Consider the following 57,671-nt stretch of genomic DNA (forward strand, 5'->3'; position numbering starts at 1 on the left):
ATAGCCCGTCAGGCACCAGGCGAGACAGCCGACTCCTCTCGCTCATCGAGAACGCGTCAGCCGCGGAGGGGGGTCCGGAGGGAGGGGCCGGGTGAGGGAACCCACGTCCTCACCGGCCGGACCCCGAAAAAACTTCAGCAAACGGCGACACCGCGTCGGCGGACGCACAATGACAGAAAGTCGCGCTTGCGCTTCGCGGGCGAGTCCGTCCGAAGTGCCGACGAGGTGATCGGCCGACCCCGCCGTATGCTCCGGGAAAATGCCTTTACCAGGAGTTTTGTCGATTGATCTTCTCCTACGACCCTTTGGCCACAGATGCACCTCGCACGCAAAGAGCGAAGCAGGGCGCAGCACCCTTCGCGAGACGGCCAACTCCAGCCATAGTGGCCCGTAAGCTACCCCGGCGCGCTATGCGTGCTTTAGATTGAGCGCAGAAAGTCGCTCTAAAGCCATAGTTCTCGCCAGCGGATTCAGCGCTTAAGGACGGCAAAACGGAATGGAACCTTTCTGTAGCAGCGAGCAGCGCCTCGCCGAAGCCCTTCAGGAAGCAGCCCGGAAAGGCACCATCCGCGGGACACGGTTTCATGTCGGCCGACGAGAACACGTATACAACCTGGGCCAGCCAGACGCGCATCTGTATCTCATCGAGAGCGGCCAGGTGAAAACCCTCACGCACACCCGGGACGGCAAGCAGTGCCTGCTCTCCATCCACGGCCCGGGCGACGTGTTCGGGGAAGGCGGCGTACTGGCCGCCAACCACACCGAGACGGCCCAGGCGATGCAGGCCACCACGCTGGTCCAGATCAGCGTGGCACAGGTGATGAGGGCCTGCGATCCGCCGTTGCAGGAGGCGCTGATCAGCCACTTGGCGAACCGGCTGCTCGAACAGCAGCAGATGATCGCCAACCTGGTGACGATGGACAGCGAGCACCGGCTGGCGGCGCTCCTGGTGAATCTCGGGAAAAAGGTCGGCAAGAACAGGGAGCACACCGCCCTGATACGCGACCGGATCACCCAGGAGGAGCTGGCGGAAATGGTCGGGACGACGCGTTCCCGGGTCGGCTACTTCTTGAAAAGGTTCTCTGTGGCGGGCGTGGTGCATCGCACCAAGGAAGCACATCTGTGCATTCACATAGCCGAGCTGACCGACTACCTGGAGAATTCCTCTTTGCCCGCCGGTCTGTAGGGCCTGGACATCGGGGCAGGATATCCGGGAACGGTTCTCGGGGGCGGCGTCATACCGGCGCCGTCCCCCTCGGGTGACTCCTCCCGTACCGCCTTTTCCATCCGCCGCACCATTTCCTCCAGCAAATGCTGCGACGTGCCGAAGTTGAGCCTGATGAAGCCCTCGCTCCCGTACTCCCTCCCGTCGCTGACGGCGACCTTGCCGCGGTGCAGGAAGAAATCCGCGAGATCATCGCTGCCCAGCCGGTCGGCCAGCCGCCGGCCGTCGAGCCAGGCGAGATAACTCGCCTCGGGCGGCACCAGTTCCAGGTCGGGGCCGAAGGACTCGAACAACTCGACGAGCATCCGCCTGCTGCCGTGCAAGTAGTGGCGTACGGTGCGGAGCCAGGGATCGCCGAGGGTGAAGGCGGCCTCGCTCGCGCTCACGCCGAGGATGCCCACGCCGTCCCGGCTCCTCGGCCGCATCTCCATGAGCCGGTCGTGGTCCCGCGGTCTTCCGGCCACGGCCATCGCGCATTTCAGACCGGAGACGTTCCACCCCTTGCTCGCCGAGGCGGCCGTCACCGTCGCCACCCGCGCCGCCTCGGGCAGCGAACCGAGCGGGACATGCCGGCGCCCGGGGTGGGTGAGCGGGGCATGCACCTCGTCGGCGATCACCGCGACCCCGAACTCGGCTGCCAGCGACAGCACTTCACGTAGTTCCCCAGCCGTGAGGACGCGGCCGGTGGGATTGTGCGGATTGCACAGGAAGTAGGCGGCCGCTCCCGCCCGGAAGGAGCGGGCCAGCCCCTCCAGGTCGAGCCGCCAGCGCCCCCCGCGCAGGCGCATCGGCTGGGGGACGACCTCCCGGCCGGCCGCGGAGATCGCCTCGAAGTAGGGCGGATAGGCGGGGACGTCCACCACGACGCCGTCGCCCGGCGCGGTGAACCGCTCCAGCGCGACCTCCATCACCCGCATGGTGTCCGGGAACAGCACCACCCGCCGCGGCTCCACCCGCCAGTCCCAGTTCACCCGCACCCAGGCCGCGAACGCCCTCTGCACGGGCGCCTTCGCGGTGTAGGCGTAGGCGTAGCCGAGGTCGCCGCCCGCGGTGAGGTGCGCGCGGACGGCGTCGAGCACCGGCTCGGCCACGGGGAAGTCCATCTCGGCGATGAACGCCGGGAGCACGTCGGGCGGGTAGCGCCGCCACTTCTCGCTGCTGCGCGCGGACAGCGAGGTCGCGCGCAACCCGTCGAAGAGGTGGATCAGCTCCTGCTGTGCCTGCGACAACGAGTCCTCCTCCGTCGGTGGGGCGGGACCGCGGTGGTGCCGCGCCGCCCGTGCGCGAGCGGCGGGACGAAGACGTTCACCAGGTGACGGGCAGTTCCTTGACCCCGTGGATGCCGAACACGTGGTGCCAGAAGGGCACGTCTGCCGCCGGGACGGCGAGACGCAGTCCGGGCAGCCGGGTGAACAGGCGCTCCAGGGTCACCTGGAGTTCGACCCGGGCCAGGGACTGCCCGGGGCACTGGTGGGGGCCGTGGCCGAAGGCGAGCTGGCCGCGAGCGGTGCGAGTGACGTCGAAGCGGTCGGGATCGGGGAAGACCTCCGGGTCGCGGTTCGCGGTCGCGAGCTGGCACACCACGCCCTCCCCCGCGCGCACGGTCCGCTCCCCCAGGGTGACGTCGGCGGTGGCGATCCGGTTCATGCCGATCTGCATGGCCGTCTGGTGCCGCAGCAGTTCCTCCACCGCCCCGGGCAGGAGCGCCGGATCGGCCCGCAGCAGGGCCAGTTGCGCCGGGTTCTCCAGCAGCAGCATGGTGCCAGTGCCGATCATGGTCGCGGTCGTGTGGTGTCCGGCGGCGAGCAGCAGCCAGGCGATGACCGCGACCTCGGCGCGGTCCAGCAGCCCGGGGGCGACCTGTTCGGCCAGGAGCCGGCTGATCAGGTCGTCGCCGGGCTGCTTCTCCTTCGTCTCCACCACCCCTTCGAGGTGGCGGATGATGTCGTCCTTGGCCCGTGCCATCTCCTCGGGACCGCTGCGGCCGTTGATGAGGACCCGGGTCCGGGACTCGAACAGCGGGCTGTCCTCGGGCGGTACGCCGAGGAGTTCGCACACCACCGTGGACGGCACGGGGTAGGCCAGGGCCTCCATGAGGTCGATGGGGCCGCCGCGCTCCTCCATGGCATTGAGGCGGGCGTCCACGATCCGCTCGATCCGGGACCGCAGTTCCTCGGCCCGGCGGCCGGTGAAGTCCCGGGCGAGCATCCTGCGGTAGCGCAGGTGCTCGGCGCCGTCGAGCCGGGGGAAGGTGCCCTTGAGGACCTGGGGGACGGGACGGGGGAACATCCGGGGGAAGTCCGGGTGGGAGCTGTCGGCGCTGAAGCGCGGGTCGTCGAGCACGGCCCGTACGTCCCGGTGCCGTGTGACGACGCGCGCCCGCTGTCCGCTGGGCAGGGTGACGGCGGCGAACGGGTCCTCGGCCTGGAGCCGGCGGTAGCCGGGGGGCGGGTCGAAGGGACAGCCCGGTGCCTTCTCCTGCGGGAACGCTGGCGGTCCGGCGCCGGGGTCCGGCAGCGCTCCGGCGGTGTCGGTCGTGTCCGTCATGGGAAACCCTTCCTCGCTGCCGCGGTGGGGCCGCTCCCGGCACGGGCTCCGGCCCCGGGGTGTGTCCGCACAGTCCCGCGCGGACAGACCCTAGGACCCGGGTGCGCCCCGGTTCTGTTCACTTCTGAGCATCGGCGGTCGTCCCGGCCCGTCCGGTTCAGGTGTCCGGATGGGCCAGGACGACCGCCGTGTTGAAGCCGCCGAACCCGAATCCGTTCGACAGCACGAACCCGCCGGAGGGCCGCCGCGGCTCCTCGCGCACGAGCCGCAGGCCGGGATCGACGGGGTCGTCCAGACCCGGGTCCGGGTGCACGAACCCGTCCCGCAGTTGCAGTACGGCGGCCACGGCTTCGACGACGCCGGCCGCGCTGAGGCAGTGCCCGGACAGGGACTTGGTCGCGTTGACCCACGGGCCCTCCCCGTCCGTGCCGAAGACCTCGCGCAGGGCCTCGGCCTCGGTGCGGTCGCCGAGCGGTGAGCCGGTGCCGTGCGCGCTGACCCAGCCGAGGTCGGCCGGGCCCACCCCCGCCTGCGCGAGGGCCCCGGTCATGGCCCGCACCTCGCCGTCCACCGAAGGATCGGCCAGGTGGTTGCCGTCCAGCACCACCGTGCCCCCGGCGAACCCGGCCAGCGCCCGCGCGCCGCGCCGGTGTGCGGAGGCGGCGGTCTCCAGGACGAGGCAGCCGGCCGCCTGCCCGGGGTGGAAGCCCCGGTGGCCGAGGTCGAAGGGTGCCGGGGGGCGCGGGGGCGCGCCGTGGGCCGGGGCCATCGCGCCGAGGCTGAGGAAGCCGCGGGTCTGCAAGCCGGAGAGCCGCGTCATGGCGCCCACGACGAGGCACAGGTCGGCGGCCCCGGCGGCGAGCATCCGGGCGCCGTGGACGAGGGCGACATTGCCGCTCGCCGAGGCGCCGCCGACCGTGCACCCCTCCCCGCGCACGCCCAGGACGCGGCTGAGCGTGGCGACGTGATCGGTGTCCTGGTGGTGCAGGGCGTACCGGGCGGGCAGATGGGCCGGGCTGCGTGCGGCACGGGCCCGGCTGTCCTCGGTGACCCGCTCCGTCAGGTTGCTGCCGGCCACGACGACGCCGACGCGCTCGGGCGCGGGTGCCGTACGGTCGAGCCCGGCCCCCAGCCACGCCTGGAGAGCGGCGACGACGGCCGCCCGTACCGGTACCGGAGCGCGCAGCGTGGTCCGCCGGGCCAGGGCCCGCAGCTCCGGCGGCAGGCCGGGCAGCGCGTCGAGGGCCCGGTCGGGTACGTCGTCCGCCGCCAGGTCGGCCGTGAAGGCGGGCCAGGAAGCGCCGGGGCGGTCCGCGTCGGGGGGCGGGGCCGGAGCGAGAAGGGCGGAGCGTCCCTCGCGCAGGGCGGCGGCGAAGTCCTCGGGACCGGCCGCGACGGCGCCGAGCACCCCGAGCCCGGTCACCACCACCGTCCGGCCGCCCGCGACGGACGCGCTCACAACCGCTTCCGCATCAGGGTGGCCAGGGTCCCGATGTCCATTCCCTGGTGGAACTCGTGGACGGGCACCGCGATGTCCAGCTCCTCCATGGTCAGCGTGACGATCTCGGCCCGGTCGATGCTGTTGCAGCCCAGGTCGGACAGCGTCCGCTCGGGCGTGAACGAGGCCGGTTCGACCTCCGGCACGATCTCCAGGGTGGTGCGGCGCAGCACCGCCAGCACCCGCTCCTCGGCGCTGTCGGTGCCGGGGAGGCTCTCGGTCGGTCCGTTCACTTCGGGTACCTCCGGTTCGTCAGATCCACGCGTACTGGCGGTGGTGAGCGCGCACGCCGGTCAGGGCGAGCAGTGCGGGGCGGTCCGCGGCGCGGCGCAGGAGGGCGTCGTAGCGGCCGGGGTCGATGTCGCGGTGGGGGGTGGGGCGCAGGCAAGCGCTGTTCTCTTCGAGCAGGGCGGTGTACTCGGTGAAGTCGAGGCCCGCGCGGGCCCGCAGCCGGGGACCGATGCGCGCCTCGGCGACGGCGGCGGCCGACTCCGGGCCCACGACGCCGCTGAAGAACTCGGAGGAGCAGCCGGAGCCGTAGGAGAAGAGGCCGATACGGGCGGGCCCGTCGAGCCGGGTGTGATCGAGCGCGCTCGCCAGGGCGAGGTAGAGCGAGCCGGAGAACAGGTTGCCGGTCTGGGCGGGGTGGATCAGCGAGGGCGCGACCCGGCGCTCGAAGTCCTCGGCCACCTTGTCGGCGGGGGTGCGATACAGCTCGCGCAGCAGGCGGCGGTGTGCGGCCCTCACCATGCCGGAGAAGGGCGTGTGCAGGGCGAGCAGGTCGAAGGTGGTCGCGAAGTCGGCGTCCTCCACACGGGACCGGTAGTCGGCGAAGCTGCGGGAGAAGCACTCCAGGTAGGCCATGAGGGAGCGGTCGGCGTCGGCGATGTCGAGGTCGGGGCCGGGGCGGGCGGAGTCCAGGGTCTCGAAGCTGTGCACGCCGAACGCGCCGAGATCGGCGGTGAGCACCCGGGGCCGGTCGCCGACGAGCAGGGCGACCGCGCCGGTGCCGGTGACCGGCTCGGCGTACTGGGCGCGCTCGTCGGCGAGGGACATGTCGGTGGAGACGATCAGCACCTTCGCGCCGGGCGAGAGCCCGGCGGCCAGGTAGCCGAGGGCGAGTTGCAGCGCGGCGGTGGCCGCGTAGCACGCCTGTTTCATCTCCAGCATCCGGCAGGTCGGCGGCAGGCCGAGGTGTTCGTGCACGTAGGAGGCGATGGACTTGCTGTAGTCGATGCCGGACTCGCTGGTGGTGACGAGGAGTTCGATCCGCTCGCGGTCGGCGGGCGGAATACGGTCCAGCAGGGGGCGGGCGGCGTTGACGGCGTGGGTGACCGGGTCCTCGAAGGGAAGTGCCACCGAGCGCCGGTCGGAGGCGACGTTGTCGAAGCGGCGCGGGTCGAGGCCGCGGCCGTCGAACACCGCGCGGGCGCTGACGGCGGCGCTGCCCGCGTACACGTCCAGCGCCTCGATTCCGTACCCGGTCATCGCTCCTCCCCGACGTCGGCGAGGAAGGCGGCCAGAGCGGCGCTCACCCCGTCGGGGTCGGTGACGGTCGGGAAGTGCCCGGCCAGGGGCAGTTCGTGGTAGCGGGCGTCGGGGATGGCGCCGTGCATCAGGTGCGAGGTCTTGCGGGGGACGACCGCGTCCACACCGCCGGCGAGGACGAGGGTGGGGACCGCGATGTCGCCGAGCCGGCCCAGCAGGTCCGGCTGCTGGGCGAAGACGTCCAGGTAGCGCAGTCCGATGTGCGGCGCCATGCTCTCGCAGCGCAGCAGGCGTGCCGTGAGTTCGGCGCGTCGGCGCGCGACGTCCTCGGCCCCGGCCGCGACGATCCGGTCGAGGTCCTCGGCGACCAGGTCCTCCAGGCGGTTCACCGCGCCAACCCGGTTGGCGTACCGGTACGAGCTGCACAGCAGCGCGAGGGACGCGGCGCGCCCGGGGTGGGCGAGGACGAAACTCTGGGCGAGGAGCCCGCCGAAGGAAGTGCCCACCACGTGCACCGGTTCGTTCACGCCGAGGCGGTCCAGGACGCCGAGGTACAGGTCGGCGATGCCGGTCAGCGAGATGTCGTCCGCGCTGGTGGTGGCGCCGACGCCCGGGTGATGGACGACGAGCACCCGGTGGCCGCCGGAGAGTGCGGCGACCTGGTCGGCGAAGACGCCGCCGCCGACGTTGAAGGGCGGCAGCATGAGCACCGCCGGGCCCTCGCCCCGGTCGAAGATCTCCACCGCGCCGCCCGCCATGGGCAGGATGTGCCGCCGTGTCCCGGGGGCCCGCTCCCTGAGCACTTCGTAGTTCGCGGAGGCCGGGGCGGGGTCCGCCGCCGCTTCCTCCTCGAACGCCTCGCGGATGTCGGCGGGCAGGGCGTGCGTCGGGTGGTAGGACCGCAGGGCGGCGGGCCCCGGGGCGCCCGGGACCTCCGTCAGGTCCGGCACCGAGGGATCGGTGACGAAGGCCGCGAGCCGCTCTGCGGCTTCTTCCAGCGTCTCGCGGTCCATGCCGAGCGGTACGGCGAAGCGGATCAGCTTTCGTCGCGGGGGTGCGGAGCCGTCCGCGAGGCGGGCGGCGGGGGCCAGGTGGGGGCCGCCGCGTACGCCGGTGGCCGCGTAGATCCCGGCCAGGTACGAGGCGAGGGGGTGCCGGAGGGTACGGCCCGCGGCGGCCTTGTCCACGTCGAACAGCACGCAGTGCGCGGAGGGTCCGGGCACGAGCGGCACGCCGCCCCGCTCCAGGCGCCGCCGGAACGCGGCCACGTTCGCCACCCGCTCGGCCACCAGCTTCGTCGCGGTCTCCTGGTCCAGCAGGGCGGCGGAGAGCAGCCGTCGGGTGGTGAGGCCCGGTTCCCCGCCCCGTGCGAGCGTCCGTTCGGTGAGCCGCTCGGCGAGCCGTTCGTCGCCGGTGGCGAGGAGACCGCCCCCGTCGGTCCCGAAGTCCTTCGAGAGGCTGAACGTCACGGTCTCTGCGAGGCTCAGCATCTCCCCGACCACCTCCCACGGGTCCCCGGCCGCGCGGTCCCGGCGGGCGCCGCAGATCAGCAGGGCGTTGTCCAGCAGACGGGTGGCGTCCAGCACCAGGGGGACGCCGTGGGCCCGGGTGAGCTTCGCGACGCCGCGCAGGTTCTCCAGGGAGAGCGGGGCACCGCCGTGGGCGTTGGTGGCGCTCTCCACGAGGACGAAGGAGACGTCTTCGGCGTGCCGCTCCAACGCGTCCTCCAGTGCCGCCAGTTCGAGGTCGGCAGCGAAGGGGCCCTCACCCCTGACCGGCAACGCGAGCGAGGGGTCGAAGCCCTGCTCCGTGAGCGCCCCGAGCCAGGTCGGGAAGGCCGAGGCGTGCAGGACTCGGCGGCGCGGGCCCGGCCAGGCGCGGCACAGCCGCTCCTCGGCGGCGCGGCCGGAGGCGGCGAAGAACCGGTGGGCGAACGGCAGCCAGGGCAGGTTCGGCGGCTCCTCCCCCATGATCCCGGCCGCGTCGGCCTGTTCGGCGAGGGCTTCGGCGCGCGCCCGCTGCCAGGGGTCGGCGCGGTCCGCCCAGGAGTCGGTGAGCAGGTCCAGTTCGACGGCGAGGTGCGGGAGCCGGGCGGGATTGTGGCCGTGCGCCGCCAGTAGCGCCAGGCGCGGCGCGGCGTCCGAGGCGGGCTTCGCCGCGGACTCCAGGGGCGCGGGCGCCTTGGGCGTGGACCCCTTGGAGGCGGCCTCATGGGACGCGGGCTCCTTGGACGCGGGCTCCTTCGACGCGGGCTCCGTCGACGCGGGCTCCGTCGACGCGGGCTCCGTCGACGCGGGCTCCGTCGACGCGGGCTCCGTCGACGCGGGCTCCGTCGCGCGCCCCTTCGGTGCGCGCTCGGCTACGGCGACGGGTGCCCCCGGGTCCGCGATCATGAGGATGACGTCGCTGACCTCGCTGGCCTCCTCGCCCTCGGGCTGCACGAGGTAAAGAGTCCGGTTCCGGGGGCGGAACTTGTTCTTGAACTGGTAGTTGCCGCCACCGAAGATCCCGGCGTCGCGGAGTTCGGCCAGCGCGCGCACGGCGGTCGGCGAGGCGTTGGGCGAGGTGCCCGTCTCCCCTCCGAAGCTGGCGCCGAAGCTGAAGACCTCGCAGCCCTCCTCGCGCAGCCGCTCCAGAATCCGTACGAGCGCGAACTCCAGCCCCCCGAGCGGCATGTGGCCGGGGTAGAACTCGACGTCGAGCAGGTAGCCGTTCTCGGACGGGATGCGGGTGATCACGACGGCGTTGACCAGGACATCGTCCAGGTACGTCAGGAACAGCCTGTGGCGCTCGTCGAGCCTGCCGCCCGCCAGGTCCTCGCGCACCCGCCGCACGTAGGGGTTGACCATCTGCTTGGTCGCCGCCCACTCGTCCACGAGCGCGGCCAGTTCGGCGTCGACCGCGGGGTCCTCGCCACCCCGGTACTCGGACGTACGGCAGGCGCCGGCCTTCTCGAAGCGCTTGACCATGTAGCGCAGCCTGCTCATCCGGCCGCCGGACAGCTTGAAGGCGCCGAGGTCCTCGATGCGCTGGAGCGCGCCGAAGGGGGTCGCGGTGACGGGCTCCTGGCCGACCTCCGTCAGCCGGACGAGGGACAGCAGGTTGGGCCGCAGGCCGGCCTGCCGGGCGTGGCCGAAGTACTCGGCGGCCAGTTCGGCGAAGTAGTCCTCAGGACCGGTGTAGTTCCACACGAGCATGGCCCGGTCCCCCTGGGACAGGGCGAAGAATCCTCGGCGTTCGGCGCCGACGAAGAGATACGGCGCGATGTCGCGGCCACCGAGGCCGCTCTCCTTGCCGTACCGGTGTTCCAGCTCCGCGACGACCTCGGCGAGCCCGGGATCGGCGGCGGCCTCGGCCCGGGTGAGCACCCTGGTCCGGCGCGCGGGACCGGGCACCGGGGCGGAGAAGCGGGCGGATCCGGCCGGCTCCGGTGGCCGGAGCCGCGCGACGCTCCGCTCGCCGTGCGTCGCGCAGAGGGCGTCGGTGAGCTGGTCCAGGGTGGGCCGCTCGAAGAAGAGTGCCTTGGGCAGGGCTCCGAGGCCGGTCTCCAGGGCGCTCACGCCCCGGAGCATGTCGAAGGACGTGAAGCCGTTGTCCTCGAAGGTGACCTCCGGGTCGAAGGACCTGCCGAGCACCTGCTCCAGCACACGGCGCAGCGCGTCCCGGGCTCCGTCCCGGCCGGAGGGCGCCTCCCGCGCAGGCGCGGACGTCCCGGTGCTCGCGGGCGGCGTCGGCGGGATCTCGCGCGGCGCCGGCCGGGACGCGCGCGCTCCGATGGCGGTCAGTACGTGGTCGGCGAGCGTGGCGACGCTGTCGTACTCGTAGAGCTCGGCGCCCTGGAGGTCGAGGCCGTGGGCGTCGTTGAGGGCGCGGGCCACGTCCATGCGGTAGATGGAGTCGAGGCCGAGGTCGGCGAAGGGGGTGTCGTCCGCGAAGTCGGCGGCGGACCGGCCGAGGAGGTCGGCGACCATGTGCCGCAGTGTGGCGCGGAGTTCGCTCGCGGCCGGTGCGGCGGAGGCGGGGGCGCCGCTCGCCCTCGTCGCCGGGGCACCGGCCGCGGCGGGGGGCACGGGCCGCTCGGGGGCCGGGGCTTCCGGTGGGGCGGCGGGCGCACCGGCGGGGGCCGCCGGCGCGGTCGTGGCGAGGGCGCGCAGCCGGACCCGCGGGCGGGCGGGGGCCGGGGGGTTCGTCCGCGGCTGCGGCTGCGCGGTCGTGGCTGCCTGGTCGGGGTGCGGCACGGGGGACTCCGTCCTTGCTGGCCGGGAGGTGGTGAACCAGTGGCGGCGGGGGTGGAAGGCGGTCCTCGGCAGCGGGCGCGCGCGGCCCGGCGGCCGGGTCGTGCCGTCGGGCGCCGTCCACGCCTCCAGGACGACGTGGGCGTTGGTGCCGCCGAAGCCGAACGAGCTGATCCCGGCCCGCCAGACGGGCCGGCCGTGCTCGTCCTTGGCGCCCTCCCACGGGGTGGTCGTGGTGCCGATGCGGAACGGGGTGCCGTCCAGCCGGAGGTAGGGGTTGGTCTCGCGCAGGTGCAGGTGGGCGGGGAGGGTGCGGTGCCACAGGGCCAGCAGCACCTTGAGCAGTCCGGCGATCCCGGCCGCCGCTTCGAGGTGGCCGATGTTGGTCTTCACCGAGCCGAGCGTGATGTGCGGCTCGCTCGGCACGATTTCGCCCCGGTCGCCGTAGAGGCGGGCGAAGGCGTCCTTCAGGCCCTCGACCTCGATCGGGTCGCCGAGCCGGGTGCCGGTGCCGTGGGTCTCGACGTAGGTGACGCCGGACGGGGCGACGCCGGCGATCCGGTGGGCGCGGGCCACGACCTCGGCCTGCGCGCGCGGGTTCGGGGCGGTGAGGGAGGGCGAGCGCCCGCAGTGGTTGACGGCGCTGCCCCGGACGACGGCGAGTATCCGGTCGCCGTCCGCCTCGGCCCGCTCCAGCGGCTTGAGCAGGACCGCGCCGACTCCTTCCCCCCGGACGTACCCGTCCGCGTCCTTGTCGAAGGTGGCGCAGCGTCCGGCGGCGCTGAGCATGCCGGACTGGTCGAAGACCCGGAACAGGCCCGGGCTCAGCACCAGGCTGACGCCGCCGACGATCGCCTCCTCGCACTCACCGTCCGCCAAGGCGCCGACCGCGCGGTGCAGGGCCACGAGGGAGCTGGAGCAGGCCGTGTCGACGGTCTCGCTCGGGCCGCGCAGGTCCAGCAGGTGGGAGACGCGGTTGGCGACCAGGGAGCGGGCGACGCCGGTGGCCATGTGGGCCTCGGTGTCCGCGCCGGAGCGGGCGATCAGCTCGCCGTAGTCCGAGGTGGCCATGCCGACGAAGACGCCGGTCGCGGTGCCCGCTCGGTCCTCCGGCCGGTAGCCGGCGTCCTCGAAGGTGCGCCACACCGTCTCCAGGAACAGCCGGTGCTGGGGGTCCATCAGCCGGGCCTCGGCCGGGGAGACCCGGAAGAACGCGGCGTCGAAGCCTGCCACGTCCGGGAGGAATCCGCCGCGCAGGCCCGCCGTGGCGGGGTCCGCCAGCAGGTCGGCGCGGTCCGGGGGGACGGGCCCGATCAGGTCGTCACCGGCGCTCAGATGCCGCCAGAAGGCGTCCAGGTCCGGTGAGCCGGGAAGCCGCCCCGCCATGCCGATCACGGCCACGTCCCGGCGACGCGCGGCCCGGGGCGGCGGCGCGGAGGCGGGGGCGGGCGCAGTGGGGGGCTCGGGGGCGTCTCCCGCCTCCGGGGAGGCCGTGGGTGTCGCGGGCTCGGGCGCCGTGGGGGGCGCGGGCCGCGTGGTGGGCGCGGGCGCCGTCCCCGGCGCGGGCTCCGCCATCGGCTCGGGCACCGTCCCCGGCGCGGACACCTCCGTCGGCTCGGGGTGTGCGGCGCGGGCCTCCGCGGGGTGTTCGCGGCCCAGGTACTCGGCCACGTCGTCCAGGGTGGGGTGTTCGAACAGGATCGTCGGCAGGAGTTCGAGTCCGTAGTGGTCGTTGACGCGGACGATCAGCTCGCTCAGCGAGATCGAGTCGAAGCCGAGGTCCATCAGTTCGGCGGAGGTGTCCACCTCCGCCGGGTCGACCATGAGGAACTCCGCAGTGCAGGACCGCAGTTGCCGTCGTATCGCCGCCGTCGGGACCACCGCGGCCGGGTGGCGGCCGCCGCTCGTGGGGTCCGTACGGGCCTCCTCCTGGTGCCCGGCGGACGCCTCGGCCGGAGCGGGCGCGGGGGCGGAGGGCGCCGGGGGCGTGGCCCGTCGCACGGGCAGCCACCGGTTGTCCGTGCCGGTGAGGGCGGCGCGGAAGACCGCGAGGCCGGTGTCCGTGGGCAGCGGCGCCATCGACCAGAGCTGCGCGAAGAGCCGGCGGGTGGCGTCGTCGACTCCCATGCCGCCGTCTTCCCACAGCGGCCAGCCGATCGCCACGGTGCGGCCCCGGCGCTCGCCGCGCGCGGCCAGCAGATCCCGGCTCGCGGCGAAGTCGAGCTGGAAGGCGTTGGCGTAGGCGTAGTCGGTCTGCCCGAGGTTGCCGGTCTCCCCCACCAGGGAGGCGCACAGGACGAAGAAGTCGAGGTCGTCCTCGCGGGTGGCGTGGTCCAGCAGCACCGTCCCTGCCACCTTGGGGCCCAGTACCTCGGCCGTAGCCGCGGCGGTCTTCAGCGCGGCGCGCGCGTCCCGGTGCACCCCGGCCGCGTGGACGACGCCGTTCAGGGTGCCGTAGCGGGTGCGGATGTCGGCGATCAGGCCGGTGACGTCCTCCTGCGAGGCGAGGTCGGCCGGCCGGTACCAGACCGTGCTGCCGCCGCGCCACAGCGGCGCCGTGCGCCGTTCGATCTCCTCATCGAGCGGTGAGCGCCCGGCGAGCACCAGGTTGACGGGCTCGGCGTCGGCGAGGAAGCCGCCGAGTGCGCGGCCGAGGGCGCCCGCGCCGCCGGTGACGAGGTAGGTGCCTCCGGCGCGGACCGGGAGCGGCGCGTGCGGGGCGTCGAGCGGCAGTGCTCGCTCGGTGAGCCGGCGGAGGCGACGCAGGCCGTCACGGTCGTGGAAGGCTTCGGTGACACCGTCCGCGGAGTGCTCCAGTTCGTCGGCGACGATCCGCGCGATCCGGGTCGCGGTGGCCCGGTCCCCGGCCGCTTCCTCGTAGGTCTCGAAGCCGACCGTCACCGCCGTGCAGCCGCTGTGCTCCAGCGTGAGCGACTTGAGCAGGGCGCCGGTCGCGGAGAACTGGGGTTGCCGCCCCGCGGGGCCGTGCGCCACGGCGGTACGCAGCCGCACGCGCCGGTCGCGCGCGAGGAGGGCCGCCGCCGTCCACAGGAGCGGGAGGGGCCCGGCGGCGAGGTCGGCGGCGACGGTGTCCGGCCGGGGCGGCCCGGCGGCCGGGGGGCAGGCCAGGACGAGCGCGTCGGGCAGCGGCCCGCGCTCGGCGAGCCCGGCCACGAAGCCGCGCGCTTCCTCGGCAGCGCCCGGCACCGTGTCGCCGCCGCCGGGTTCGCCCGCGCCCGGCGCGAGGCATACGGCGCCGCGGCGGGCGAACTCCTCGGCCAGGGCGCGGCGCACCGGGGAGTCCGGCCCGAGCAGCAGGACCCGGCGCGGCGGGCCCCCGGCCACGGAGGTGTCGAGCGGGCGCGGTTCCAGGACGGGCACGAGTCGGCGCACGCCGCCGGACTCGCCTTCCCGCGCGGGCGGGTCCGGGACTCCGGCCGCCTCCGGCGTCGGGAGCGGCGCGGCGGGGTCCCCCGTCGTCGGGTCCGGCACCCCCGTCTCCAGCCAGTGCCGTGTCCGGTCGAAGGGGTACGTCGGGTACGACGCCCACCCCACCGGGCGCCCCTCCCACAGGGGGGCCCAGCCGATGTCGCCGCCCTCGGCCCAGCGTCGGCCGAGCCGGGCGAGAGCCGGTTCCGGGTCCGTGCCCCGGGCGTCGCGCAGCAGCGCGGAATCGAGCCCGTCCCGCAGGCCGTCGCCGCCCGGGGCGGCCCGGCCGGCCAGGAGGCCGGGGCTCGCCGCGCGGCCGGTGTCGGCGTAGGCGCGGAGCAGGGTCGCGAGCCGCTCGGTGCCGGAGCAGACCACCGCGAGCCGTTCCGGGAAGTGGCGGCGGCCGGTCTGGCTGGTCCGGGCGAGCGAGGCGAGAGGGGTCGCGGCGCCCTCCGGGGTGGTGAGGTGGTCGGCCACGCGGCGGGCGTAGGCCCGGAGGCGTTCGGCGGACCGCGCCGACAGCAGGAAGAGCTGGGGGCCGGTGGTCGGCGGGGTGGTCGTGTCCGGTGGGATGTACTCCTCCAGGATCAGGTGGGTGTTGGCGCCGCCGGCGCCGAAGGAGCTGACCCCGGCCCGGCGTGGGCGTCCCCCGGGCTCGGGGGGCCAGTCGGTGAGCGAGCGGACGGGTTCCAGGGCCGCTCTGTCGAAGTCGATCTTCGGGTTGAGGCGGTCGAGGCCGACGCACGGTGCGAGCCGGCCGTGGCGGAACTGGAGGAGCAGCTTGGTCAGTCCGGCGATGCCCGCCGCGCCTTCGAGATGCCCGATGTTGGACTTGACCGAGCCGACCGCGCAGCGCCCGGGGCGGCCGGCCCCGCCGAGTGCCCGGCCGAGCGCGGCGATCTCGATCGGGTCGCCGAGCGCGGTCCCTGTGCCGTGGCACTCGACGTACGACACCGTCTCGGGCGGCACACCGGAGCCGTCCAGGACGCGGCGGACGAGGGCGGCCTGCGCCTGCGGGTTGGGCACGGTGTAACCGCCGGTCTTGCCACCGGCGTTCATCGCTCCGCCCTTGATCACGGCCCAGATCCGGTCGCCGTCCGCGACGGCCCGGTCGAGCGGTTTGAGCAGGACGGCGCCGACGCCCTCACCGGGCACGAAGCCGTCCGCGTCGGCGTCGAACACCTTGCATCTGTCGTCGGCGGACAGCATGTTGAGCGCGCTGAGCGACACGTGGTGGGCGGGATGGAGGATCAGGTTCACGCCACCGGCGACGGCGGTACGGCACTCGCCGCGCCGCAGGCTCTCGCAGGCCAGGTGGACGGCGGAGAGCGAGGAGGAGCAGGCGCTGTCCACGGAGATGCTGGGGCCGTGGAAGTCGAAGAAGTAGGAGACCCGGTTGGCGACCGACCAGTGCGCCGAGTGGGCGCCGGAGAGCTTGCCCTGCGGCCACCCGGTGGCCGCGAGTTGCCCGTAGGTGCCGTACATGACCCCGACGAAGACGCCCGTGTCCGGCTCCTGGGTGTCCGGACCGAGTCGGCCGTTCTCCTCCAGGAGGTTCCAGACGGTCTCCAGGAACAGGCGTTCCTGCGGGTCGATGTGCGCGGCGTCGCGGCCGAGGATGCCGAAGAAGGCGGGGTCGAAGAGGTCGATGCCGTCCAGGAAGGCCCCCCAGCGGCTGTACGTGCGCTGGGGAGTGCCGCGCCGGGCGTCGAACGTCGGCCGCCAGTCCCAGCGTTCGGCCGGTACCTCGGTGAAGGAGGCGGTGCCGGAGGCGAGGTTGCGCCAGAACGTGTCCAGGTCGGGCGCGCCGGGGTAGCGACCGCCGACGCCGATCACGGCGATGTCGTTGCTCGCGGCGGAGGCGACGGGGACGGGAGGGGCGGGCTCCGGGGCCGGGGTGGTGGAGGGCTCACGGGCCGGGGCGGGGGTCGCGGGGGGCTGGGTGTCCGGTGGCGGGGACACCGCGACCGGCGCGGTGGTCGGCGGTGTCCCTGCGGGTGTCGGTCGCGGGGCGCCCTGCGCGGCGGCGGCCGGGCCGTGTTCGTCCAGGAAGTAGTCGGCCAGCCGCGCGATCGTCATGTGCTCGAAGAGGAGTGTCGCGGGAAGGTCCCCGAAGTCCTCCTCGAAGCGGTGGATGATGCGCAGACTGACCAGCGAGTCCACTCCGTAGTTCTCGAAAGTGACCTCGTCCGCGAGCGCGGCGGGATCGAGCTTCAGCACCTCGGCGAAGACGCCGCGCACGTACCCGCGCACGCGGGCGGTGTCGCTCGCGGCCGGCTGCCCGACGGGCCCGGGGGCCGCCTCCGCCACGAGCACGCACTGGTCCAGGCGCTCGGCGGGAACGCCTGGCACACCCAGCGTCCGGACCTGCCCGAAACCGCTCGCGGTCAGCGCCCGGCGCCACTGGCCCGGTCCCAGCAAGGGGGTGTGCGGGAGCCTGCGTTCCTCGTCCCGGAACGCCCACCAGCCTGGCGTCAGGCCGAAGGTGAGGGTCAGGAAGTCGGAAGCCCTGGTGACCTCGTTGACGAGCAGGGTGCCGCCGGGCGCCAGCAGTTCGCGCGTGTGCGCCAGGGTGCGCGCGATGTCGGCCGTGGCGTGCAGGACATTGGTCGCGAGGACCAGGTCGTAGGTGTGCGGGGCGAAGTCCTGCTCGGCGGGCGGGCGTTCGATGTCGAGGAGCCGGAAGGACAGGTAGGGGCGGCCGGGCCCGGACTCGCGCTCACCGTGCGCGAGGAAGGCGGGCGAGATGTCCGTGTAGGTGTAGGACACCGGCGGGGCGTCCGGCCGGGTGGCCAGGGCCTCGTCGATGGCGTCGAGGACGAACGCCGTCCCCGCGCCCGTGCCCGCGCCGATCTCCAGGACGCGCAGGGGCCGGCCGGCGCCTCGGGCGGCCCGGTGGCGTTCGAGGGCCGCCACGGTCTCCGCCGCCATGAGCCGGTGGTGGTGGTCGGACAGCGGCTGGCCCCGGTAGACGGCTTCGACGAGGTCCACGGAGCCGCCCGGGAAGAGCACCTCCGTGGCCGTCCGGGAGCCGTCGAGCACGTCGGGCAGCGCTTCGACGCAGCGCCGCAGCAGAGCGACGTGCGGGCCCATGCCCGGGTGGCGGGCGAGCAGCCGCTCCGCCGGGACGTCCTCGTGCCCGGCGCGCCGCAGCAGGTCGGCCACGGCCTGGAGCAGGCGCTCGCCCGGGCTGCCCTCGGCGTGCTTCCCGGCCCACCGTGCCAGGGCGGTGTCCACGGTGTCGTCCGCCCGCAGCAGCCGGGCGCGGGACAGGCTCGCGGCGACCCGCTCCAGCTCGGCGAACGCGGCGCGGGCCCGGCTCAGGGAGTCCCCCGGGCCCTCCGGCGCGGCGCCGAGGAGGGCGAGTCCGCGCGGGGTCCCCTTGACGACGACCGCCTGGGCGAGACCGGCCCCGAGGACGCGGGTCAGCGCCCCGATGCCTTCGGCGGGCTCCAACGAGCCGATGCCGAGACCGGCGAAGCTCTCGACGTGCCGCTCGTGCGCGGCCGCGCCGACGCTGCCCCAGAAGCCCCAGTTGACCACGGTGACGGGGAAGGCCCGCTCGCGCAGGTGTCCGGCGAAGGCGTCCTCGAAGGTGCTGGCCGCCGCGTAGTTGGCCTGCCCCGGTGCGTCGGCGAAGGAGATCGCCGAGGAGAAGCAGACCAGGAAGCCGGGCGGCTCGTCCTCCAGGGCGGCGGTCAGCGCCACCAGGCCGCTCGTCTTGGCCGCCATGACCTCCAGGAAGGTGTCCTCGTCCATCGCGGCGAGCGTGCGGTCGCGCAGCACGAGCGCGCTGTGGAAGACCCCGTCGAGGCGCCCCGCCCGCTCCCGCGCGTCGGCGACGATGCGCCGCGCGTCGGCCGGATCGGCGAGGTCGCCCCGCAGGTACGTGGCCTGTCCGCCGAGCGCGTCGAGTGCGTCGAGCAGCGCCTGTACGGAGTCGTCCTGCGGGCGGCGGCCGACCAGCACCAGGCGCGCGCGGTACGCACCGGCCAGGTGGCGGGCGAGCGCCGAGCCGATACCGCCCGTCCCGCCGAGCACGAGGTACGTGCCGCCCTCGCGGAACCGGAACGCCTCGCCCTGCGCGGCCGGTTCCGGCGTCGGCGCCGCGACCAGGCCCCGCACCATTCGGCGGTCGCCGCGCAGGACGACGAGGGGTTCGGCGCAGGGTTCGGCCCGCACGGCGTCCGCCCAGCGGGCCGGTGAGGACTCCCGCGGCGGCAGATCGACGCAGCCCGCGCGCCACCGCGGGTACTCGGCGGCGGCCGAGCGCGTCAGGCCGATCAGACCGGCGCTGTGCGGCTGGGCCGGGCCCCGCTCCTCGTCGGCGACGGCACCGGACAGCACCACCTTCACGACGAGGCGCCGACTGCCGGCCCCCCGGGCGATCAGCGTCTTCAGCAGCCGGAACAGGCCCAGGGTGGCCGGGTCCGGGGCCGGTGCGGGCGGGGGGCCGTCGCAGTCGTGCGCGGCGAGCCAGTAGACCGTGCCGGGAAGGCCGTCCGGCACCGCGGGAGCGGCTCCCGCGTCGGCCGGGAGAGGAATCGCGGTCGCGCCCCCGGCCCCCGCGAGGGCTTCGGCGAGGCGGCGGGCGGCGGGTGTGTGGAAGACCCAGGTCGGGGCGCCTTCCGGGGTCGTCTCCCGGTCCGGGGGCCCGGTCTCGCGCAGGCGCGGGACGAGGACCGTCGTCTCCGGTCGCTCCGCCTCCGCGTCACGCGCGGCGGGCGGCGGCGCGGGCAGCGGCCGCAGCGCGACGCCGTCGAAGGAGGCGCACACCCGGCCCTCGGGGTCCGTGACCCGGACGGTGAACGTGGCACCGTCCCGGGTCGCGTGCGCGTGGCCGCGCCCGGGCAGGGGGGCCCGCGCCTCCAGCGCCCGCAGCGCGAAGGGCACGAGCGGGCCGGCGCCGGTGTCGCGGGCGAGCACGGTGAGCGTCTGGAGGGCCGCGTCCAGGACGGCCGGGTCGAGCGGCCAGTCCGCCTCCTCGCCCACCGGCGTCCTCGGGGCACGCAGGACGCCGAGCGCTTCGTCGGTCCCCGCCCAGACGCCCTCCAGCGCCTGGTAGGCGGGCCCGTAGGCGAGGCCCCCGGCGGCGAAGGCGGTGTACAGCTCCTCGCCCGGGTGCCAGGCGGGGCAGCGGTCGCGGATCTCCTCGGTCCGGAGCCTGTCCCGTGGCCCGTCCTCAGCGCTGAGGGACCGGACGCGGCCCCGGGCGCAGGGGAGCCCCTCGCCCTCACCGTCCGTCAGCTCGAAGTCCACCCCGCCCCTCGGGTGCCCCTCGGTCGTGACCCGGATGTCGCGCGCGCCGGTCACCTCGACCGGGCGCAGCCAGCGCACCTGGGAGAGGCGGACGGCCCCGGTGACACCGTGCCGCGCGGCGGCGCGCACGGCGAGCGAGAGAGCGGCGACCCCGGGCAGCACGGCGCGACCGGCGAGCCGGTGGTCGGCGACGACACGGTCCCGCGGGCCGATGGCCTGGGTGAGCGCGCCGGGAGCGTCCTCGGGCGGACGCGGGGCGGCGGGGGCGGGCCGCCCGGGGGCGGGCCGCCCGGGCCCGGACACCCAGTGCCGCTCGCGGGCGAAGGGGTAGGCCGGCAGCGGCACCCGCCGGGCGCTGCCGGCCGGGTGCAGGCCCGCCCAGTCCACCGTCCCGCCGTGCGCGTACGTCTCCGCCAGACACCGGAGCGTGGGCTCGTCAGTGGCGGGCGCGTGCACGTACGGCGTCTCGTGGTGTGCGGCGGCGGCCCGGAGCGCGCGGACGAGTTCGGCGTGGTCGCGGACGACGAACGCGGCGCGCCGCGGGAAGTGCGTGCGTCCAGTGCCGAGGGTGAGGGCGATGTCGGCGAGAGCGGGCGCGTCCTCGGTCTTGGTGTCGAGGACGTCGGCGAGCCGGGTGAGGGCCGCCGTCAGGGCGTCCTGGTCGCGCGCCGAGACGGGGACGAGGTGGGCTCGGCCGCTCCCGGCGGGAGCGGGCGGCCGGTGAGGCGCCTCGGCGATGACGGCGTGCGCGTTCGTGCCGCTGAAGCCGAAGCTGCTGAGCGCGGCGACGCGGGTGCCGCCGGGGCCCGGGTGCCAGGGGGCGGCGCTGGTGAGCACACGGAAGGGGCCCCGGGAGAGGTCGATCTCGGGGTTCGGCGCGGTGAAGTGCGGGGTCGGCGGGATGCGGCGGTGCCGCAGCGCCAGCAGGACCTTCAGCAGGCCCGCGATACCGGCGGCCATGGTCGTGTGCCCGATGTTCGCCTTGACCGAACCGAGCACGGTCGGCTCGGCGGGGGCGGCGCCCTCGGTGCCCTCGCGGCGCAACGCGTCCTGGAGCGCCTTCACCTCGATCGGGTCGCCGAGCGAGGTGCCGGTGCCGTGCGTCTCCACGTAGCCGATGTCCGCTCCGGTGACGCCCGCCGCGCGGTGCACGCGGCGCAGCAGTTCCGTCTGCGCCGCCGCGCTGGGCGCGGTCATGCCGTTGGTCCGGCCGTCGCCGTTGACGCCGGTGGCCTTGATGACGCCGTGGATGTGGTCGCCGTCCGCCAGGGCCTGGGCCAGGGGCTTCAGTACGACCACGCCGACGCCCTCCCCGAGCACGATGCCGTCGGCCCGCGCGTCGAAGGGGGCGCAGGTGCCGGTCGGGGAGAGCATCCCGGCGTTGCTGCACCGGATGTGCAGGCGCGGGGTCAGCATCAGGGCGACGCCCCCCGCGAGCGCGGTGCGGCACTCGCCGCGCCGCAGGCTCTCGCAGGCCAGGTGGACGGCGGTCAGGGAGGACGAACAGGCGGTGTCCACGGCCAGGGTGGGACCGGTCAGGTCGAGGAAGTAGGCGATGCGGGCCGCGAGCACGGACGGGGAGGAGCCGAGGAAGGCGTGCCCGCTGTCGGCCTGCCCCGCCCCGGCCAGCAGGTCCCCGTAGTCCCCCGCCCCGCAGCCGACGAAGACACCGCAGTCCCGGCCGCCGCGCTCGGTCGCCCTCTGGGTCCCGCCGCCCGCGTGACCCGCGTTCTCCAGCGCCTTCCACGCCTCCTGGAGGAAGAGGCGCTGCTGGGGGTCCATGGCCTCCGCCTCCAGCGGCGAGAGCCGGAAGAAGCCCGGGTCGAACTCGTCCGCTCCGCGCACCACCGTGGCCCACTTGCTGTCGGTGCGGTCGGTGACGGAGCGGTCCGGGTCGTACCAGCGGTCCGCGTCCCAGCGCTCGGGCGGCACTTCGGCGATCTCGCTGCGCCCGGCCTCCAGGTTCTCCCAGAAGGCGTCGAGGTCGTCGGCGCCGGGGAAGCGGCCCGACATGCCGATCACGGCGATGTCGGCGGCGGCGCCGGGTCCTCGGGGGGAGCCGGCCGGTTCGGGGTCGGGGTTCGGCTCCTCCTCGGCGGACGCGGCCTTTCCGGCGGCCGGTTCGCGGCGGGGCACGGGGCGCAGGGTGACCAGGCCCACCGTGGCGGCGGGGGCGGCGGGCGCGGCGGGCTCGTGCGGACGGACGGGAAGCGCGGGAGCGGTGGCCGGAGCGGGGGGCGCGGACTTGCCGACGGGCGCGGGTGCGGGGGGCGGGGTGACGGAGGCCCCCTCGTCGCGGGCGGCGGTGTCGCGGGCGCCGGTCGTGGTCTCCGATCCGGCCGGGGTCTCGGGTCCGGTGGCGCGGCGGAGCGCGGCGCGGTGCAGGGCCTCGCCGCGGTGGCGGGCGGTCAGGAGGGCCGCCGTCATCGCGGGGACGGTCGGGTGGTCGTAGACCGCGACGGCCTCCAGACCGGCGTCGTGCCGTGCGTTGAGATGGCGGACGACCTCGACGGCGCCGATCGAGTCCAGCCCCATCTCGGCGAAGGTCCGCTCGTCGTCGATCTCCTCCGGGCGCAGGTAGAGCACCTGGGCGACGGAGGTGACGACATCCGCGCGCGCCTCCTCGCCGGAGAGCCCGGCGGCGGCCACCGCAACCGGTCCGGGCTCCACAGCCGGTACGGGCTCCACAGCCGGTACGGGCTCCACAGCCGGTACGGGCTCCCCCGCGGACGTGCGGACGGCCTCGGGCGAGGGAGCGGGCTCCCGCGCGGGGACGACCTCGCGCGCCGCTTCCTTCGGCGGTACGGGCCCCGGTTCCCACGACGGCTCCGCTCCGGCCACCGGCCCGGGTTCCTTCGCCGCCGTGCTCCCGGCCCCCCGGAACGCCTCCACGCGGGCGAAGTGGCCCCTGACCCGCTCCCGCGCCTCCTCGCCGAGCACGTCCTCGTGCATCCGGACCTCGCGCCCCACCACCTCGTCCAGCCGGGCCAGGACCCGGCCGGCCAGCTCCCGCTTGAGACGGCGGACGGCGCCCTCCGGGCGGGCCGCGAGCGCGCGGGCGCGGTCCAGCGCGGCCGTCAGCACTTCGCGCCGCGGCAGGACGGTGACCATGGCGCCGTAGCGGTGCAGTTCGGCGCCGGTCAGCGACCTGCCCGTCAGCATCATCTCGTCGGCGAGGGCCGAGCCGAACCGGCGTTCCAGGACGTAGGTCGCCCCCATGCCGGGGGTGAAGCCGTACGCGACGAAGTTGGCGCTGTAGACGCTCTCCTCGGCGAGCAGCACCACGTCGGCGTAGAGCCCGAAGGCCAGGCCGCCGCCGGAGGCGTGCCCGTCGATCGCGGCGACCACGGGGCGGTCGCAGCGCAGCAGCCCCTCGTACACGAACGCCTGGTCGGTGAAGCTGCCCTCCCCGCCTGCCAGGGTTTCCAGGGCCTCGGCGGTGCCGCCCATGCTGAACACGCCGTCCGAGCCCGTGAGGACCACGGCCTTGAGGTCCGGGCGCGCGGCGACCGTGCCGAAGATCTCGCGCAGGTCGCGCAGCAGACGCTCGGTGAACATGGGCGAGTTCATGCGGATCAGGCCGATCCCGCCCTCCAGGACGGTGAGTTCGGCGCCTTCGTCGCGGGCGGAGGGGGCCGGGGGCACAGCGGGCGTGGGGGCCGGTGGGGCGGCGTCGGCGTCCGCCGTCCGGGAGGGGGCCGGAGCGGGCGCGGTCTCCTCGTCCTCGGCCGCGCGTCCGGTCCACCCGCCGGGCCAGCAGCGCTCCTCACGGAAGGGGTAGCCGGGCAGCGGGACGCGGTGGGGACGCGCGCCGTCGCCGGGGCGCGGTCCGGGCCCGACGACGTCGCTCGCGCCGGTGACCCAACGGCGCGCGCGCTCCTCCGGGGTGTACGCGTCGTCGGCGGCCGGGCGGTCCGTCGCGGCGGAGGCGGAGGCGGTCCCGAGGTAGGTGCGCGGTCCCGGTTCGGCGCCCTTGGCGAGGCGTTCCAGGGCGGCGCGCAGCTCCGCGAGGTCCTCGGCGACGATCGCGCACCGCACCGGCATCGCGGCGCGGCCCGCACCGAGGGTGTGGGCGAGGTCGTCGAGCCTCGGCAGGCCCTCGGCGGCGCGGCCGGCGCGGTCCAGGCGGGCCCAGGTCGCCGCGGCCTCCTCCAGCGTGGAGCCGGGGTGCACCGCCGCCGCGAACTCCTCGGCCGCGGCGGCCGGTCCGCTCCCGGTGTGCGCGGCGAGGTCGTGGGCCAGGGCCAGGCGGGCGGCGGCGTCGAGGCCGAGGTCGCCGAAGGTCTCGCCGCCGCCGAGGGAGCTCTCGGGCACGGCGAGGCGCCGGGCGACGAGGGACCGTACCGGCACGTGCTCGGCCGTGGCGGCCTCGGGCACCGCCGTGTCCGGGGTGAGGACAGCGAGGAGGGCGGAGGCGCGTTCGCGCAGGGCCTCCTCGTCCTTGGCGGACAGCGCGAACAGCCGGGGACCGCGCGGGGCGGGCCGGGCCGGGATCTCCGGGGCCTCCTCCAGCACCAGGTGGGCGTTGGAGCCGCCCGCTCCGAAGGCGCTGATCCCGGCCAGCCGTCGGCCGCCCGAGGGGCGCGGCCACGGCGCGGGGGTGCGCTGCACCGTCAGCCGGCCGTCCCCGAAGTCGAGGTGCGGGTTGAGCGTGTCGGCGTGCAGTGAGGGCGCGAGGGCGCCGTGCCGGAACTGGAGCAGCACTTTGGTGAGTCCGGCGATGCCCGCCGCGCTCTCCAGATGCCCGATGTTGGTCTTCACCGAACCGATGGCCACGCGCTCCGGACCGGGGGTGAAGGTGTCCAGGGCGGAGCGCAGGCCCTCCAGTTCGATCGGGTCGCCGAGCGAGGTGCCGGTGCCGTGGGCCTCGACGTAGCCGAGGGCGCGCACGTCGGCGCCGGACTCGCGGACGGCCTCGGCGACGAGTGCGGCCTGCGCGGCCGGGCTGGGCACGGTGAATCCGCTCGTACGGCCGCTGTGGTTGAGGCGGCTGGAACGGATCACGCCGTGGATGTGGTCCCCGTCGGCGAGTGCCCGGTCCAGGGGCTTGAGCAGGACCGCGCCGACGCCCTCGCCGGGTACGTAGCCGGTGCCGCCCTCGCCGAAGGCGCGGCACCTGCCGTCCCGGGACAGCCAGCGGCCACGCGCGAGCTGGAGGTATTTCTGCGGGTGCGTCATCAGGTTGACGCCGCCCGCGAGGGCGACGGTGCTCTCGCCCCGGCGCAGGCTCTCCACGGCGAGGTGCACGGCCGTCAGGGACGAGGAGCAAGCGGTGTCGAGGGCGATGCTGGGGCCGTGGAAGTCGAAGGTGTAGGAGACGCGGTTGGCGACGGAGGAGTGGAGGGACACCGGGGCTGTCCCGTCGTCGGGGTCCGCCACGAACTGGAAGTGGTTCCACATGACTCCGGCGAAGACGCCGACGCGCTCGGCGGTGAGCGCGTCCGGCGGGTAGCCGGCGTCCTCCAGGGTCTGCCAGGCGATGGTGAGGAACAGCCGTTCCTGGGGGTCCATGCGCTCGGCCTCGCGGCGGGAGATGCCGAAGAAGAGCGGGTCGAAGCGGTCCATGCCGGCCAGGAAGCCGCCCCAGCGGCCGTAGGTGCGGCCGGGCCGGCCGGGCTCGGGGTCGAAGAGGGCGTCGTGGTCCCAGCGGTCGGCGGGGACCTCGGTGACGCAGTCCCGGCCGTCGGCGAGGTTGGCCCAGAAGGCGTCGAGGTCGGGGGCCTGCGGATAGCGCCCGGCGACCCCGACGATCGCGACGGCCCCGGGCGCCGTACGGGCACCGCGCGCGGGCGCGTGCTCCGCCGGGGCGGGCGCTCGGGTGCCGGGCTCGTCCGGCGCGGGGGCGAAGAGATCCGTCGTGAGCGGTCCGGCCGGTTCCCCCTCGGCGTGGACGGCGGCGAGCCGGGCCGGGGTGCCGGGCGTAGCCAGGCAGCGGTCCAGCAGACCGAGCGCGGTCCCGGTGGGCAGGGGCCGCATCCCGGAGCGGGTGGAGCGGGCGAGAGCGGCCTCGTCCACGCGCAGGCCGCCCTCGGCCCAGTAGGGCCAGGCGAGGGAGAGGGTGCGCCCCGTGCGGGCGGGGTCGGCGGCCCGGTGACCGGCGAAGGCGTCGAGGAAGGCGTTGGCGTACCCGTAGGCGCACTGGCCGGTGTTGGGCAGCACGGCGGACAGCGAGGAGAACAGCAGGAACAGGGCCGGGTCGTCCGCCGCGGTGGCCCGGTCGAGGTGCAGGGTGCCGGCCAGTTTCGGGGCGAGGACGGGGCGGGTCCCCGCGGGGTCCCGGCGGAAGTGCACGGCGTCGTCGGTGCGCCCGGCGCAGTGCAGGACGGCGTCGATCCGCCCGTACAGCTCACGGCACCGGGCGGCGACGGCTTCGGCGTCCTCGCGGCGCGAGAGGTCGGCCGGTACGTAGTGCGCCTCGCCGCCCCGTGCGGCGCAGCGCTCCAGCAGGGCGGTGATCGCGGCGTCGGGCTGCCGGGTGCCGCACAGCACCAAGCGGGCCCCGTGGGTGCCGGCGAGGTGTTCGGCGAGGAGGGAGCCGATGCCGCCCGCTCCGCCGGTGACGAGGCAGACGGCTCCCCGGGGCAGGAGGGGCGTGCCGGGTGCGTCGAGAGTGTGGGGGATCAGGCGGAGCACGTGGCGCTCGCCGTCGTGGTGCCGGCTCTCGCTGTCGTCGCGGTCGTCGGCGGCTTCCGCGAGCAGGACGGCGGCGAGTTCCCCGGCGTCCGGGGTACCGGTGACGAGGGTGGCGCGGCAGCGCAGGGCCGGGTTCTCCGCGGTGATGCCGCGGGCCAGGGCCGCGACGGCGCTGTGCTGCGGTGCGGTGTCCTCGCGCTCGGCGCGGTGGAGGAAGCGCAGGACGCGGCTGCCGTCCGCGGGCCTGGCCGCGAGCGCTCCGGCGAGGGCCCAGACGACGTCGTAGCCGTCGCTGGTGTCGGCAGCGGGGCCGCGCGCCGGTGGGGGGCAGACGGCCAGGACGGCCGGGTCGGTGCCCTCGGCGGCGAGTTCGTCCAGGAGACGGGCGAAGTCGGCGCGGCTGCCGGTGGGCAGGTCCCAGGTGTCGGTCCCGGTGCGCTCGTAGGCGAAGGCGGGCCGCACGTGCACGGTGCGCCGCCCGGGGGCGCGTCGGCGCAGCGCCTCGGGCAGCGAGGGATCCGGGGTGACGACGAGCAGGTCGCCCGGGGGCAGCGGGGCGCCGGTGGTGGGGAGGGGCACCCAGTGGGGGCGGTGCAGGCCGAGGCGGGGGGCGGACGCCGGTGGCGGCGGGTCCTCGGCGGCCGGGCGTGCCGGGGTGGCCGGCGCCCTCGTCGGCTCGCCCCCGGCGGGCAGGGTGAGGGTGTGCCGTGCGGCAAGGTGGCGGGCGACGGAGGCGATGTCGGTGTGCTCGAAGAGCAGCGTCGGGTAGAGGCGGCCGTCCACGACCTTCTCCAGCTCGGTGCTCAGCGAGAGCAGCGCGACGGAGTCCAGGCCGAGTTCGTAGAAGCCGCGCCGGGGGTCCACGGCGTCCGGCTCGCGACCGAGCAGGCCGCCGATCAGGGTGCGCACGTGGCGGACGAGCCGCTGTTCCGCGTCTTCGCTCCCGGGGGCGGGACGGGACGGCTGCGCGTGCGGAGCCGGGGTGGGGCGGGACGGCTCCTCGTGCGGGGCCGGCGGTGGGTCCAGCAGCCGGGTGATGAGCCCGGCGTGCCGTACGCGTTTGCAGCTCAGTTTGGTGAACGCGGCGACGAAGCGGCCTTGTTCGTCGTAGATACGGCAGTCGTTGTGGATCACGTCGCCGGACGGTGCGACGGTCTCGGCGGTCGGCACATGGACCCAGCAGGGCCCGGCGACCGCGCGCGGGGCGCGGAACTCGGCGATGTGGACGGGGATGAAGGGATCGGGGCCGGGCGGCGGGCGGTGGCCGAAGGTGACGAGGGTGGCGGCGTCGAGCTTCGCCGGGTGCAGGTGGAAGGCGCTCTCCTGGTCCCGGGAGCCCGGGTCGAGTTCGAGGCGGGCCAGCAGGCTGCCGTCGTCCAGGGTGTGGAGTTCGCCGAAGCCCTTCATGGGCGCACCGTGCTCGATGTGCTCGGTGCGGGCCTGCCGGTACAGCTCCGCCATGTCGCGGCTCCGCTCGGAGCGGGTGAGCAGGGCGCGCGGGTCGATCGGCGGGGGCGGGGGGTCGTCGGTGTACTCCAGGCGGCCGGAGAAGTGCGGTCGCCACCGCACGTCGCCGGGCGCGGCCGGGTCCGCGCCCTCCTCCAGGACCGCGCCCGCCGCGTCGACAGGCCGGGACCCGGTGGCGTCGGGAGCGCCGATCGTGACGCGTACGGCGAGGGCGCGGCCCGGGGCGGTGGCGATGGGCTCGGCGAAGAGCACGTCGCGCAGCACCGCGCGCTCGGTGTCCAGTCCCCGCGCGCGCAGGATCCGGTACACGATGTCGAGGAAGGTGGCGCCCGGCATCACCGACACCTGGTGGATGCGGTGGTTGCGCATGATGAAGTCGTCGTGCGGGAGCACCAGGTGACACTCGATCGGGTCGTTCACGGTGTGGCTTCCCCCTCGTGTCCGAGCCGGCGGACGGCGTCCTCCCGCAAGCGGTTGCGGTCCGTCTTGCCGTGGGCGTTCAGTGGTGGGTCGGTCAGCCACCACAGGTGGCGGGGCAGCATGTAGGACGGCAGGCGGGCGGCGAGCCGTTCGGACAGGTCCCCCGCGGCCGGTTCTCCGTCACCGAGCAGGTACGCGACGAGCCTGGTGCCGCCGGGGACGTCGAGCGCGAACGCGACGGCGTCGGTGCCGGAGGTCTCGCGCAGGGCGGCCTCCACCTCGCCGGTCTCCACCCGGTAGCCGTTGACCTTCACCTGGGCGTCCTTGCGGCCGAGGTGGACCCAGCCGTGCTCGGTGGCGCGCACCTGGTCCCCGGTCCGGTACCAGCGCCGCCCGTCGTGGTCCAGGAAGCGGCCGGTGTCCTGCGCCGGTTCGAGGTAGCCGCGGAACATCTGGGGCCCGGTCATGACGAGTTCGCCGCTGTCGTCGGCGGGCGAGCCGTCCGGGGCGAGGAGCATGGCCTCCATACCGGCGTTCGGGACGCCGATGGGGACGGTGGCGCCGTACCGCGGGTCGGTGAGGTCCTGGTCCGGGTGCCAGCGGAACGCGGTGCAGGCGATGGTCAGTTCGGTGGGGCCGTAGATGTTGTCGAGGACGGTGCCGGGCGCGGCGCGCCGCCAGTAACGCGCGGTCTCGGTGAGCAGGGGCTCACCGGCGAACACCGACTGGCGCAGACCGGTGAGGCTGCCGGGGGCGAGGCGGTCGGCGCGTTGCAGCCCGCGCGCGAGGCTCGGGGTGCTGTGCCAGACGGTCAGCCCGTACCGGCGCACCCAGCGCACCGGGTCCAGGGCTTGCAGGCGGGAGAGCACGCACACGCAGGCGCCACCGGCCCAGGCCGGGAAGATGTCGCACAGCGCCAGGTCGAAGGTGGTCTCGTGGACCTGGCTGAAGCGGTCCTCGGGCCGCACCCCGTAGCGGGGCAGTGAGGCGGCCAGGAACGCCGAGGCGTTGCCGTGGCTGATGGGCACGCCCTTGGGGACTCCGGTCGATCCGGAGGTGAAGAGGATGTAGGCGATGTCGTCGGGCGACCCGGCCGGTGGCCGCCATCCGGCCCCCGGGCCCGTTTCGGCCAGTTCCTCCGACGTCAGGACGCGGGCGCCGCCGACCGCGCTGGGCAGCTTCGCGGGGAGCGCGGCCCGGTCGGTGCCGGGGGCGAGGACGGCGTGGACGGGCGCGGACTCCACGAGCCGGGCCACCGCTCCCGCCGCGTCCGGGGCGGCGATGACCGTACCGCAGCCCGCGGCCCGCAGCACGGCGGCGTTGCGGGCCACGGGGTTCTCCGGGTTCAGCGGGACGGCGGGGGCGCCCGCGTAGAGGGCGGCGAGCAGGCCGACGTACGCCTCGGGCGTCTTGGAGGCCAGTACGGCGACGGGTGCGCCGGGCTCACCGGCAGCGGCGGCGAAGGCGGCCCAGGTGCGGGCGAGGGCGTCGGTCTCGGTGTAGCTCCACGCGCGGTCGAGGATGCGCAGGGCGGGGCCGTCCGGGTTGCGGGCGAGGCCGTCCGCGAACCAGTCGTGCAGCATCCTGGCGGCCCCCGGCCCGGTGCCGGCCCCGGCGGCCGTCACCGGTCGTCCAGACAGCCGCCGACGACGCGCCACAGTTCGGCCGGGGTGGCGAAGCTGGCGGGGACGAGGGCTCCGTCCGGGAACTCGATGTCGTAGGCGTCCTCGATGCGGGCCGAGAGGCCGACCATGCCGAGAGAGTCCAGGCCGTGTGCGGGCAGGGGGAGGTCGGGACGCAGGGGGGCGGTCGGGGGGTAGTCGGTGAGTGCGGCCCTGACCAGCTTCTCGTAGGTCTCGTCCCAGTTCGTCGCCACGGTCCCTCGTCCTCCTCGTCGTCGCCGGGTGGTGCCGGTGTGCCGGGTGAAAGGCGTCGGGGCGCACGCCGCGGACGGTTCCTGAGAAACGTCGCGGGATGAAACGCGCGGGCCCGGTCGAGAGAATTCCGGCGCGGGGATGCTAACGACGGTATTTCCGGCGCCGCAAGGGCGCCCGGGCACTTTTCCGCGCTGCGCACTATTGAGCAGAATCAAGCCCCCTAAAGGGCGGACCATCCGGGGTCTTTATTTGTTTTCCAGGGCCGGGAATCAGGCGCTCGGCGGCGCGGGAGGACGTGACGTATGCGGCAGCGGGTACTGATCGCCGGCACCTCGCCCCTCCTCGCCGGCCGGCTCGCCGCCCGCTGTCTCGCGGGCACCCCCGGCGCCGAGGTGGTGCTGGTGTCGGCCGCCCTCTCCCGCCCCGGGCAGGCGGCGCCGGACCGGCGGGAGCTGGCCCGGTTCGTGGCGGGGTGCGCGGGCGAGGGCGAGAGCGCGGAAGCCTTCGGCGCGGAGAGGCTCTCCGTGGTGTGCGCCGAGCCGCACGCCGTCGCCGCGGAGCTGAAGGCGTGGGCGGCGGAACAGGTGTGGTGCGTGGTCCCGGGTTGGGACCGCTCGCCGGCCCGGGGGGCACGCGCGGACGCGGTGCTGACCGGCGCGCTGCTCGGCGCGCTGCCGGATCTCGGGGCCCGGGGCTATGTGCACGTGGGCCCGGACACGGCAGCGGACGAGGACCGGGCGCACCGAGCCCTGGAGCGGCTGGTCGTGGAGGCGGCCCTCAATGCCGGGGTGTCCTGGCGGGTGCTGCGCACGCCGCCGGTGGTGGACGCCCGGGCCCCGGCGCTCGGGGAGTGCCCGCCGGGCGCGCACCGGCTGCTGCGGGCGCTGCACTCGGTGCGTGCCGAGATCGAGGACCGGGCGCCCGGCTGGTTCGAGCGCCACCCGCTGCGCGTGGCGGGTTGGGCCGGGCTCGGCCTGAGCCTGCTGGACGCCGAGCGGGCGGTAGCGGAACTCTGGCGGGCGGGAGCGCCCGGTGAACTCCCGGACGGTTTCGCGACGGTGCCCCGTCCCGCCCCCGTCCCGCTGGCCGATGTCCTCGCCCGGGGCGGCGCGGTGCACGGCATCGACGTGCGCCCCGTTCCCGAGGGCGAGTCCCTCGGGGCCGAGGACCGCCTGCTGGACCTGCGCCTGGCCGAGGTGCGGCGTCACGCGGTGCCGCTCGGGAACCGGACCGGGCCGGAAGAGCGCGAGGGCGCCCTCCCACGGGCCCCGGGGACCGGAGCCTCGGCGGCGCCCCCGCTCTCCCCCGCCGCCCAGTGGGACCTGTTCGGCGCGGTCCGGGCCTGCCAGTCCTCGCGGCGCGAGGTACGGGAGCCGGAGCTGCGCCGGCGCGTCGTGGACGTGGCCGGCCGGGCCCTCGTGCTGTGGGACGGCGGGAACGGCGAGGGGACGCCCCTGCTGGTGCTGAACGCGCTCGGGCAGGGCCCCGGCTTCCTGAACCGGCTGTGCGCGCACCTGGCGCCGTACCACCGCCTCGCCACCTGGCAGGTGCGCGGGACCGAGCGCGAGGACCCGGACTGGGGAGTCCCCCGGCAGCTCGACGACATCGAGGCGGTGCTGGAGGCGGTCGGCTGGGAACGCGCTCATCTGCTCGGCTGGTGCACCGGCGCCAAGATCGCCACGGCCTTCCAGCAGCGCCGCCCCGAGGCCGTCGCCTCCCTCGTGTTCCTGAACGCCACGTTCCGGCAGGACGGGCACTGGGACGGCATGGACACCAAGTACGAGTCCGACCTCGCGGCGGTGTGCCGCGCGCTGGACCGCAGACCGGAGAAGGCCGCCCGGATGCTGGATCTGCTGGCCCCGGGCGCGGTGGGCGGGAAGGGCGGCAGCCGCGGCGACCGGGACGCGGGGGTGCTCGGCGTGCTGAGCCCGGCGCTCGCCGACGAGGTGCGGCGGCCTTTCCGGGACGCCGAGGTGCTGGTGCGGTACGCGCGCCAGCTCGTGGACCTCTGGCGGCTGGACTCGGCGGCGCAGGCGCCGCGCGTGACGGTGCCGACGCTCTTCGTCTCCTCGGAGTTCGACGGCATCTCCTCCCCCGCCCGCGCCCGCGAGGCCGCCCGCCGCTTCCCGCGGGCGCGGTACGCGGAGCTGGCCGTGGCCGGTCACTACGCGCCGCACGACCGCCCCGCGCTGGTCGCGGAGCTGATCACGGAGTTCGTCCGCGCGCCGCACGAGGTCACCGGCCTGGTGCGGGACGCGGAGATCACCTGGCACATCGACGGAGAAGGAGCAGCGCGGTGACCGAGGCGAAGGCCTTCGACCGGGTCGCGGACGACTACGACCGGATGCGGGGCGGAATGGAACGCGGCAGGCAGTCCGCGGCGCAACTGGCGGGGGACCTGACGGCGGGCCCGGTGCTGGAGGTGGGCGTCGGCACGGGCATCGTCGCGGCGGGGCTCGCCGAGCTGGGCCACGAGGTGCACGGGGTCGACGTGTCGCGCCCGATGCTGGCGCGGGCCGCCCAGCGGCTGGCGGGCCGGGTCTGCGCCGGGGACGCGCGGGCCCTGCCGTTCGCCGACGGGAGCTTCGCCAACCTGGTGTTCACGCACGTCCTGCATCTGGTCGGGGACATGCCGCTGGCTCTGCGCGAGGCGGCGCGGGTGCTGCGCCCGGGGGGCCGGCTGCTCGCGGTGCACGGGGACCCCGGAGCCGACCCGGACGAGCTGGTCGCCGTACTGGACCGGCTCGCCGTGCTGCAGCCGCCGCGCCCCGACACCCCGGAGGGCCTGGACACGGCGGCGCGGGAGGCGGGACTGGAGCGGCTGCGGCACGAGTTCGCGCCGGACTACGAGCGGGCCACGACCCCCCGGCAGCTTCTGGAGAGCCTGGAGCGCCGCCTGCCGCCCTACCTGTGGGACGTCGGCGACGAGGTCTGGGCGCGCGTGGTCGAGCCGGCGCTGGCCGCCCTGCGCGAACTGCCCGACCCCGACCGCCCCCGGGTCCAGCGGTGGCGCGTGCACCGGAGCGTCTACGTGAAGGTCTGAGCCGCCGGGCTTCCCGCCGGGACGGGGCGGGGGGCGGGTCCTCGCCCCGGCCCCCGCCCCACGCCCCGTCCCGGCGGCGCTCAGCGCGGAATGAGTTCGAACGCGATGGCCGGACGTCCGCCGAAGCGTGCCCCCGTCGCCTGGGCCAGGCCCAGCAGCGGGCCGCGCACATCGGTGACGGGGGGCCGCATGGCCGCGAGATAGCTGGTGTGGGCCTCCAGCGAGGCCACCGCGAGGTCGACGCAGTCGCTGATGTCCACGGCGTGGGTCGGCCGGGGCGAGTTGGACATCGCCACGTACCGGACGCCCTGCCAGGGGTCACCGTCCTCGGGGAAGACCCAGCGGTTGGCGGCGTCGCCGACCGCGTCGAGGAGGGCCCGGCCGGTGTTGCGGTGGTCCGGTGAGTTCCAGCGTCCCGTCGAGGTCTGGTCGTGGTGGCAGAAGCCGAGGACCAGCTCGGGGCGGTGGCGGCGGATCGCGGCGGCCAACTCGCGGCGCAGCCCGGTGGAGTACTCGATACGGCCGTCGGGGTGGTCGAGGAACTCCACCCCGGCCGCTCCCACGACGGCCGCACTGGCCCGCTGCTCCGCCTCGCGGACCTCGGCGGCCTTCTCCGGCGCCATCGAGTCGATGCCCGCCTCGCCCCGGCTGGCCACCAGGTAGGCGACCGACTTCCCGGCCGTGGTCCAGCGTGCCACCGCGCCCGCGGCACCGAATTCCATGTCGTCGGGATGCGCCACCACGGCGAGGGCGCGGGACCAGTCCTCGGGCATTTCCTGGAATTCATCACTCATGGCCCGAAGATAACAGCGGACTTTCTTGCCCCGGTACCCCGGAAACCCTTTTTCCTTTTTCGCTCAAGAGTGAGCAGAGCCCCCGGCGCCGACGCCGGATGATCCGGCTGATCCCGTCAGCAATCCGGCCACCGGTTCGCCGGGTACCGCGCACGAGAGGACAGCACATGCAGAGGCAGTCGACCAGCACCATGACGTGGGACCCCTGGCAGCCGGTGCCCTACGAGCAGACGGAGGGCGCCCCGCTGCTCCTGCGCGGGGAGGTGTCCAACCACTACCGGGGGCAGATCGAGGGGGAGGGGGTCCAGCAGGTCCTCATCGCCCTGTCGCCGGGCGGGGCGAGCGTGTTCACGGCGCTGGAACGGGTGACGGGCCGGATCGGCGACCGCAGCGGCAGCTTCGTCCTCCAGCTCACCGGTACCACCGGCGGCGGCACGGCCAAGGCCACCCTGGAGGTGCTGGAGGGCTCCGGCACCGACGGGCTGACCGGCTTGCGCGGAACCGGGGCGTACTTCTGCGACAATCCGGGCCCCGACGGCAACGCGACGGTCACGCTGGACCACTCCTTCGAGTAGTCCCCGGCGATCCGCGTGTGCCCGGGCCGCTCAGCGCCTAGGCTCGCAAACGCCGCGCACACACGCGGGAGTTGCGCACCGAGACGACCCCCGGGACGGCCGACGTCCCGAGGAAGGAAACTCATGTCCCCCATTGGGCAACTGGCAGCGATCACCCTCGACGCACCGGACCCGAAGGCCCTGGCCGAGTTCTACAGCGCTGTCACCGGCTGGCAGTCGCTCTACGCGAGCGAGGACTTCGCCTACATCGGCACGCCGGACGGATCGAGCCGTATCGGTTTCCAGCGGGTCGGCCACCTGAAGCAGCCCTCCTGGCCCGGTGACGACAAGCAGATGCACCTCGACTTCAGCGTCAGCGACGTGGACGAGGCGGTGGAACGGCTCACCGCCATCGGGGCGACCAAGCCGGAGCACCAGCCGGGCGCCGGGAAGTGGGTCGTCCTGCTCGACCCGGCCGGTCACCCGTTCTGCGTGACCAAGATGCCCTGACACCGGCCCCGCCGGACACGACGCGAGGAGGCCGCGGCACCCACCCGGGTGCCGCGGCCTCCTCGCGTGTCTCAGTCCCCCCAGTACTGCGGCGTGAGGCAGCTGTCGTGCCCGCTGCCCTCCAGCATCAGGCTGTCCCAGCGACCGCCCCCCTGGTCCTTGGACACCCAGTCCCGCATGTACGTGGCACGCGGCGCCGTGGGGTCCGTGCGCGCGTCGATGCCCATCAGCTTGTACATCGTGCCGAGCGAGCGCATGTGGATGAGGAAGTGCATCCGCTCCATCGTCCCGAAGAGTTCCTCGAAGACCAGCGCGGTGGCGTCCCCGCCCGCGTTGAGATTGGTGTTCTCCGCGACGGTACGGGCGAACAGGCGTGCCTCGGCGCGGTACTTGTAGCTGAAGTCGACCACCCGGTGCATGATCGCACCAGCGGTGGCCGTGTTGAGGAGCTGGTCGGCGGGGACGGACGTCTGGTCCTGGGCGGGCCGCACCTCGAACCAGGGCTCGTCCCGGTCGGCGGCGAGCGGGCTCATCGAGGGATCCTCGGCCATCGTCTGGGTGGCGGTGCCGAACATCCCCCAGCGGTGCGGGAGCATCATGGTCTCCCGCACACTGCCGGGCACGAACGCCGCCTGCCACGCGTCGGCCTGGTGGTGGGAGACGTACCCGCCGAGCACCCCGTCCCGGAAGTCGGGCGCGCCGCCCATGTGCAGCAGCCGCTCGTAGTCCTCCAGGGACCGGAAGTGGATCAGCCAGTGCAGGCGGTCCTTGACACCGAAGGTCTCCTCGTAGACGAACACGGTCGCGAGGCCGGGGTGCTTGGTGTTGACGAACTCCGCCGCCTCGCGCGCCAGCCGGCGCGCGCTGTCGCCCTGTCCGGCGGCGATCTGCGCGAAACGCTCCACGACGACGCCGGCGTTCGCCGAGTGCAGGATCCGGTCAGCGCTCTGCGTGGTCTGGTGCCGGGCGAGCGGAACACCGGGCGTGCCGCTGTTCGCGGTCATATGGCTCTCCTCGGGGGTGCTGGGGTGGAAAGGTGGGCGGGAACGGAGCGGGGTGAGGGGGCAAGCAGGGCTGGGTGAGGGGGTGTCAGGGGCGGGTGTAGGCGGCAAGGCGCTCGGCGAGGATTCGCGCCGCGCCGGTCATGAGCAGCTCGGCGATGCGTTCGACGTGCCGCTCCCGCCAGGGCTCCAGCGCGGTGCCCGCCACGCAGCGGTTGAAGGCACCCGCCGCGGGCCCGCAGTGCACCTGGTAGTTGGCCCGTTCCGCGGGGTCGCCTTCCTGGGCGGCGCGGTTGGTGCGGGCGAAGTACGACCTGAACAGCAGCGCCATACGGTGCCGGGGCTCGCGCTCGGCCCGCTCGATCTCGTGGACACGGCCGGTGTCGCGGTAGTGGGCGCAGGTCCGGCTCCATGCCTCCGCGAGCGGGGCGCGAAGGCAGTCGTGTTCCAGCCACGCCAGGGTGGCCTCGTCCAGGTCGTCGAGACCGGTGTGCCGCCGGTAGAGCTGGTACAGCTTGTTGGCGCGGGCCGCGAACAGCGTACCCTTGCGGACCACTTGGACGCGCGAGCCGAGTTCGAAGAGGTCTCCGGCGGGCGCGTACGCGGTGTCCTGCACGTCCAGGGCGGCGAGCAGGTCCTTCACCGCGTCCGAGGTGCCCGCCTGCGGTGAGCACTGGTTGACGGAGCCGGTGACGACGAAGTCGGCGCCGAGCACGAAGGCCGCCGCGACCGCCTCGGGGGTTCCGAGCCCCCCGCAGGCCCCGACCCGCAGACGACGGGCGTAGCCGTGCCGTGCCGTCATCTCCTCGGCGAGCGCGGCCGTCGTCGGCACCAGCGCCAGGCTCACACCGCCGTCGGTGTGACCGGCCGAGTCACCCTCGACACAGACGTCCTGCGCCACCGGCAGCCCGCGTGCCGCCTCGGCCTCCGCGGGGGTCAGCGAGCCCTCGGCGAGCAGCCGCCGCAGCAGCCCCTCGGCGGGCGGAGCCATGAAGTGGGCGGCCACCTCGGGACGCGAGCACTTGGCGATCAGCGTGCGCACGGCGACGGGGGTGCCGTCCGCGGCCCGGTGGGCACCGGTGAAGCGAAAGCGGACGAGCGCCGGGGTCACGGCGGTGAAGGCCGCGGCCTCCACGTGCCGTACGTCGTGCCGCAGCAGCAGTGCGGTCAGGGCGTCCTCGGCCCCGGGACGCGTGAGGTCGTGCAGCAGGTTGACGCCGTAGCGGCCGTCGAGACCGGGGGTGCGGGCGAGGGTGGTGAGCGCCTGTTCGACGGTCCCGAGATCCAGCCCGCCCGCGCCGAAGTAGCCGCGCAGGCCCGCCCGTCCGAGCCGGGCGACGAGTTCCACCGAGGACACGCCCCGGAACATGCTGCCCGCCAGGTAGGCGTAGCGCACGTCATGGTCCTCCCGGAACTCCGCGCTGCCGAGCCGGGCGGCGGCCGGGTCCCCTACGACTTCCGGTTCGGGCGCGGCAGGGGTCTCCCGCACCACCCGCAGCGGCACGCTCGCCGAGCCGGGCCGCGACCGCGGCTCCCGCCGCGCCCGCGCCACGGCGTCCGGCTCCCGCTTCCGCTCCGGCTCCGCGTCCGGCTCGGCCAGGACCGACTTCCACATCGGCAGCAGCATGGGGCGCGGACCGAACTCACGGACCTCGTCCACCCCGCGCCGGACCAGCTCGCGCAGGGTCTCGTGCCAGCGCACCGGGGACGCGATCTGCCGGGCGAGCAGATCCGCGACGCCGTCCGCCGGATAGGGGCGGCCGGTCACGTTCGCGAGCACCGGGATGCGAGGTGGCCGGAACGCGATGGTGGCCAGGAACGCGGCGAAGCGTTCCTGGGCCGGCCGCATGTGCCGGGAGTGGAAGGCGCCGCTGGCCGCCAGCGGGACGCAGCGGGCGCCCGGCGTCGCCCGCACGGCGGCGCGGACCGCCTTCATGGACCCGGCCGGCCCCGACACCACCACCTGCGTGGCGGTGTTGAGGTTGGCCAGGTCCACGTCGGTGGCCCCGCTGCGGTCGAGCAGGGCGCGGACGGCCTCCGGCGCGAGGCCGACGACAGCCAGCATGGCGCCGCCGTCCGCCTCGCCCATCAGCTCCCCGCGCCGCCGCACGATCCGCAGGCCGGTCTCGAAGCCGAAGCAGCCCGCGGCGAGCAGCGCGTTGTACTCGCCGAGGCTGTGTCCCGCCAGGACGTCGGGGGCCCGGCCCTCCGCCGTCGCCTGCGCGCAGGCGAGCGCGTTGACCACGTACAGCGCCGGCTGGGTCCACCGGGTGCGGTGCAGCCGGCCGTCGGGGTCCTCCAGGCACAGCGCGCGCACGGACTCGCCGAGGACACGGTCGGCGACCGCCTCGTACTCGGGGAAGCGGTCGAAGAGCGCCTCCCCCATCCCGGCGCGCTGGGACCCCTGGCCGGCGAAGAGCCAGGCCTTCACGCGCCCGGGCGGAGCTGGTACGGCAGCAGTACGGTGTCCTCGATGGTGCCGGGCACGTAGGACCTGCCCCAGGTGCCGCCGCCCTTGTTCCCGGCGATGAACTGGCGCGTGCCCAGTGCCAGGAAGTCGGCGTCCTCACGCTCCAGTTCGAGGAGTTCCTGGTAGGCGTCGAAGTCCTTGAAGTGGACGAGCCAGTGCAGCCGGTCCATCACGCCGAAGGTCTCCTCGTAGAGGTAGGAGGTGGCGCGGCCGGCCAGCTTGCGGTTGACCTCGTTCTGCCAGGCGAACGCGTACAGCCGGGCCTCCTTGCGGAACTCGTGCGAGGCTTGGCCCGTGCGGTGCACGGTGAGCGGCGCGTTCGCGGAGTGCAGCAGTTCGCCGTCGGACTGGCTGGTCTGCAACTTGGCCGGGTCCACCCAGAGTTCGCCGCTGTCGTGGTCGTCCTCCTCGTGCACGAGTCCGTGCTGCGGGACGAGGATGCGTTCGCGTACGGAGCCCTCGACCACGGCGCGGCCCCACACGCCGGCGCTGGCGTCCTCGGGGACGCGGTCGCTCTCCAGCATGTCGATCATCTTCTCGTCGTGATCGACCATGTGCAGGCTGATGGCGTAGTCGTTCGGCGTCTTCCAGTGGATCAGCCAGTGGACCCGGTCCTGCTTGCCGAAGGCCTCCTCGTAGAAGTAGAAGGAGGCGCCGTTGAGGTCGGACTGGTTCATGTAGGCGATCACGTCCGCGAAGAGCTTGCGGCCCTCGGCGCGGTGCTCGTACTTCAGCTGGGCGCTCCGGGCGATGGTGAAACCCGAGTTGCCGGAGTGCAGCAGCTTGTCGGCGGGCACGGGGCTCTGGGCCGACGCGGGCCTGGGACCGGCCGCGCTCCGAGCTGTCCGCTGATCCATGGGATGGCCGTCCTTCCGGTGCGCAGAGTGCGTGGCTCGTGCCGGGCCGGGAGCCCGGCACGAGCCACGCTAAGGGGGGTGCCACCGGGGAGGCTGCACAACTTTGAGCAGGCGGGGACGGTCCCGTGGGGCCCGGTCAGCCGGCCGGGGACGCCTCCGCCCGCTTCTCGGCGGCCGGGTCGCTCGCGCGGGGCATCTCCTTGAGGAAGAGGGACACCACGAGGGCGATGCCGACGAGCAGGACGCAGACGAGGAACATGTCGCCCATGGCGTGCGCGTAGCCGTCCAGGGCCTTGCCGCGCGCCGGTTCGGGCAGCCGGTGCAGGGCGGAGACGCCCTGGTCGGCGGCGCGTGCCGCGTCCTGGCCGAGGTCGGCCAGCCGGTCGGCGACCCGGCTCGTGAGGACGGTGCCGAGGACGGCGACCCCGACCGCGGACCCCATGCGCTGGAAGAAGTTCGCCGCGCTGGTGGCGGCGCCGATGTCCTGCGGCGGCACGGAGTTCTGCACGGCCGTGATCACGGGCTGCATCACCAGTCCGACGCCCGCGCCGAACAGGAAGGCGTACATCCCGATCTGCCAGTAGGGAGTGCCGGCGTCGAGCCGCGACAGGAGCAGCATGGTGACGACCAGCAGCGCCGAACCGGAGACCGGGAACACCTTGTACCGGCCGTTCTTGCTGATCAACTGGCCGGAGGCGATGGAGGTGAGGGACAGGCCGACCATCGCGGGCAGCATCGCGAGCCCGGAGCGGGTGGAGGACATGCCCATGACAGTCTGGAAGTACAGCGGCAGGAAGACGATGCCCGCGAACATGGCGGCACCGGCGAGCAGCCCGAACAGGGCGCCGATACCGAAGACCGGGTTGCGGAACAGGTGCAGCGGGATGATGGGTTCGGCCGCCCGGTTCTCCGCCCACACGAAGAGGGCGGCGAGCACGACGGCGCCCAGGGCCAGCGCCAGCGAGCCGGGAGCGGCCCAGCCGTAGGCGTCACCGGCCCAGTTGAGGTACAGCAGGGCGCACACGACCGCGCCGGCGACGAGCGCGGCGCCGGTGAAGTCCACGACGTGCCGTCGCTGGGGGCTGCGGACGCGCAGACCCACGGCGGTCGCGACCAGGGCCAGTACGCCGACCGGCACGTTGATCAGGAAGATCCAGCGCCAGCCCGGGCCGTCGGTGAACCAGCCGCCGACGAGCGGGCCGACGACGCTCGCCAGGCCGAACACGGCCCCGAACATGCCCTGGTAGCGGCCCCGTCGCTCCGGCGGTACCACGTCGGCGATGACCGCGAGGGCGAGCACGAAGAGCCCGCCCGCGCCGAGGCCCTGGACCCCGCGGAAGACGATGAGCTGCCAGATGCTCTGTGCGACGCCGCACAGCACGGAGCCGACGACGAAGACGCCGATGGCGCACTGCACCACCGTCCGGCGCCCGTAGAGGTCGGACACCTTGCCCCACAGCGGGGTGACCGCCATGGAGGTGACGAGGTAGACGGTGACCACCCAGGGCAGGCGTTCGAGACCGCCCAGCTCGCTGACGATGCTGGGCAGGGCGACGCTGACGACGGTCTGGTCCAGAGCCGAGAGCAGCATTCCCGCCATCACGCCGGCGATGGCGAGCGCGGCCTGACGGGAAGTGAGCAGGACCGGCGCCGCGTCCGCTGGCCCGGGGGCCGCCTCTGCGGAGTTGTCCATGACGGTGCTTCCTTTCGTGGGGGTCGGGGGGGGCGGCGGTCATGGTGCCACGGGCCCCCGTGCCGTCGGGCCGGATGCGGGAAATACGTCCGTCAGCGAGGCGTGACGAACCGCAGATCGAGGATGGCGGCCCGCGAGGGCGACGGGAGGGAGTCAGGCGGCGACGCGGGGACCGCGCGCGGTACGGCGGCCGGTCGGGGGGCGGCGGCGCCCGTGCCGGCCGGCCGCTCCAGCCACAGCCTTCGCGGAGTGCGCACGGGCGCGGGCAGGGGCGCGCGCACCGGGACGCCCGCCGGTCGCCCGGCCGGGTCGAGGGCGGAGGCGATGAGGTGGGCGTTGGTGCCGCCGAGCCCGAAGGAGCTGATTCCGGCCACCCGGCGGCCGGGCGGCTCCGTCCACGGCTCGGCCGTCGTCACGGGCCGGAACGGTGAATGAGCGAAGTCGAAGCGTGGGTTGGGCGTCTCGCAGCCGAGGGTGGGCGGCACCACGGCGTGCTCCAGGCTGAGGGCGACCTTGATCAGGCCCGCGACTCCGGCGGCGCACAGCAGGTGGCCGACATTGGCCTTCAGGCTGCCGATGGCGCAGCGGCCGTAGGGCTCCTCGGCACCCGCGAAGGCGTCGGTGAGCGCCTTGAGTTCCATCGGGTCGCCGATCTTGGTGGCCGTGCCGTGCGCCTCCACCAGGCCGATCTCCCCGGCCCGGCGTCCGGCGGCGGCCAGGGCCTTGCGGACGACGGCGGTCTGGGCGGCCGGATTCGGGGTGGTCGCGCCCATGGTGTGGCCGTCGTTGTTGACGGCGACGGCCTCGATCACGGCGTGCACGCGGTCACCGTCGCGCAGGGCGGCGGCCAGCGGCTTCAGCAGGACGGCCCCGCAGCCCTCCCCCGGCACGATGCCGTCCGCCCTCTCGTCGAACGGACGGCAGCGGCCGGTGGGCGACAGGACCCGGGCAGCGCCGAACTCCAGGTAGGGACGTTCGTCCAGCAGGATCTCCACCCCGCCCGCCAGAGCGAGTTCCGCCTCTCCGGCCAGCACGCTGCGGCACGCCAGTTGCACGGACACCAGGGAGGACGAACAGGCGCTGTCCACCACGAGGTTGGGGCCCCGGAAGTCGAAGCGGTGGGCCACCTGGGCGGCCAGGAAGTTCTGGTCGGACTGGAGCACGTCGGGGCGCAGCGGCGCGCGCAGCGGGTAGGAGGAGATCCGCCCGCCGACGAAGACGCCCACGTCCCGGCCGCGCAGTTCCTCGCCTCGGTAGCCCGCGTCGGCCAGGCAGTCCCCGGTGGCCTCCAGGAAGAGCCTGATCCCGGGGTCCAGCACCGTGGCCTCGTCGTCGGTGAGCTGGAAGGGCTCGGGGTCGAAGTGGTCGATGCGCTCCAGGAATCCGCCCCACTTGCCGTTGGTACGGCCCAGTTCGTGCGCGGGGCGGTAGTGGGTGGCGGTGTCCCAGCGTTCGGCCGGCACCTCGGTGACGGCGCAGCGGCCTTCGAGGAGGTTGTTCCAGAAGGTGGCGACGTCGGGGGCGCCGGGGAAGCGTCCGGCCATGCCGATGACGGCGACCTTGCCCTCGGTACGGGGATCGGCGGGGCGCGGGCCCTCCACCGGGGCGGTGGAAGGCACGGCGGCGGGGGTGGGGGGCGCCGCCGGGGCCGGGGCGGTCGCGGGGGCCGGAGCGGTCGCCGGGGCGGGGGGCCGGGGCACCTCGGGTGCCGCCGGGGCGGGCTGCGGGGCGAGGCCGAGGGAGGTCAGGTGGTCGTGGAGTTGCCGCACCGAGGGGTGCTCCAGCAGCAGCGAGGGCGGCAGGTGCTCGCCCACCGCTTCCTCGATGCGCTCAAGGAGTTCGCCCAGCATGACGGACTCCACGCCGAGGTCGGTGAAGTCGGCCGTGGTGTCGAGGTCCGTCTCCGGAGTACCGAGCACCGCGCACACCAGCCGGACCAGCCAGCCGGGATCGCCCCCCTCGGCGGGCCCGGGCACCGGTACCGGCACGGGCGCAGGCACCGGCTCCGTCACCGGCGCAGGCACCGGCCGCGTCACCGGCGCCTGCTCAGGTTCGGGCGGCGTGGCGGCCTTCGCCCCCGCCCGGGTGTCCAGCAGGGACTCCGCGTCGAAGGAGGCGTCCAAGGGGAGTGCGGGCAGCACCGTGCCGCCCCAGGGCATGGCGATCACCTGCTCCAGGACGCGCAGCCCCGTCGCGTCGTCCACGGTGTCCAGACCGACCGGGGCGCAGACGTTCTCCTTCCCGCGTGCCGAGCCGCTCTCGGTCCACATCGGCCAGGCGATGGAACGGAAGTGGGCGCCGCCGGTGCGGACCCGGTGGCCGAGGAGCAGGTCGCTCGCCGCGTTGGCCGCCGCGTAGTCGGTGACGCCCGTGGCGAGGCGCGGGACGAGGGCGCAGGCCGAGGAGAACGCCACGAAGAAGTCGGGGCGGTCGCCCTCGCACAGGGAGGCGAGCGTCTCCAGCCCGTCCGCCTTGGGCGCGAAGGTGGCCCGGACGGTGGCGGTGTCCTTGGCGACGAAGGCGGGCCGCCCGCCGCCGAGACCACCGGCGCAGTGCACCACACCGCCGAGGGGCCCGAGTTCGGAGCGCACCCGCTCCAGGAAGGCCCCGAGGGCGGCCCTGTCGGTGAGCGGCCCGGTGTGGACCAGGACGCGGGCCCCGAGCCGTTCGAGCCGGCGCACCCCGGCGACGGCCTCCGCCTCGTCGGCGCCGAGCGCGCCGGGGACGTCCCACCGCTCGCGCGGTGGCAGCGCCCGGCCGCCGAGCACCGCGAGCGCGCGCGCCCCGCGCTCGACGAGGTGTGCGGCGATCCGGGCGCCGATGCCCCGGGTGCCGCCGGTGACGACATAGGCGCGTGCGGGGTCCGCGACGAGCGGGGTGTGCCGGGCGAGGGTGGGCCGCAGGACGGGTTCGTAGCGCAGTCCGTGCCGGTGGCAGATCTCGGCGCGCGCGCCCGGCCGTCGCCACTCGCCCCACAGCGACGCGGCCAGCCGCTCCGGGGCGGCGCTCGGCAGGTCGGTGTCGAGGACGGTGGTGTCCAACCGCTGGTACTCGGCGCCGAGGCACCGCAGGAAGCCCGCCATCCGGGCGCCGGCCGGGCTGGGGGCGGGTCCGTCGAGGTCCTGGAGGCCGCGTACGGCCTGGAGGCCGCGCAGCCGGGCGCCGGGCCGGGCGCCGATGAGCCTGCGGACCAGGTGCAGGCGGGCGGTCCAGGGCCCGGGGTCGGCGGGATCGGGGCGGTCGAGGTCGGCGAGGTCGATCCAGCCGGCGATCACGCGGTGGCGTGCGAGAAGGTCGTCCGCGACGGCGTCGGCCTGGTCCTCGTCACCGAACTCCCCTGCCGCGCCCGGGGAATGCCCGTCGTGGACGAGGACAGGGACGAGAGTGCCGGGCGGCGCGGTGCGGGCGAGCGCGTCGGCGACGGCCCGGGTCGCCGTGCCGTGCAAACAGAAGACCAAGCCCTCGGCGGGTCCGCTTCCGTCGGTCGCCTCACCGGTGGGCAGCCATTCCCGGCGCAGCAGCGTGACGTCCTCGGCGCCCCGCCGGGCGGGCGGTGCGGCCGGGCCGGGCTCGGGGGCCGGTGCGGCGTCGGCCGGTTCGGCGGCCGGTGCGGGGGCGGTGGGCTCGGCGGCCGGTGCGGGGGCGGTGGGTTCCCGGGCCTCGTCCTCTTCGCGAATCCAGCACCGCATCCGGGCGAAGGGATACGTGGGCAGCGTGGTGACGCGTGGGGCGGCGCCGGGGTACAGCCGCGTCCAGTCCACGGGCCCGCCGGTGACCCAGTGCCCGGCGAGCGCGCGGAGGTCGGGGGCGGGGCCGTCCGGCAGCAGGCGCCCCTGGGGCCGACCGCCGTGAGGGGCCCGGCCGCGTATGGCGCCCCAAGCGTCCCGGCCGGAGGCGAACTCGGCGAGGAGGGCGGCGGCTTCCGCCGCGTCGGTGGCGACGAAGGCGAGGCGTTCGCGCAGTGGTTCGCGACCGGTCTGGAGCGTCCAGGCGATGTCGGCGAGCGGAGCGCGGTCCGGGCGGCGCAGCCAGGCGGAGAGACGGGAGGCGCTCTCCCGCAGACGCTGCTCGTCGTGGGCGGAGAGCACGAGCAGCCGGGGCGTTCCGGCGGCGTCCGTCTCCTCGGGCGCGGGGTCGGGGGCGCGGAACTCCTCCAGCACCACGTGGGCGATGGTGCCGCCGGCGCCGAAGGAGCTGATGCCCGCGCGGCGCGGGCGCGGGGTGCCGTCCGGGCCGGTCGGCCGCGGCCAGGGAGCGGCCGTGCGCTGGGCACGGAAGGGGACGGAGTCCCAGTCGATGTTCGGGTTGAGCTGGTCCACGTGCAGGGTCGGGGCCAGGGTGCCGTGTTCGAGCTGGAGCAGGCACTTGGTGAGCGCGGCGATACCGGCGGCGGCCTCGGCGTGCCCGATGGTGGACTTCACCGAACCGATGGGCAGCGAGCCCACCGGTCGGTCGTCGCCGCCGAAGACACGGCTGAGCCCGTCGATCTCGACGGGGTCGCCGAGCGCGGTACCGGCGCCGTGCGCCTCCACATAGTCGATGTCGGCGGCCCGCAGTCCCGCGTCGGCGAGTGCCTGCCTGACCACCTCGCTCTGTGCCACCGGGGAGGGCACGATGTAGCCGTTGGTGCGCCCCGCGTGCACCATGGCCGTGCCCCGGACCACCGCGCGCACCCGGTCGCCGTCGGCCAGGGCCCGCGCCAGCGGCTTCAGCACCAGCACGCCCACCGCTTCGGCCGGAACGAAGCCGTCGCCGCCCTCGCCGAAGCTGCGGCAGCGCCGGGAGCTGGACGTCAGGGACATGAGCCGCTGCTGGATGAACTTGTTCGGGTGCAGGGAGAGGTTGACGGCACCGGCGAGCGCGATCTCGCAGTCCCCGGCGCGCAGGGCGCGCACCGCCAGGTGCAGGGCGGCCAGCGACGAGGAGCACATGGTGTCCACGGCGAGGCTGGGGCCGTGCAGGTCGAGGGCGTACGAGACCCGGTTGGCGTTGTTGCCGAGCGCGCCGCCGCTGTAGGCGGGGCGTCCGCGCAGGGTCTGCTCCACGCCGAAGAAGGCGTAGTCGGCGTACATGGCGCCCGCGTAGACGCCGACGCGGGACCGGTGCCGTTCACGCAACCGCTGCCGGGGATGGGCCGCGTTCTCCAGGGCGGCCCAGGCCGTCTCCAGGAAGAGGCGTTCGTGGGGGTCCATGAGGGCGGCGTCCCGGGGGGTGATGCCGAACAGGAGCGGGTCGAAGCGATCGACGCCGTCGAGGAAGCCTCCGATCATGTCGCCCTGGGGCCAGCCGGGCCGGTGCCGCTCCGCGGGCAGCGCGGTCACGCAGTCGGTGCCGGATTCGAGGTTGGCCCAGAACGCCTCCAGGTCCGGGGCCTGCGGGTAGCGGCCGGCGACACCGATGACGGCTATCGCCCCGTCGTTCTCCCCGACGGGAGCGGAGGCGGAGGCCGGTGCGGCGGCGGAGGGTGTGGGGGCCGGTGCGGGCGGTACGGGTACGGCGGCCAGGGCGGCGGACCGTGCGGGGGCCGGTGTGCGGCGCGGGGCGGCTCCGTGGCCGCGTACCGCGTCTTCGGCGACGTGGGCCATGTCGCCGTGCTCGAAGAACAGGGTCCGGCTGCCGACTCCCCAGTCCTCGGCGAGCAGCCGGTTGAGTTCGCCGATCTGGAGCGAGGTGAGTCCGTACTCCACGAAGGGTGTGTGGGCGTCGAGTTCGTCCCGGGGTATCCCGGACACCTCCGCGTAGCGGTCCAGCAGGACGGTCTCCAGTGCCGCCACCTCCCGTGCCACATCCGGCGACGCCTCCGGTGTCGCGTCCGGCGCGGTGTCGGCGGCCGGTGCCGCCACCGGCGGCGGGGGCGCTTCGACGGGGGCGAAGGGGTACACCGGCAGCGCGACGCGGGCGCGCGGGGTGCGCCAGTACGTCTCCCAGGGCAGGTCGGCGCCCTCGGCCCACCACCGGGCGGCCTCGGCGGCGGTGGCGGGCGCGGGTCCGGGCCTCCCGGCACGGGAGGCCCGCCCGGTGTGGACGGCGGGCGCGGGGCTGCCCGTGAGGAAGGCGCCGAGCGCGGCGACGACACCGGTGAGGTCCGGCGCGACGACGGCCAGCCGGTGCGCCATGGGCACCCTGCCGGTCTGGGTGGTCCAGGCGACGTCCTCGATGGCGGGTGCCCGGCCCTCGCGCAGCAGTACCGCGAGCCGGTCGCGCAGTGCGCGGGCGGCACGGGCGAGCCGGTCGGGGTCCCCCGCCGACACGAGGACGACGCACGGCTCGGACGGTCCCGTCCGCGCGCCGGCGGCCGGTGTGGCCGCAGACGGGGCGGACGGGCCGTCGGCGGGCCCGGTGTCGAGGGCGCTGCGCTCCACAGGGTTCATGCCGTCTCACTCCAGGGGTCTCGGCCTCGGCTCGCTCCGGAGCCGTCCGGGCGCGGCACCTGCCCCGGCATCCCGGGGGCGGTACGCCGCTGTCCGTCGCGGACCGTTCCGGCGATTGCTGGGTGTGTCCGCTGATTCATGGGCGCCCGTCAGCGGGTACGGGGGCCCTCGCGGTCAGCAGTTCCGCTGCGTTCGTCAGGAGGTGCGCCGCGAGGGCGCCCGGGGTGCGGGCGGTCCACGCGGCCAGGGCGGTACCGGCCGCCGCCCTGTTGAAGCAGATCGCTTCCGGGTCGCACCGGAGCTGGTGGTCCACAGGCCGCAGCGGTTCGCCCGCCGGGGTGCGGCGCGCGGTCTCCCGTACGTACCAGCGGAAGACGTCGGCCGTGAGCGGGCGGTCGTCGGCCCGGGAGCCCGGTGGCGGCGGGGCGGGCCCGCCCAGGAGGTGTTCCTCGATGTGCCGGCGCCGGGGTGCGGGGATGTCGGCGAAGTAGCGGTGCTCGCACAGCAGCCGGTGCAGCAGGCCGGACCGGGCGGGGAACAGCGTGCCCCGGCGCACGACCCGCCCGGGGACGCCGAGGGCCGCGTGCCGTTCGGTGGGCGCCCAGGTGACGTCGTCCTCACCGGCCCGCGCGAGGGTGTCCTTGAGGGAGGGGGCGAGCCGCGCCTCGGGGGCGCAGGCGGTGAGCGAGGTGGACACGAGGAAGGCGGCGCCGAGCGCGAAGGCGGTGGCGGCCTGCTCGGGGGTGCCGACGACTCCGCACAGGCCCACGTGCACGGGCTCCGTCCCGGGGGCGCGGGCGGCGAGCGCGGCGACGGCGGGGAGCAACTGGTAGGCGTCGGCGCCGTCCTCGTGCCATCCGCCCGGGTCCTGGACGGCGAGGTCGGAGGCGACGGGCAGTTCGCGGGCGGCGTCGGCCTCGTCCTCCGTCAGCGCCCCGGTGCGGACGAGTCCGGCGAGCAGCGAGGGGGCGGGCGGGCGCAGGAAGGCGGCGGCCTGCCCGGGTCCGGTGACGCGGGCGAGGACGTGCCGGACGGCGACGGGGGTACCGGCGGGGCCGCGGTGGGCGCCGGTGAAACGGAAGCGGACGAGTGCCGCGTCAGGTCCGTGCGGGTGGTCGGCCTCGACGTGCCGTACGTCGTGGGCGAGCAGCGCGGTGACCCGCGTGTCCGCCTCCGGTCCGGGGCGCAGTCCGCTCCCCCAGCCGCTCCGGGCCGCCTCACCGAGGGAGGCGGGGTCCGGGGCGCCGGGGGACGGGTCGGTGAAGGCCATGAGCCCGGCCGCGCGGGCGGCCCGGCAGACCTCGTCGCCCGCCGCCCCGTCACCGGTCCCGGACACGACCCAGGCGGAGTCGGTCGCGTACCGCTCCCGGAACCGTGCCGCGCCGAGCCGTTCCCTGGTCACCCGGGGGCGGCGAGGCGCGCTCCGGGCCGTCGTCGCGCGGGTCCCTGGCTCCGGCGGGCCGCTCGCCGGCCGGGGCCCGGTGTCGTGGCCCTCCCGCGCCGCCGGGGGCGCTTCGGGGCGGGTGCCGGGCCGGGCGGGTCCTTCACCGGTGTCCGGGGTCGCGGGCGGGCCCGGGAGTTCGGCGCGGGCGGTCGCCCACAGCTTGGTGAGGACGCTCCCGGGGCCCAGCTCGACCAGCTCCGTGACGCCTTGTGCGACGAGGTGGGCCAGGCTGTCCCACCACCGCACCCCCTGGCACATGTGCTCGCGCAGCCGCAGCGCGATGCGGTCCGCCCGGTGGGGGCGGGCGGTGACATTGGAGAGGACGGGGACGCGCGGCTCGTGGAAGGTGACGGTGTCGAGGACGGCACCGAGTTCGTCGGCGGCCTCGGCCATGTAGCGGGAATGGGCGGCGACGCTGATGTGCAGCAGCACGCACTTGCCCGCGCCCTCCCGGCGGAGCACGGGCGCGAGGGCGCGCACGGAGTCCTCGGGGCCCGAGAGGACGGTCTGCCGGGGCGAGTTGTGGTTGGCCACGTCGATGTCGTCCGCCCCTTCGCGGCGCATCACCTCCCGCAGCCGTTCGACGCCGAGTCCGACGACCGCGAGCATCGCGCCGCCGCTCGCCCGGCCCATGATCTCGGCGCGGGCCACGACGAGACGCAGCCCGGTCTCGAAGTCGAGGGCGCCGGAGGCGTAGAGGGCGGTGTACTCGCCGAGGCTGTGCCCGATCATGCAGTGGGGCTGCGGTTCACGGGCGGCGCGGTCGAGGTAGGTCAGCGCGCCGATGGTGTAGAGGACCGGCTGGAGTACCCGGGTGTCGCGCAACGCGGCCTGATCGGCGCAGAGTTCGCGTACGGACCGGCCCAGTACGGCGTCCGCGCGCGCGAGCGTCGCGGAGTGGCGGTCGAAGAGCCCGGCCCCCATGTCCTTGCGCTGGGAGCCCTGGCCGGGGAAGGCCCAGACGACTGTCATCGGCGGTCTCCCGCGTGCTCCGTCCGGCGGGGCGCGGGCCCGGCGCTCATCGCTCCCACGGGTAGCGCCCTTCGGCGGCGAACCGTGCCATGCCCTCGTGGACGCCGCGCGCCGAGGCGAGCCGGGCGAACGCGTCGAGCGCGCGGCGTTCGGTCTCGGCGGTGACGGGATGGAGAGCGGACAGGTAGCCCTTGGCCTCCCCGATCATGCGGGCGTCGATCTTGGCGAGCCGGGACAGCAGCCGACGGATCAACGGCTCGGCGTCGGGCGAGATCTCGTCGGCGAGTCCCCGGTCCGCCGCCTCCCGTGCGGTGAGGGGCAGGGTGGTGAGTGTCATGGTGGCGGCGGTGCGGTGGCCGGTGCGGCGGACGAGGAAGGGGAGGACGCTGCACGGCAGCAGCCCCCACAGGGCCTCGGGGAGGCTGAACACGCCGCGTTCGGTGGTGTGGACGAGGTCGCAGGCGGCGGCGAGTCCCACCCCGCCGCCGGACACCCGCCCGTCCACGCAGGCGAGGGTCAGCCTCGGTACTTCGGTGAGGCGCCGCAGCAGCCCGAAGAACGCGGCCCCGTGGGGATCGGCCGCGTCCGCCCCCGGGGCGGCTCCCGGTCCGGTGGCGCCCGCCGCCTCGGCCATGTCCATCCCGTTGCAGAACACCCCTCCGGGCGCGTCGAGCACGACCAGCCGGCAGGAGCCGGACTCCTCCGCGGTGTCCAGGGCCTCGTGCAGGTCCGCGATCAGCGCGGAGCCGATGGTGTTGCCGCGTTCGGGCCGGCTCAGGGTGATCCGCAGGACGGTGGGGTCCTGGTACCGGACCCGGACGGTGCCGTGGCTCATCGGTCGGTCAGCTCCAGGAGTAGAGGCGGTGGAAGTTCTCGATGCGGTCGAGCCTCAGCAGCCCGGCCCCCTCGAACAGTTCGCCGTACAGGTCCGCGTACGGCTTGGTGTCCACGTCGAGGTCGCGTACGCCGAAGGCGCGGTCGCCGCCGAGTTCGGTGACGGCGTCGTACTCCCCCATCGTCAGCGCCCGCCGGGCGTCGAGCGCGGCACCGATCCCCATCCGGCCGACCGTGCGCGGGGCCTCCTCGCCGAGGATCCCGCTGAAGAACTCGGAGCCGCACCCGGAGCCGTAGGAGAACAGCCCGATCCGGCAGGGGGTACGGGGGTCACCGTGGTCGAGGAGGGAGCACAGGGCGAGGTAGAGCGAGGCGGAGAAGAGATTGCCGACGAGGGAGCCGTAGTGCAGGCTGGGCGCGACCCGGCGCTCGAAGTCCTCGGCCGCCTGGGCCGGACGCCATCCCTTCTGGCCGCGCAGCAGTTTGCGGTGCGCGCCCTTGACCATGCCGGCGAACGGCGTGTGCAGGACGAGGTGCGCGAAGCTGCTCACCACGTCGGCGCCGGCGACGCGTTCGCGGTAGGCGGCGAAGCTGCGCTCCAGGCACGTCATGTACGACAGCAGGGAGACGTCGGAGTCCACGTAGTCGAGGTCCGGACGGGGCCGCAGGGTGTCCATCACCTCGAAGGTGTGCAGGCCGCTGGCCCCGGGATCGATCTCCAGCACGCGCGGGTCGCGGCTGACGAGGAGGGCGACGGCGCCCGCGCCCTCCGAGGGCTCCCAGTAGGTGCCGCGCGCCGCCGCGCTCGGCGCGTCGGCCGCGATCACCAGCGCCTTCGCGTGCTCGACGGGAGAGGACCCGATGATGCCGGCCGCGGTCTGGAGGGCGGCCGTGCCGCCGTAGCAGGCGTGTTTGACCTCGAAGGAGCGGCAGCGGGGGCTGAGGCCGAGATGGTGGTGGATGTACGTGGAGAGGGGTTTGCCGAGGTCGAGGCCCGACTCGGTGCCGACGACGAGGAGTTCGATGGCGTCGCGCTCCTCGGCGGTGAGCCGGTCGAGGAGGGGTTTCGCCGCGTTGACGGCGTTGGTGACCGCGTCCTCGCAGGGCAGGTTGACCGACTTCCGGCGCATCATGAGGTTGTCGAACCGGGACATGTCCAGGTCCCGGCCCCGGAAGAGCTCCGCCACGTCGAAACAGGCGCGCGCCACGTAGGCGTTGATCGCCTCGACGCCTACGGCCATGGGTCGCTCCCGCGCTCGGGGGCCCGCCACCGGGCCCCGGCTCTCCTGGTTGTAACCGCCGGAGGCCTCGCGGATCTGCTCACTTTTGCACGGCGGGGCCGTTTGCCGGGCCGCAGGATCGGCCCTCGCCCCCGGAGGGACCGGCGGCGGCGCACCGCCAGCGAGGAGACCGCCGTGCACGAGGGGCCGCCGCCACCGTCCCGCCTCCCCCTGCACCACGCGGTGACCGGCACTCCCCTCGCGCGCGTCTGGTCCGCCGCCCCGGACGGCTACGGTGACGACGCGCTGCTCTCGGCGGAGGAGCGCCGCCGCTCCGCCGCCTTCCACCGCGAGCCCGACCGCCGCCTCCACCTCGCGGCCCGCACCCTGCTGCGGACCGCGCTCAGCCGCTGCGTGCCCGAAGTGCCCCCGGCGGTATGGCGTTTCACGACGGGGCCGTACGGCCGCCCCGAGCTGGCCGGGCCGCCTACGGTGCCCCGGCTGCGCTTCAGCGTGGCCCACGCCCCGGGCCGGGCCGTCTGCCTGGTCTGTCCTGATCTGGACTGCGGTATCGACGTGGAGACCCTCGGCCGCTCGGTGGACCCGCTGCGGGTGGCGCGCGCGATGTTCCATCCCCGGGAGGCCGCCCGGGTGCGGGACGCGCCGCCCGAAGAGCGCGGCGGCGTGTTCCTGCGCCACTGGACGCTGAAGGAGGCGTACGGCAAGGCGCGCGGCCTCGGCTTCCACCTGCCCCCGGACTCCTACGCCTTCTCGCCCGACGCGTCCGGCGGGCCCCGGCTCACGGCTGCCGACGACGACGGCTCGCTGTGGCAGTTCGCCCAGTGGCCGCTGGCGGACCGGCATCTCGTCGCGGTGGCGCTGCGGCGGGGCCACGGGCCGGACGTGACGGTGGTCCGGCACCCCGGCCCGCCGTGACCGGGTCAGGACACCGTTTCGCGGATGTCCTGGCCGAGGTCCTCGCGCAGGTCCGAGCGCAGCGGCTCGGGGAGCCCGGCGAGGTAGAAGTGGTCGCCCTCGTACACCCTCATACGGAACGGGCCGTCGCTGGTGGTGCGCCACAGTCCGAGTTCGATCGGGGTGACCTCCGGGTCCCGGTCGCCGGTGAACCCGGAGAGCGGGCAGCGCAGACGCGGGCCGGGCAGCGGGCGGTAGTTCTCGTTGAGATGGAAGTCGGCGCGCAGCGCGGGCAGGAACATCCGCATGAGGTCGCGCTGGCGCAGCACCTCCTCGGGGGTGCCGCCCAGTTCGGCGACGACGCGGAGGAAGTCGTCGTCGGGGAGCTTCGCGAACGGTGGTCGCCGTGCCGCGAGGTGCGGGGGGCGTCGTCCCGAGACCAGCAGCCGGCGTGGCGCGCGCGCCGGGTCGTCCTGGAAGCGGCGGGCGACCTCGTAGGCGATGGCCGCGCCGGTGCTGTGACCGAACAGCGCGTAGGGCCGGTCCAGGTAGGGGGCGAGTCCGGCGCAGAGCGGGTCGAGCAGTTCCTCCATGGACCGGTGGGCGGGCTCGGCGACGCGGGTCTCGCGGCCGGGCAGGACGACGGGGCAGACCTCGATCTGCGGCAGCAGCAGCTCCCGCCAGGGCCGGAAGAAGCCGCCGCCTCCCCCGGCGTGGGCGAAGCAGAACAGACGCAGGGGTGCGGAGGTGGTGGCGTCGCCGCTCTTGAGCCAGGTACCGGTCACCGCTGTCCTTCCGTCGGGTCGGGTCCGGGCCGGGCGGGCCCGGTCACAGGTCGGGGCCTTCCGCGGAGCGGAGCACGGCATGGCCGTACGCGCCCGTCGCCGAGACGGCGTTGACGAGCGCGCGCAGCGGCGCGCCCGGGGTGGCGGGCGTCCAGGGCCGGGCGGTGTCGGCGACGGTGAGCCGGGGCCAGTCGGGCAGGGGGGAGCGCCGGGGCGCTACGGCGGTCGGGGCCAGTGTGCGCGCGCGCAGTTGCAGCAGCACCTTGGTGAGCTGGGAGAGCCCGGAGGCCGCCTCCAGGTGGCCGATGTGCGGTTTCACGGTGCCGACGAGAAGGCCCCCGGTAGTGCTGGGCGGGCGCAGGGCGGTGAGCAGGGCGTCCAGTTCGGCGGCGTCGGCCAGCAGGGCGCCCGAGGCCGCGCACTCGGCGTAGCCGATGTCGCCGCCGGTGAGTCCGTGGCGGTGCAGCATACGGCTGAGGGAGCGGGCGAGGGGGGCGGCGGCGGGCATCCCGAAGGGCCCTGGCCGCCCGGCCGCCCCGGTGCCGGTCGCCTCGACGACGGCGTGCAGCACGTCACGGCGCGCCACGGCGTCCCCGAGCGGGCGCAGCAGCAGGGCGCCCGCGCCCTCGCCGGGCGACCAGCCGCCGTCCTCGTCGCTGAAGGCACCGGCCGAGGGCCGCTCGGCCGCGAGGCCCAGGTCGCGCAGCAGCGCCAGGTGGTAGGGGTGGGCGACGACGTTGACGCCCGCGACCACCGCCGCGTCGCACTCCCCCTGGCGCAGGCTGGTCACGGCCAGGTGCAGGGCGGTCAAAGAGGAGGAGCAGGCGGTGTCCACGGCGACGGCGGGCCCCTCGAAGCCGAGGCAGTGCGCGACGCGGGCCGGGAGGTCCGAGGCCGCGCCCGCCTGGCGGGCCGGTGCGCCCGCCCGCCAACGCGCCTCGCCCGCCTGGCGGTGGTCGTGCCACATGGTCGCCGTGAACACCCCGACGCGTACGCCGCCCCGGGTGAGACCGGCCGGAGTGTGCCCGGCGTCTTCCAGGCACTGCCACACCACCGGCAGCAGGAGCCGTAGTTGCGGGTCCAGGTCGCGGGCCTCCTGGGGCGAGATCCGGAAGAGCCGGCCGTCGAATCCGTCGTCGCCGCGCAGGTAGCCGCCGTGGGGCCATTGCCCGGCCGGTTCCGGCGAGGCACCGGTGAGGGCGCTCAGCCGTCCGGCGGGCAGCGGGCCGAGGACGCGGCGCCCGGAGCGCAGGTTGTCCCAGAACTCCGCGAGGTCGTCCGCGCCGGGATAGCGCCCGGCCGCGCCGATGACGGCGATGTCCGCCGCGGCCGGACGCGCCGCCGGTGCCGCCCCGAGGGCGGTTCGGGGTGCCCGCGCCGCCCGGTCGCGTGCCGTCCCGTCGTGCGCCGCCCCGTCGGGCGCTGACCGGTCGCCCGGCATCCGGTGGTCCGACGTCCCGTGGTTCGCCCGGGCCTCGTCGGGGAGGGGTCCGGCGAGGAAGGCGTGCAGCAGGCGCTGGCCGGGATGCAGCCGCAGGGCCTCGCGGACCCGGTCGAAGCCGAGGCTTCCCACGGCGCACAGGCCCACACCGCTCTCCTGCTGGCCGCTCATCAGCAACTGCCCGATGTAGCCCGCCTCGACGGCGAGGTAGAGCGCCGACTCCTCGCCGTACAACGGCTCGATGCCGCGCGGCTCGGAGACGAGGTAGACCTCGAAGGCCGCCCGGTCGAAGACGGGACGGTTGTAGGCGAAGTGGATGGTGCGGTCGAGCCCGGGGTCCGCGGTGACGCGTTGCAGGGCGTGGTCGTCGGGCCGGTGGTAGTAGAGGCCGCCCGGTACGCCCTCGACGGCGCCCGGCTTGATGTGCAGATAGGTCTGTACGGCGTAGGTGTCCCCGGCGGACGCGTACAGGCGGCGCGGGCCGTCGCCGTCCGGCCGGGCGCGCAAGGCGGACAGGAAGCGGAGGAAGCCGTCGTGCGCGAGCGGGGCGTCGGCGAACTCGCGGTGAGTGGCGCGTGCCTGGTACCGCCCGGCAGGGGGCGGCGGGCCGCCGAGCCGCAGGAGCGGTTCGGCCGTGGAACGCCGCCGCAGGTGCCAGGCACCCGACTTGAAGCGGTCGCGGTCCTCGGCGGAGAAGAACTCCACTTCCTCCGGCGGTGTTCGCGGCTCCTCCGGGACGGGCTCCGCCCCGGCCGTCACCGGCTCCGGGGCACACTCCGCCTCGGCCACGACCGGTTCCGGCTCGCCCAGCGGCTGATGGGCGCCCTGCGCCGCGCTCGCCGGTTCGGCCCCCGGCCGCTCGGCGTCGCCCGCGAGGTGGCGAGCCATCCCGGCGACGGTCGGCTCCGCCAGCAGGGCCGAGACGGGGATGCGGCGGCCGTAACGGGCGCGCAGCGCGGAGGAGAGCCGCGCCAGCGTGAAGGAGGTGGTGCCCTGGTCCCACAGATCGAGCGTCGGGTCCAGCGCGGGCACGCCGATCAGCCCGGCCAGCAACGAGCAGATCTCCTGGGCCAGTTCGGCGGCGGGCGGGAACGTGGCACCTGCGGCGGGCGGCGCGGTGTCCGCCACGGCGGTGGCGGGCGGCGGGGGCGCAGGTGTCTCGGGCTCCGCCGTTCCGGGAACCGCCGCCTCGGGCGCCACCGTCTCGGGTGCCGCCGTCTCGGGCGCCGGGTCGTCCGGTTCGCCGGGTGGTGTCGGAGCCTCCGGTTCCCCCGGCCCGGGGAGCGGCCAGGGCAGGGCGTCCCTGTCCAGCTTGCCGTTCGCCGTCGCGGGGAAGGACGGCAGGAACGCGGCGAAGTTCGGGACCATGTAGTCGGGCAGCGTCCGGGCGGCGTGGGCGCGCAGTTCGGGCACGGAGGGCCGGGCGGTGCCGGGGCGGGCGAGCAGGTAGGCGACCAGGCGCCGGTCCCCGCCGCCGTCCGGCCGGGCGACGACGACCGCCTCGCGCACGGCGGGGTGCGCGCGCAAGCGGTGCTCGATCTCACCGAGTTCGACCCGGAAGCCCCGGATCTTCACCTGGTGGTCGCGTCGGCCGAGGAAGACCAGGACGCCGTCCTCGCGGTAGGCCGCCCGGTCCCCGGTGGCGTACATGCGCGAGTGCGGTCCGCCCGCGAAGGGCTCGGGGACGAACCGCTCCCGTGTGAGTCCGGGCTGTCCGTGGTAGCCGAGGCTGAGGCAGTCGCCCGCGATGTAGAGATCGCCCTCCTCGCCGGCCGGGCAGGGCTCCAGGTGCTCGTCCAGCACGTAGTAGCGGGCGTTGTCGATGGGCCTGCCGTACGGGATGCTGCGCCACTCGGGGTCGATGGCGCCGACGGGGTACCAGTTCGACCACACGGTGGCCTCGGTGGCGCCGCCGAGGCTGATCACCCTGGCCGCGCCGAACACCTCGCGCACCTCGTCGGGCAGGGACAGCGGAATCCAGTCGCCGCTGAGGAAGACAAGGCGCAGGGTACCGGTGCCGGGACGGCCCCGGTGCTCCCGGAGGAGCGGCGCGAGCCGGGCGAGGGTGGTGGGCGCGGAGTTCCAGAAGGTGACCGGCTCGCGCAGCAGCGCCTCGACGAGGAGGTCCGGGTCGCGCTGCTCCGCCTCGTCGGCGATGTAGAGGCCCGCGCCGTAGCCGAGCAGTCCGAGGATGTCGAACACGGACAGGTCGAAGCCGAGAGAGGTGACGCACAGGCCGGTGTCGTCGGGGCCGAAGGCGAAGGTGCGGCGGCACCAGTCGAAGAGGTTGTGCAGGGAGCGGTGCGCGACGACCACGCACTTGGGGCGCCCGGTGCTGCCGGAGGTGAGGAGCCGGTAGGCGACCGAGTCCGGGCCGCCCACGGGCTCGGGGTTCCCCGGGTCGGGCAGCTCCGGGCCGGTGGTCCCCGGCGCGTCCAGGTCGAAGACGTCCACACCGTCCGGCGGCTGCCAGCCGGGGCCGCCCTCCGACACCAGCAGGTGCGCGGTGCCGGTGTCCTCCAGCACGCCGTGGGCGCGGGCGCGGGGCAGCGAGGGGTCCACGGGCACATAGGCGCCGCCCGCCTTCAGCACGGCGAACACGGACACGGCCATCGCCGGACCGCGCCGTACGGAGATGCCCACGGAGGTGCCCTCCCCGACGCCGGCCTCGCGGAGCCGGTGCGCGACC

Annotated in this window: 25 protein-coding genes (1 of these 25 only partly in view); 6 read left to right on the forward strand and 19 right to left on the reverse strand. The window is 75.1% G+C overall.

The window, feature by feature from the left end:
• Positions 1-496 precede the first annotated feature (496 nt).
• A complete protein-coding gene (locus tag IF99_RS30425; RefSeq protein WP_051703301.1) occupies positions 497-1,186 on the forward strand; it encodes a Crp/Fnr family transcriptional regulator in 690 nt (229 codons plus the stop codon).
• On the opposite strand, the gene IF99_RS0100215 is transcribed toward IF99_RS30425, so the two are convergent.
• The 8 genes from IF99_RS0100215 to IF99_RS33855 form a co-directional block, all read right to left on the reverse strand.
• The gene (locus IF99_RS0100215) at positions 1,150-2,454 is read right to left on the reverse strand and encodes a MalY/PatB family protein (protein WP_051703302.1); all 1,305 of its coding nucleotides are present in this window, start codon (positions 2,452-2,454) and stop codon (positions 1,150-1,152) included. The two genes, IF99_RS30425 and IF99_RS0100215, sit on opposite strands and share 37 nt — an antisense overlap.
• A 76-nt stretch (positions 2,455-2,530) precedes the next feature.
• The gene (locus IF99_RS0100220) at positions 2,531-3,772 is read right to left on the reverse strand and encodes a cytochrome P450 (RefSeq protein ID WP_030994205.1); all 1,242 of its coding nucleotides are present in this window, start codon (positions 3,770-3,772) and stop codon (positions 2,531-2,533) included.
• Positions 3,773-3,929: 157 nt separating this feature from the next.
• Positions 3,930-5,231, reverse strand: a complete 1,302-nt coding sequence (locus IF99_RS0100225) for a beta-ketoacyl synthase N-terminal-like domain-containing protein (protein WP_037826197.1) — start codon at positions 5,229-5,231, stop codon at positions 3,930-3,932.
• On the reverse strand, positions 5,228-5,503 hold the full coding sequence (locus IF99_RS0100230; protein ID WP_078654933.1) for a phosphopantetheine-binding protein: 276 nt from the start codon (positions 5,501-5,503) through the stop codon (positions 5,228-5,230). The genes IF99_RS0100225 and IF99_RS0100230 overlap by 4 nt, the downstream gene beginning before the upstream one ends.
• 19 nt (positions 5,504-5,522) lie before the next feature.
• Positions 5,523-6,758: a hydroxymethylglutaryl-CoA synthase family protein gene (locus tag IF99_RS0100235; RefSeq protein WP_030994208.1), complete on the reverse strand. Its 1,236-nt coding sequence runs from the start codon at positions 6,756-6,758 to the stop codon at positions 5,523-5,525.
• Positions 6,755-28,201: an SDR family NAD(P)-dependent oxidoreductase gene (locus tag IF99_RS33850; RefSeq protein ID WP_037826198.1), complete on the reverse strand. Its 21,447-nt coding sequence runs from the start codon at positions 28,199-28,201 to the stop codon at positions 6,755-6,757. Before IF99_RS33850 ends, IF99_RS0100235 begins: the two co-directional genes overlap by 4 nt.
• Positions 28,198-29,826, reverse strand: coding sequence for an AMP-binding protein (locus IF99_RS0100245; RefSeq protein ID WP_051703303.1), 1,629 nt, complete (start codon positions 29,824-29,826; stop codon positions 28,198-28,200). The genes IF99_RS33850 and IF99_RS0100245 overlap by 4 nt, the downstream gene beginning before the upstream one ends.
• Entirely contained in the window at positions 29,823-30,077 is a 255-nt protein-coding gene (locus tag IF99_RS33855) for an acyl carrier protein (protein ID WP_037826199.1), read from the reverse strand. The genes IF99_RS0100245 and IF99_RS33855 overlap by 4 nt, the downstream gene beginning before the upstream one ends.
• 303 nt (positions 30,078-30,380) lie before the next feature.
• On the opposite strand from IF99_RS33855, the gene IF99_RS0100255 reads away from it, so the two are divergent.
• Together IF99_RS0100255 and IF99_RS31545 are read left to right on the forward strand one after the other, a co-directional pair.
• Positions 30,381-32,378 carry an alpha/beta fold hydrolase gene (locus tag IF99_RS0100255; RefSeq protein ID WP_030994212.1) on the forward strand — a complete coding sequence of 666 codons (1,998 nt, stop codon included), beginning with the start codon at positions 30,381-30,383 and terminating at the stop codon, positions 32,376-32,378.
• Positions 32,375-33,121, forward strand: a complete 747-nt coding sequence (locus tag IF99_RS31545; RefSeq protein WP_051703304.1) for a class I SAM-dependent methyltransferase — start codon at positions 32,375-32,377, stop codon at positions 33,119-33,121. Before IF99_RS0100255 ends, IF99_RS31545 begins: the two co-directional genes overlap by 4 nt.
• Positions 33,122-33,201: 80 nt before the next feature.
• On the opposite strand, the gene IF99_RS0100265 is transcribed toward IF99_RS31545, so the two are convergent.
• Positions 33,202-33,915 (reverse strand): PIG-L deacetylase family protein, encoded by a 714-nt coding sequence (locus IF99_RS0100265; protein ID WP_030994214.1) that lies wholly within the window; start codon positions 33,913-33,915, stop codon positions 33,202-33,204.
• A 167-nt stretch (positions 33,916-34,082) separates the two neighbouring features.
• Here IF99_RS0100265 and IF99_RS30440 point away from each other — a divergent pair, with 167 nt between their 5' ends.
• The gene (locus IF99_RS30440; RefSeq protein WP_051703305.1) at positions 34,083-34,490 is read left to right on the forward strand and encodes a DUF3224 domain-containing protein; all 408 of its coding nucleotides are present in this window, start codon (positions 34,083-34,085) and stop codon (positions 34,488-34,490) included.
• Between the two features lie 123 nt (positions 34,491-34,613).
• A complete protein-coding gene (locus IF99_RS0100280) occupies positions 34,614-34,979 on the forward strand; it encodes a VOC family protein (protein WP_030994216.1) in 366 nt (121 codons plus the stop codon).
• 71 nt (positions 34,980-35,050) lie between these two features.
• Here the strand turns inward: IF99_RS0100280 and IF99_RS0100285 are convergent, their stop codons facing one another.
• The 8 genes from IF99_RS0100285 to IF99_RS0100320 all read right to left on the reverse strand — a co-directional run bounded on the left by IF99_RS0100285 (position 35,051) and on the right by IF99_RS0100320 (position 51,862).
• Positions 35,051-35,983 carry a DUF6039 family protein gene (locus tag IF99_RS0100285; protein WP_030994217.1) on the reverse strand — a complete coding sequence of 311 codons (933 nt, stop codon included), beginning with the start codon at positions 35,981-35,983 and terminating at the stop codon, positions 35,051-35,053.
• Between the two features lie 85 nt (positions 35,984-36,068).
• Positions 36,069-38,411 (reverse strand): ACP S-malonyltransferase, encoded by a 2,343-nt coding sequence (fabD, locus tag IF99_RS0100290; RefSeq protein ID WP_030994218.1) that lies wholly within the window; start codon positions 38,409-38,411, stop codon positions 36,069-36,071.
• Positions 38,408-39,307 (reverse strand): DUF6039 family protein, encoded by a 900-nt coding sequence (locus IF99_RS0100295; RefSeq protein WP_158716572.1) that lies wholly within the window; start codon positions 39,305-39,307, stop codon positions 38,408-38,410. The genes fabD (IF99_RS0100290) and IF99_RS0100295 overlap by 4 nt, the downstream gene beginning before the upstream one ends.
• Before the next feature lie 136 nt (positions 39,308-39,443).
• A complete protein-coding gene (locus tag IF99_RS0100300; protein ID WP_051703307.1) occupies positions 39,444-41,000 on the reverse strand; it encodes an MDR family MFS transporter in 1,557 nt (518 codons plus the stop codon).
• A 92-nt stretch (positions 41,001-41,092) separates the two neighbouring features.
• Entirely contained in the window at positions 41,093-47,371 is a 6,279-nt protein-coding gene (locus IF99_RS35380; RefSeq protein ID WP_078654936.1) for a beta-ketoacyl synthase N-terminal-like domain-containing protein, read from the reverse strand.
• A gap of 136 nt (positions 47,372-47,507) precedes the next feature.
• The gene (gene fabD, locus IF99_RS0100310) at positions 47,508-49,787 is read right to left on the reverse strand and encodes an ACP S-malonyltransferase (protein ID WP_037826201.1); all 2,280 of its coding nucleotides are present in this window, start codon (positions 49,785-49,787) and stop codon (positions 47,508-47,510) included.
• A 46-nt stretch (positions 49,788-49,833) separates the two neighbouring features.
• Positions 49,834-50,622 carry an enoyl-CoA hydratase-related protein gene (locus IF99_RS0100315; protein ID WP_030994223.1) on the reverse strand — a complete coding sequence of 263 codons (789 nt, stop codon included), beginning with the start codon at positions 50,620-50,622 and terminating at the stop codon, positions 49,834-49,836.
• Positions 50,623-50,629: 7 nt separating this feature from the next.
• Entirely contained in the window at positions 50,630-51,862 is a 1,233-nt protein-coding gene (locus tag IF99_RS0100320) for a hydroxymethylglutaryl-CoA synthase family protein (RefSeq protein WP_030994224.1), read from the reverse strand.
• A 174-nt stretch (positions 51,863-52,036) separates the two neighbouring features.
• Here IF99_RS0100320 and IF99_RS0100325 point away from each other — a divergent pair, with 174 nt between their 5' ends.
• The gene (locus IF99_RS0100325; protein WP_051703308.1) at positions 52,037-52,777 is read left to right on the forward strand and encodes a 4'-phosphopantetheinyl transferase family protein; all 741 of its coding nucleotides are present in this window, start codon (positions 52,037-52,039) and stop codon (positions 52,775-52,777) included.
• A gap of 5 nt (positions 52,778-52,782) precedes the next feature.
• Here IF99_RS0100325 and IF99_RS0100330 read toward each other — a convergent pair whose 3' ends face one another.
• Together IF99_RS0100330 and IF99_RS0100335 are read right to left on the reverse strand one after the other, a co-directional pair.
• Entirely contained in the window at positions 52,783-53,541 is a 759-nt protein-coding gene (locus IF99_RS0100330; protein ID WP_030994226.1) for a thioesterase II family protein, read from the reverse strand.
• A 43-nt stretch (positions 53,542-53,584) separates the two neighbouring features.
• Positions 53,585-57,671, reverse strand: partial view of a non-ribosomal peptide synthetase gene (locus IF99_RS0100335; RefSeq protein WP_037826233.1) — the 3' portion only. 3,035 nt of this gene lie beyond the right edge of the window; 4,087 of the gene's 7,122 nt are visible here — the last part of the coding sequence; its start codon lies beyond the right edge, outside the window; its stop codon occupies positions 53,585-53,587.

It is taken from the genome of Streptomyces sp. NRRL F-5630 (assembly GCF_000719475.1).
Classification (GTDB): domain Bacteria; phylum Actinomycetota; class Actinomycetes; order Streptomycetales; family Streptomycetaceae; genus Streptomyces.

Excerpts from the sequence above, each read along its gene's own strand:
- IF99_RS0100295 (WP_158716572.1), bottom strand. The coding sequence starts at position 39,307 with ATGGATCAGCGGACAGCTCGGAGCGCGGCCGGTCCCAGGCCCGCGTCG.
- IF99_RS0100300 (WP_051703307.1), bottom strand. The coding sequence starts at position 41,000 with ATGGACAACTCCGCAGAGGCGGCCCCCGGGCCAGCGGACGCGGCGCCG.
- IF99_RS30425 (WP_051703301.1), top strand. The coding sequence starts at position 497 with ATGGAACCTTTCTGTAGCAGCGAGCAGCGCCTCGCCGAAGCCCTTCAG.
- IF99_RS35380 (WP_078654936.1), bottom strand. The coding sequence starts at position 47,371 with ATGAACCCTGTGGAGCGCAGCGCCCTCGACACCGGGCCCGCCGACGGC.
- IF99_RS30440 (WP_051703305.1), top strand. The coding sequence starts at position 34,083 with ATGCAGAGGCAGTCGACCAGCACCATGACGTGGGACCCCTGGCAGCCG.
- IF99_RS0100285 (WP_030994217.1), bottom strand. The coding sequence starts at position 35,983 with ATGACCGCGAACAGCGGCACGCCCGGTGTTCCGCTCGCCCGGCACCAG.
- IF99_RS0100315 (WP_030994223.1), bottom strand. The coding sequence starts at position 50,622 with ATGAGCCACGGCACCGTCCGGGTCCGGTACCAGGACCCCACCGTCCTG.
- fabD (WP_037826201.1), bottom strand. The coding sequence starts at position 49,787 with ATGACAGTCGTCTGGGCCTTCCCCGGCCAGGGCTCCCAGCGCAAGGAC.
- IF99_RS0100265 (WP_030994214.1), bottom strand. The coding sequence starts at position 33,915 with ATGAGTGATGAATTCCAGGAAATGCCCGAGGACTGGTCCCGCGCCCTC.
- IF99_RS0100220 (WP_030994205.1), bottom strand. The coding sequence starts at position 3,772 with ATGACGGACACGACCGACACCGCCGGAGCGCTGCCGGACCCCGGCGCC.
- IF99_RS0100320 (WP_030994224.1), bottom strand. The coding sequence starts at position 51,862 with ATGGCCGTAGGCGTCGAGGCGATCAACGCCTACGTGGCGCGCGCCTGT.
- IF99_RS0100280 (WP_030994216.1), top strand. The coding sequence starts at position 34,614 with ATGTCCCCCATTGGGCAACTGGCAGCGATCACCCTCGACGCACCGGAC.
- IF99_RS0100235 (WP_030994208.1), bottom strand. The coding sequence starts at position 6,758 with ATGACCGGGTACGGAATCGAGGCGCTGGACGTGTACGCGGGCAGCGCC.
- IF99_RS0100255 (WP_030994212.1), top strand. The coding sequence starts at position 30,381 with ATGCGGCAGCGGGTACTGATCGCCGGCACCTCGCCCCTCCTCGCCGGC.